Annotated in this window: 49 protein-coding genes, 2 tRNA genes and 2 pseudogenes (1 of these 53 running past the window's edge); 42 read left to right on the plus strand and 11 right to left on the minus strand. The window is 67.0% G+C overall.

The features are described from left to right. The 4 genes and pseudogenes from ACGF07_RS25960 to ACGF07_RS25975 all read left to right on the plus strand — a co-directional run. On the plus strand, positions 1–1,187 hold a 1,187-nt coding region (locus tag ACGF07_RS25960; RefSeq protein ID WP_392902476.1), incomplete at its 5' end, for a YfjI family protein. A gap of 194 nt (positions 1,188–1,381) precedes the next feature. Then, positions 1,382–1,675 carry a helix-turn-helix transcriptional regulator gene (locus ACGF07_RS25965; protein WP_392902478.1) on the plus strand — a complete coding sequence of 98 codons (294 nt, stop codon included), beginning with the start codon at positions 1,382–1,384 and terminating at the stop codon, positions 1,673–1,675. Continuing rightward, positions 1,675–2,913 carry a tyrosine recombinase XerC gene (xerC, locus tag ACGF07_RS25970; protein ID WP_392902480.1) on the plus strand — a complete coding sequence of 413 codons (1,239 nt, stop codon included), beginning with the start codon at positions 1,675–1,677 and terminating at the stop codon, positions 2,911–2,913. The genes ACGF07_RS25965 and xerC overlap by 1 nt, the downstream gene beginning before the upstream one ends. Positions 2,914–3,605: 692 nt before the next feature. Then, positions 3,606–3,832 (plus strand): annotated as a pseudogene (locus ACGF07_RS25975) (hypothetical protein); the annotation flags it as partial. 54 nt (positions 3,833–3,886) lie between these two features. On the opposite strand, the pseudogene ACGF07_RS25980 reads toward ACGF07_RS25975, so the two are convergent. The 3 genes and pseudogenes from ACGF07_RS25980 to ACGF07_RS25990 all read right to left on the minus strand — a co-directional run. Beyond that, positions 3,887–4,832, minus strand: a pseudogene (locus tag ACGF07_RS25980) (VWA-like domain-containing protein); the annotation flags it as partial. 173 nt (positions 4,833–5,005) lie between these two features. Further along, positions 5,006–7,786 (minus strand): right-handed parallel beta-helix repeat-containing protein, encoded by a 2,781-nt coding sequence (locus tag ACGF07_RS25985; RefSeq protein WP_392902482.1) that lies wholly within the window; start codon positions 7,784–7,786, stop codon positions 5,006–5,008. Positions 7,787–8,125: 339 nt separating this feature from the next. Continuing rightward, positions 8,126–8,890, minus strand: coding sequence for a FadR/GntR family transcriptional regulator (locus tag ACGF07_RS25990; RefSeq protein ID WP_392902484.1), 765 nt, complete (start codon positions 8,888–8,890; stop codon positions 8,126–8,128). A gap of 309 nt (positions 8,891–9,199) precedes the next feature. Between ACGF07_RS25990 and ACGF07_RS25995 the strand changes: the two genes are divergently transcribed. The 15 genes from ACGF07_RS25995 to ACGF07_RS26065 all read left to right on the plus strand — a co-directional run bounded on the left by ACGF07_RS25995 (position 9,200) and on the right by ACGF07_RS26065 (position 27,713). Further along, the gene (locus tag ACGF07_RS25995) at positions 9,200–10,546 is read left to right on the plus strand and encodes an ABC transporter substrate-binding protein (RefSeq protein WP_392902486.1); all 1,347 of its coding nucleotides are present in this window, start codon (positions 9,200–9,202) and stop codon (positions 10,544–10,546) included. Beyond that, on the plus strand, positions 10,543–11,457 hold the full coding sequence (locus ACGF07_RS26000; protein ID WP_392902488.1) for a carbohydrate ABC transporter permease: 915 nt from the start codon (positions 10,543–10,545) through the stop codon (positions 11,455–11,457). The genes ACGF07_RS25995 and ACGF07_RS26000 overlap by 4 nt, the downstream gene beginning before the upstream one ends. Before the next feature lie 55 nt (positions 11,458–11,512). Beyond that, complete coding sequence (locus ACGF07_RS26005) at positions 11,513–12,418, plus strand: carbohydrate ABC transporter permease (protein WP_392902490.1); 906 nt, start codon at positions 11,513–11,515, stop codon at positions 12,416–12,418. A 64-nt stretch (positions 12,419–12,482) separates the two neighbouring features. Next, positions 12,483–14,480: a hypothetical protein gene (locus tag ACGF07_RS26010; RefSeq protein WP_392902492.1), complete on the plus strand. Its 1,998-nt coding sequence runs from the start codon at positions 12,483–12,485 to the stop codon at positions 14,478–14,480. After that, entirely contained in the window at positions 14,477–14,821 is a 345-nt protein-coding gene (locus ACGF07_RS26015; RefSeq protein ID WP_392902494.1) for an L-rhamnose mutarotase, read from the plus strand. Before ACGF07_RS26010 ends, ACGF07_RS26015 begins: the two co-directional genes overlap by 4 nt. After that, positions 14,818–15,717, plus strand: coding sequence for an amidohydrolase family protein (locus tag ACGF07_RS26020; protein ID WP_392902496.1), 900 nt, complete (start codon positions 14,818–14,820; stop codon positions 15,715–15,717). Before ACGF07_RS26015 ends, ACGF07_RS26020 begins: the two co-directional genes overlap by 4 nt. Beyond that, positions 15,714–16,757 (plus strand): zinc-binding dehydrogenase, encoded by a 1,044-nt coding sequence (locus ACGF07_RS26025; RefSeq protein ID WP_392902498.1) that lies wholly within the window; start codon positions 15,714–15,716, stop codon positions 16,755–16,757. Before ACGF07_RS26020 ends, ACGF07_RS26025 begins: the two co-directional genes overlap by 4 nt. After that, on the plus strand, positions 16,754–17,515 hold the full coding sequence (locus tag ACGF07_RS26030; RefSeq protein WP_392902503.1) for an SDR family oxidoreductase: 762 nt from the start codon (positions 16,754–16,756) through the stop codon (positions 17,513–17,515). Before ACGF07_RS26025 ends, ACGF07_RS26030 begins: the two co-directional genes overlap by 4 nt. After that, positions 17,512–18,141 (plus strand): bifunctional 4-hydroxy-2-oxoglutarate aldolase/2-dehydro-3-deoxy-phosphogluconate aldolase, encoded by a 630-nt coding sequence (locus tag ACGF07_RS26035; protein WP_392902505.1) that lies wholly within the window; start codon positions 17,512–17,514, stop codon positions 18,139–18,141. Before ACGF07_RS26030 ends, ACGF07_RS26035 begins: the two co-directional genes overlap by 4 nt. Next, positions 18,138–19,175 carry a PfkB family carbohydrate kinase gene (locus tag ACGF07_RS26040; protein WP_392902508.1) on the plus strand — a complete coding sequence of 346 codons (1,038 nt, stop codon included), beginning with the start codon at positions 18,138–18,140 and terminating at the stop codon, positions 19,173–19,175. The genes ACGF07_RS26035 and ACGF07_RS26040 overlap by 4 nt, the downstream gene beginning before the upstream one ends. A gap of 34 nt (positions 19,176–19,209) precedes the next feature. Next, positions 19,210–20,208 carry an aldo/keto reductase gene (locus ACGF07_RS26045; protein ID WP_392902510.1) on the plus strand — a complete coding sequence of 333 codons (999 nt, stop codon included), beginning with the start codon at positions 19,210–19,212 and terminating at the stop codon, positions 20,206–20,208. A 156-nt stretch (positions 20,209–20,364) separates the two neighbouring features. Further along, positions 20,365–23,466, plus strand: a complete 3,102-nt coding sequence (locus ACGF07_RS26050; RefSeq protein WP_392902513.1) for an RICIN domain-containing protein — start codon at positions 20,365–20,367, stop codon at positions 23,464–23,466. A 327-nt stretch (positions 23,467–23,793) separates the two neighbouring features. Next, positions 23,794–26,457, plus strand: coding sequence for an RICIN domain-containing protein (locus ACGF07_RS26055; RefSeq protein ID WP_392902515.1), 2,664 nt, complete (start codon positions 23,794–23,796; stop codon positions 26,455–26,457). Positions 26,458–26,786: 329 nt separating this feature from the next. Then, positions 26,787–26,948 (plus strand): hypothetical protein, encoded by a 162-nt coding sequence (locus ACGF07_RS26060; RefSeq protein ID WP_392902517.1) that lies wholly within the window; start codon positions 26,787–26,789, stop codon positions 26,946–26,948. A 399-nt stretch (positions 26,949–27,347) separates the two neighbouring features. Then, positions 27,348–27,713: a hypothetical protein gene (locus ACGF07_RS26065; RefSeq protein ID WP_392902520.1), complete on the plus strand. Its 366-nt coding sequence runs from the start codon at positions 27,348–27,350 to the stop codon at positions 27,711–27,713. A 321-nt stretch (positions 27,714–28,034) separates the two neighbouring features. Here ACGF07_RS26065 and ACGF07_RS26070 read toward each other — a convergent pair. Next, a tRNA-OTHER gene (locus tag ACGF07_RS26070) sits at positions 28,035–28,133 on the minus strand. A 315-nt stretch (positions 28,134–28,448) separates the two neighbouring features. On the opposite strand from ACGF07_RS26070, the gene ACGF07_RS26075 reads away from it, so the two are divergent. The 21 genes from ACGF07_RS26075 to ACGF07_RS26175 all read left to right on the plus strand — a co-directional run bounded on the left by ACGF07_RS26075 (position 28,449) and on the right by ACGF07_RS26175 (position 49,202). Further along, positions 28,449–28,928, plus strand: coding sequence for a hypothetical protein (locus tag ACGF07_RS26075; RefSeq protein ID WP_392902522.1), 480 nt, complete (start codon positions 28,449–28,451; stop codon positions 28,926–28,928). 274 nt (positions 28,929–29,202) lie between these two features. Continuing rightward, entirely contained in the window at positions 29,203–29,811 is a 609-nt protein-coding gene (locus ACGF07_RS26080) for a hypothetical protein (protein ID WP_392902525.1), read from the plus strand. Positions 29,812–29,991: 180 nt separating this feature from the next. Continuing rightward, entirely contained in the window at positions 29,992–30,960 is a 969-nt protein-coding gene (locus ACGF07_RS26085) for a single-stranded DNA-binding protein (protein ID WP_392902527.1), read from the plus strand. Positions 30,961–31,076: 116 nt separating this feature from the next. Then, positions 31,077–31,628, plus strand: a complete 552-nt coding sequence (locus ACGF07_RS26090) for a hypothetical protein (protein WP_392902529.1) — start codon at positions 31,077–31,079, stop codon at positions 31,626–31,628. A 51-nt stretch (positions 31,629–31,679) separates the two neighbouring features. Then, positions 31,680–34,124, plus strand: a complete 2,445-nt coding sequence (locus ACGF07_RS26095; RefSeq protein ID WP_392902531.1) for a helicase HerA domain-containing protein — start codon at positions 31,680–31,682, stop codon at positions 34,122–34,124. A 69-nt stretch (positions 34,125–34,193) separates the two neighbouring features. Beyond that, positions 34,194–35,129 carry a replication-relaxation family protein gene (locus ACGF07_RS26100; RefSeq protein WP_392902533.1) on the plus strand — a complete coding sequence of 312 codons (936 nt, stop codon included), beginning with the start codon at positions 34,194–34,196 and terminating at the stop codon, positions 35,127–35,129. A gap of 12 nt (positions 35,130–35,141) precedes the next feature. Beyond that, complete coding sequence (locus ACGF07_RS26105) at positions 35,142–36,644, plus strand: type IV secretory system conjugative DNA transfer family protein (protein ID WP_392902535.1); 1,503 nt, start codon at positions 35,142–35,144, stop codon at positions 36,642–36,644. Positions 36,645–39,410: 2,766 nt separating this feature from the next. Continuing rightward, positions 39,411–39,638, plus strand: coding sequence for a hypothetical protein (locus ACGF07_RS26110; RefSeq protein WP_392902537.1), 228 nt, complete (start codon positions 39,411–39,413; stop codon positions 39,636–39,638). Continuing rightward, the gene (locus ACGF07_RS26115; RefSeq protein ID WP_392902539.1) at positions 39,613–40,134 is read left to right on the plus strand and encodes a DUF6879 family protein; all 522 of its coding nucleotides are present in this window, start codon (positions 39,613–39,615) and stop codon (positions 40,132–40,134) included. Before ACGF07_RS26110 ends, ACGF07_RS26115 begins: the two co-directional genes overlap by 26 nt. Positions 40,135–40,142: 8 nt before the next feature. After that, the gene (locus ACGF07_RS26120) at positions 40,143–40,997 is read left to right on the plus strand and encodes a helix-turn-helix domain-containing protein (RefSeq protein ID WP_392902541.1); all 855 of its coding nucleotides are present in this window, start codon (positions 40,143–40,145) and stop codon (positions 40,995–40,997) included. 96 nt (positions 40,998–41,093) lie between these two features. Beyond that, positions 41,094–41,618: an ATP-binding protein gene (locus ACGF07_RS26125; protein WP_392902543.1), complete on the plus strand. Its 525-nt coding sequence runs from the start codon at positions 41,094–41,096 to the stop codon at positions 41,616–41,618. Between the two features lie 29 nt (positions 41,619–41,647). After that, positions 41,648–43,069, plus strand: a complete 1,422-nt coding sequence (locus ACGF07_RS26130; protein WP_392902545.1) for an ASCH domain-containing protein — start codon at positions 41,648–41,650, stop codon at positions 43,067–43,069. Then, positions 43,062–43,484, plus strand: coding sequence for a low molecular weight phosphatase family protein (locus tag ACGF07_RS26135; protein WP_392902547.1), 423 nt, complete (start codon positions 43,062–43,064; stop codon positions 43,482–43,484). The genes ACGF07_RS26130 and ACGF07_RS26135 overlap by 8 nt, the downstream gene beginning before the upstream one ends. A gap of 225 nt (positions 43,485–43,709) precedes the next feature. Next, positions 43,710–44,537 carry an ExeA family protein gene (locus tag ACGF07_RS26140; protein ID WP_392902549.1) on the plus strand — a complete coding sequence of 276 codons (828 nt, stop codon included), beginning with the start codon at positions 43,710–43,712 and terminating at the stop codon, positions 44,535–44,537. 3 nt (positions 44,538–44,540) lie between these two features. After that, on the plus strand, positions 44,541–44,945 hold the full coding sequence (locus tag ACGF07_RS26145) for a hypothetical protein (protein ID WP_392902552.1): 405 nt from the start codon (positions 44,541–44,543) through the stop codon (positions 44,943–44,945). Between the two features lie 118 nt (positions 44,946–45,063). Continuing rightward, positions 45,064–45,468 (plus strand): HEPN domain-containing protein, encoded by a 405-nt coding sequence (locus ACGF07_RS26150; RefSeq protein WP_392902554.1) that lies wholly within the window; start codon positions 45,064–45,066, stop codon positions 45,466–45,468. Next, positions 45,458–45,775 (plus strand): hypothetical protein, encoded by a 318-nt coding sequence (locus tag ACGF07_RS26155; protein ID WP_392902556.1) that lies wholly within the window; start codon positions 45,458–45,460, stop codon positions 45,773–45,775. Before ACGF07_RS26150 ends, ACGF07_RS26155 begins: the two co-directional genes overlap by 11 nt. 84 nt (positions 45,776–45,859) lie before the next feature. Continuing rightward, a complete protein-coding gene (locus ACGF07_RS26160) occupies positions 45,860–46,096 on the plus strand; it encodes a hypothetical protein (RefSeq protein ID WP_392902559.1) in 237 nt (78 codons plus the stop codon). Positions 46,097–47,372: 1,276 nt separating this feature from the next. Further along, a complete protein-coding gene (locus ACGF07_RS26165; protein ID WP_392902562.1) occupies positions 47,373–47,570 on the plus strand; it encodes a hypothetical protein in 198 nt (65 codons plus the stop codon). Positions 47,571–47,740: 170 nt separating this feature from the next. Further along, positions 47,741–47,938, plus strand: coding sequence for a helix-turn-helix transcriptional regulator (locus ACGF07_RS26170; RefSeq protein WP_392902616.1), 198 nt, complete (start codon positions 47,741–47,743; stop codon positions 47,936–47,938). Positions 47,939–47,999: 61 nt separating this feature from the next. Further along, positions 48,000–49,202, plus strand: coding sequence for a tyrosine-type recombinase/integrase (locus tag ACGF07_RS26175; protein WP_392902563.1), 1,203 nt, complete (start codon positions 48,000–48,002; stop codon positions 49,200–49,202). 117 nt (positions 49,203–49,319) lie between these two features. Here ACGF07_RS26175 and ACGF07_RS26180 read toward each other — a convergent pair. The 7 genes from ACGF07_RS26180 to ACGF07_RS26210 all read right to left on the minus strand — a co-directional run bounded on the left by ACGF07_RS26180 (position 49,320) and on the right by ACGF07_RS26210 (position 55,491). Beyond that, positions 49,320–49,393 (minus strand) — tRNA-Pro (locus ACGF07_RS26180). 137 nt (positions 49,394–49,530) lie between these two features. Beyond that, on the minus strand, positions 49,531–50,910 hold the full coding sequence (locus ACGF07_RS26185) for an MFS transporter (RefSeq protein WP_392902566.1): 1,380 nt from the start codon (positions 50,908–50,910) through the stop codon (positions 49,531–49,533). 86 nt (positions 50,911–50,996) lie between these two features. Continuing rightward, positions 50,997–51,785: a DUF1684 domain-containing protein gene (locus ACGF07_RS26190; RefSeq protein ID WP_392902569.1), complete on the minus strand. Its 789-nt coding sequence runs from the start codon at positions 51,783–51,785 to the stop codon at positions 50,997–50,999. A gap of 315 nt (positions 51,786–52,100) precedes the next feature. Next, positions 52,101–52,961, minus strand: coding sequence for an acyl-CoA thioesterase II (tesB, locus tag ACGF07_RS26195; RefSeq protein ID WP_350749289.1), 861 nt, complete (start codon positions 52,959–52,961; stop codon positions 52,101–52,103). A gap of 180 nt (positions 52,962–53,141) precedes the next feature. After that, positions 53,142–53,831: an alpha-ketoglutarate-dependent dioxygenase AlkB family protein gene (locus ACGF07_RS26200; protein ID WP_392902619.1), complete on the minus strand. Its 690-nt coding sequence runs from the start codon at positions 53,829–53,831 to the stop codon at positions 53,142–53,144. Between the two features lie 126 nt (positions 53,832–53,957). Beyond that, positions 53,958–54,386, minus strand: coding sequence for a transglycosylase family protein (locus ACGF07_RS26205; protein ID WP_392902571.1), 429 nt, complete (start codon positions 54,384–54,386; stop codon positions 53,958–53,960). Between the two features lie 328 nt (positions 54,387–54,714). Continuing rightward, positions 54,715–55,491, minus strand: a complete 777-nt coding sequence (locus ACGF07_RS26210) for a transglycosylase family protein (RefSeq protein WP_392902573.1) — start codon at positions 55,489–55,491, stop codon at positions 54,715–54,717. A gap of 592 nt (positions 55,492–56,083) precedes the next feature. Here ACGF07_RS26210 and ACGF07_RS26215 point away from each other — a divergent pair. Beyond that, positions 56,084–56,941 carry a hypothetical protein gene (locus tag ACGF07_RS26215; RefSeq protein WP_350749295.1) on the plus strand — a complete coding sequence of 286 codons (858 nt, stop codon included), beginning with the start codon at positions 56,084–56,086 and terminating at the stop codon, positions 56,939–56,941. 351 nt (positions 56,942–57,292) lie between these two features. Beyond that, positions 57,293–57,671, plus strand: the 5' portion of a protein-coding gene (locus ACGF07_RS26220) for a hypothetical protein (RefSeq protein WP_392902576.1). 215 nt of this gene lie beyond the right edge of the window; 379 of the gene's 594 nt are visible here — the first part of the coding sequence; the start codon lies at positions 57,293–57,295; its stop codon lies off the right edge, out of view.

Here is a 57,671-nt window from a genome sequence, read left to right on the forward strand (position 1 = left end):
ACCGCTGGCGCCGCGACCTTCACGAGCCGTGCGAGCGCAAGCGCCACGACGCCGAGCTCACCGAGCACATCCGCCGCATCCACGCCGACTCCGACCGCACCCAGCTCATGGCGGAGATCTCCGCCGCCAAGATGCTCGCCGAGCAGATCACGGTCCCGCCCACGCCGCGGCTGACGCTGTCCGGGGACATCACCCCGGAGACCGTCACCAGCCAACTCGCCGTCCACCGGTGCCTGGCCGCCCTCTCCCCGGAGGGCGACCTGTTCGACAGCATCGTCGGCCGCTACAGCAGCAAGCCCAACCTGGGCGTGTTCCTCCAGGCTCACAAGGGCGAACGCCTCCAGGTCGACCGCATCACCCGCGAGCAGACCACCATCGACAAGCCCGCCCTGACCATCGGCGCCACCCCGCAGCCCGCCGTCCTCCAGGAACTCGGCGCCGCCTCGGGGGCCCGCGACCGGGGCCTGCTCGCCCGCTTCCTCTACTCCCTGCCGCCCTCGAACCTCGGCTACCGCAAGATCCGCACCGAGCCGATCCCCGAGCGGGCGGCGAACGCCTACGACCGCAACCTCACCCGCCTGCTCCGCGCCATGGCCGACCTCACCGAGCCCGTGGTCGTGCTCATGGACCAGGCCGCCGACCTCGCCATCGAGCGCCTCCAGGAACGCGTGGAGGTCCAGCTCCGCCCCGACCAGCCGCTCTTCCACATCAAGGACTGGGCCGGCAAGCTCGTCGGCCACATCGCCCGCATCGCCGTCCTGCTCCACCTCGCCGACCACATCGCCTCCGACCAGGACCCCGGAGCCTGGCGCGGCGAACTCGACGCGGCCACCGTCGAGCGCGCCGCCGAGATCGCCGACTACTACACCGCCCACACCCTCGCCGTCTTCGACCTCATCGCCGCCGATCCCGCCACCGAGGACGCCCACGCCATCCTCCAGTGGCTCCAGCGCCCTAAGAAGGACGGCACCCACCGCACCCACATCAAGGCCCACGACGCCGTCGCCAGCAGCCGCCGATTCAAGAAGGTCGCCGACGTCGAACCCGCCCTGACACTGCTCGAACAGCACGGCTACCTCCGCTCCGACCAGGCCGGACCCACCGGCCAGCGAGGACGGCCGCAGGCCGTTACCTACCGTGTTCACCCCTCCATCGGAACCCCCGTGGACGGAGCGGAAGCCCGGTAACCGTCAGGGATGTCAGGAGAAGTCGCTATTCCCCTGACATCCCTGACAATCCCTGACGCCCTGCCAGGAGCCAAAACAGCAGGTCAACGGTTTGCCCTGACATCCCTGACACTTTCCGGCCCCAACCCCCGTCCACGCGCAGGGGGCATCACGCACCGCAACCACTGTCCACACTCGTCATTTGGAAGGCAGCCGTGCCCGAACCCATGCTCACCCTCGCGCAGGTGGCCGAACTGCTGGGCTCCCTCAACCGCTCCGACTCGTCGTCCGGCGGACCCGGTGGCCTTCTCGGTGGAGGCTGGTACTCGACCGAGGAGGTCGCCGCGCTCATCGGAGTCGACGATTCGACCCTCCGCCGCTGGCGCACCTCGAAGCCCCTGCAGGGCCCGCCGTTCATCCGCTTGAGCTACCGCATCACCGTCTACAGCGTTCCCGACGTCGAGGCATGGCTGAAGTCCAACCGCATCGTCCCCGGAGAGGCCGCCTGATGCCCCAGCAGAACCCGCCGATCGGCGTGAAGTTGTCGACCGACATCGAGCACCGGCCCGAGTACCCGAAGCCCTACCGGGGCCGGGTGCGCTGGTTCGACCCGGTGTCGGGCAGTCGCCTGTCTCGCTCCGAGATGTCCGAGACGATCGAGGAGGCCGAGGCCTGGATCGCCGGAATGGAGCGGCTGGCCAGCCGCGGCGTGACCCCGGCGACCGCGACCATGCCGCTCGCCGAGTACGGAGAGTCGGTGATGGAACTGGCGCTGCGGGGGCTGGAGTCCAAGACGCTCGACCCGTACCGCGCCGGCTGGCGGTTGCGGATCGTCCCGACGATCGGCCACCTGCCTCTGCGCACCGTCACGAACGGCGTGATCGACCGCGCCGTGTATGGCTGGATCGCCGACGAGGCCGGCCGCTCCACCCTGAAGAACACCCTCGCCATGCTGGCGCGGGTGATGGAGCAGGCCGTCCGGGACGGCGTCATCGACACCAACCCGGCCAAGGTGAGCGGCTGGCAGCGCGAGTACCAACGCGCTGAGGACGAACTCGACGACCCCCGCGCCCTCGCGCTGCCGGACTGGGAGACCCTCGACAAGCTCGCGACCACCCTGGTCCAGCGCTCGCACGGGGAGTTCGGCGGTTGGGGCGACGTGGTGCGCTTTGCGGCGTGTACGGCGGCCCGGATCGGCGAGGTCTCCGGCGTTCGCCGCAAGGACATCGACCGGAAGCGGTGGACGTGGGACCTGTGCCGGCAGACCACGACCGCGCCGGGCGGACTGACGGACAAGGGGACGAAGGGCAAGCGGCGCCGGACGGTGCCGCTGATCCCGGAGATCCGGGATCTGGTGGCCTGGCGCCTGGACGTGATCAGTCAGGACCCGATGGCGCGGCTGTTCACTGGGCCGCGCGGCGGGCGGATCACCACCGCCGTCCTGCGGGACGCGACGCACTGGGACGAGGTGGTGGTGTCGCTCGGCTTCGAGCACCTGCGCCGGCACGACCTGCGGCACACCGGGCTGACGTGGATGGCTGACGCGGGGGTGCCGCTGCACGTGCTGCGGAAGATCGCCGGGCACGGATCGCTCACGACCACCCAGCGGTACCTCCACCCCGACCGGCGCTCGATCGAGCTGGCCGGCGAGGCGCTGAGCGCGCACCTGAGCGGGCCCCGCGAGGCCCCTGGTCCCGAAGTGATCCCGCCGGAGTCCCCCGGCCGCCACTTGCGGCTCGTGCGCTGACCCGCCTTCGGAAACGGCAAAAGCCCCGCTGGCCTGGATTTTCGTCCAGTCAGCGGGGCTCCGACATCACTGTCGGGACGACAGGATTTGAACCTGCGACCCCTTGACCCCCAGCAGACGAACGGGCGTCTGACTGATGTTCACCAGTCCGAATCACGCAGGTCAGGGCCTATCCGATCCGCCCCGCATGACCCCTGATGCCCGCTCATGACGCCCCATCCGTGAGAGGCGCGTGAGAAGCGGTTCGCGATGACGATCTCAGCTGTGACGTTCCTCACAACCTCATTGTAGTCTCGCTCGCCCGGGGTGAACACGGGCCACAGCTTCTGATTCTCTTGTTTGCCGGATTGCGCCGGTCGCCCATTTCGGGAGTCCCGCGAAGACGGTTATTATTTTGCTGCTCCGGCAGGACTCGAACCTGCGGCACGCCGCTTTAGAGACGGCTGCTCTTGCAACTGAGCTACGGACCAGTGCGTTGCCGAGGAATCGAACCTCGCTATCCCGAAGGGAGCAGGGGTTACAGCCCCGCTTGCGTCCCAGCGCTCAACGCTTGGCGATGCACCGATCGTAGAAGGCTTCCGGCGGGCAGTGCGAGCGAATTTCGAAAGCGAGCTGCCCACTGCGCGCGAGTGTCCAAATCACGGGACCGAAATCATTCGCCGCCCGCGCCCACCCACAGGATCGAGGAGAGAGTGCCCGCCTCCGGCGTCGGCTACGTCACCAGGTTCGAGATCGACGCCGGCTTTGCCGCCCGCTACCCGGTCCAGCAGGCCGGCGGACGCGTGATCCTCGAGCTGTGAGGTTACCAGCGGAAGAGCTGAAGTTCAACCCGCACATCGTCGGTCGCATCGAGGTGGTCCACGAGTTTCTCGTATCCTCCGCACCAGCCCACCTGGGCATACGAAGGACCCGACCGTAGCGGTCGAATCCTTTCGTCGTTAGGAGGTTGCAGTTGCCGCGCCACCGATCTTTCTCACCCGTCGACGACAACAACACGCGCCCAGGGCGGCGGGGCGTCTGGGGCGTAGCCGGGGTCTTCCTCGTCCACGGCGCGGGCGGGGCGGGGCGGGGGAAGAGACCGACGACGGTGCGGCAGGGCGGCTGTGCGGAGGGCCAGGGTGTCTGACTATCCGTCAGAGCTACGATCACGTCCGGGCGGGGCCGGGAGCGGAGCGCCCGGGCGAAGCCGGAGCGCAGATCCGTTCCTCCTCCGCCGACCAGCTCGATGTTCTCGGCGCGGGGAGCGGGACGGCGACCCCGGCCGCCGCGTCACAGGAGATCACCGACACCAGGTCGCGTCGTCCACCCACCGCTCGCGAGATCGCCGCCACCTCCAGGAGCGCACTGCCCAGTTCGGCGTCGCTCACCGACCCGTAGGTGTCGATCACGACGCACACCCGGGGCGGCGTCCGGCGCAGGCTCGGCAGAACCACCCCAGGGACACCGGCCGAGCGCCGCGACGGACGCCGGTAGCTGTGGTCCTCTCCCACCCCCGGTGCTCCCGCTGCCGAGCGGACCGCCGCCCCCAGCAACTGCCGCCATGGCTGTGGCGGATGGAACGCCTCGTCCGCCCACCGGCGCCACCCCTCCGGTGCGGAGCCGGGTCGGCCCTTGATTCCCTCGGCGACCCGGAAGCGCACGGCGTCCCGCTGCTGCCTGCTCAGCCCGTGTGCCCCGTCGGCTCCCAGCTCCCACGGCCGGTCCTGCCCGTCGGCACCGCTTCCGCAGTCCAGCCAAGCCAGGTCTGCGGTGAGCCCGGACATCGACGCCGTCCGCAGGTACTCCTCCATGAGCAGTCCGTCGGGCAGCCGGAGCAGCGACGGCAGCACCGCCCCTGCAGGCAGAGGCAAACCATCACCGTAGATGTCATCGTTGATCTCGAAGTCGGCGGCGATGTTCCGCCGCAGCCTCCCCCAGCCTTCGGTCGGCGGGACCCCCTGCCGCCGTCGACGGTGATGACCCGGCCCGTGACGAAGGATGCCCGCTCACCGGCGTGGAACTCGATGGACGCGTCGGGCTCTGGTCGGGGGCTGGGATGTGCGACCCCGGCTCCTGACCAGAGCCACGCCGCGGCGGGCCGTGACCCGTTCGGCTACGGGACGGTCGCGTAGTCGAGCGCGACGATGTCATTCGCGCTCGCCGGGTTCTTCGTCCCGGTCACGCCGATCGTGATCGTATGCGTGCCCTGCGAGAGCCCGGAGACGCTGAACAGTGGGATGCCGGCCAGGCGCGCGCTGCTGTAGTCGTCCACGGACTGAGCTGGACCGCCGTCCACCGAGTAGGTCGAGATGCCCTGGTCCACATCCTTGACGCCGTAGATCGTCGCCCCGGTGCCGGTGAACGTGAAGGTCGCGGTGGAACCGCCCGTGTGGTTGTAGTGCGTGGTGCCGGAGTAGAGGTCGGACACCCCGGTCGCCAAGCCCCAGTTCGAGCCGTACGCGAAAGCGTCTGTGCCGCTGGTGGTCGCGTCATCGATGATCATGCTCGCCACGGCGTCGTCCAGGGCGATGATGTCGTTCGAGCTCGCCGAGTTCTTGGTACCGGTGACGGTGGCCGTGACAGTGTGCGTTCCGACAGCAAGCCCGGAAGCGCTCCACAGCGTGGTCTGCGGCAGGCGCGTGGGGTTGTAGTCGTCGACGGACGTTACCGGTCCGCCATCGATGGAGAACCCGACGATGCCCTGATCGACATCCTTCACGCCCTGGATCGCGACCTGGTTTCCGGTGAAGGTGAACGTCGCGGTGGAATTGGTTGTGGCGCTGTAGTGCGCGGTTCCGCCGTAGAGGTCGTACACGCCGGTCGCCAGGCCCCACGAGCCGGAGTAGGCGAAGTGGCTGGTTCCCGAGGTCGTGTTGTCGTCTGTGGTCGTACCGTAGTTCACGCCGGACTGCGACATCACCTGCTGAGCGTCCGCAGGCCAACTGGTACCACTCACTTGGACGTTGCCGCTGAGCACGTTGTTGTGCGGGGAACCGGTCGCCACGTTCGTGCTGCCGCTGTTGTACCAGTTGCCGATGAACGAGTTGTCATCGGTGTTGTTGGTCGAGCTGGCGTTCGTGAAGGCCCACGTCCCGGTGTCCTGGAGGACGTTGTTCTGCAACGTGATGTAGCGCGACCCCTCGTCCAGGTAGAGGCCGATGGTGTGGTTGTTGTCGTAGACGTAGTTGTAGTCGATCACGGCGCCGGGGTTGGCGGACAGGTTGTAGAGGCTGCCGCCGTCGTGGAAGACCTTCTTCGTGCCGTGCACCTTGTTGTAGGTGACGATCGTGTTCTTCAGCGTCGTCGGCGTCGTGTAGACCGGCTGGAAGTTGTAGATGCCCCGGTTCACGTAGTCCTGGCTGCCGCCCGGGTCGTTGATGCCCCAGCCCCAGCCGACGTCGATGCCGTCGTAGGCGAGGTTCGAGACCTCGTTGTGCGTGATGACGGCGTGGTTGACGTAGGTGGACAGGATGCCGGGCATGTCCTTGTAGTCCTGCGCCACGGCGGTTATCAGGTTGTTGCTGATGGTGATGTTCTGGTTCGTCATCGCCGTGTTGGACGGGTGGTGCGCGTTCGGCTGGACTCCGCCGACGACCACGCCGGCTCCTGAGTCGTTGGTGAACGTGTTGTGGTCGACAGTGACGTTCGAGGCGCCGAGTCCGGTGCCGGAGGCAACGGCGTCGTTGTCCTGACCGATGCCCAGGCCGACCTCGCCGAGGTTGGTGAAGGTGTCGCCGCTGAAACTGATCCCGCTGGCCGCGGAGACCTGAACCGCCGCCGGGACCTCGCCCCAGCTGTTGCGGGTGGACTCGAAGGCCGAGCAGCCGACACTGCACGAGGCCAGGAAGTCTGAGGGCTCGTTGGTGTAGGTCTGGTTGAGGAAGGTGCCGGTCTGCTGGTCGGCGTAGCCGATGTTGCTGCTCGGAGCCAGCCAGGTGGCGCCCTGGAAGCTGATGCCCTGGAAGGCGATGTTCTGCGCGAGGCTGCTGTAGCTGCTGTCGCCGCTGATGTCCACGAGCGAGGTCAGCTGGGGCAGTTCGACGTCGTGCGCGGAGGGGTTCCAGCCGGACGGTGCCTTGTAGTAGAGCTGGCCGGCGGTCGGGTCGAGGTACCACTGGCCGGCGGTGTTGAGGAACGAGTAGGAGTTCTCCAACTGCAGGCCGCCACCGGCGAAGGGGTGCTCCATGGTGTCGTAGCCCCAGCCGTTGTTCTTCCAGGCCGGTTCCTGCATGGTCACGCTGGTGCCGCTGATGGACTGCACCGGGGCGAAGCGGTCGGTGAAGGAGTTCTGCGCCTCGATCTCTATCCGGTTCTGCTCGGGCAGCGAGGCGAGGTAGTTCAGGTTCGCGTTCTGGATCGTGAAGCCGGTGCTGGTGAACGCGATGTCGCTGCGGGCGATCGAGATCGCGGCACGCGGGGCGAGCGATCCGTCGACGTACAGCTGCCGGGAGTCGGTGCCGATGGGCACGGAGGCGGCGTAGATGTTCTTGGTCGCGTCGAACTGCGACCAGCCGATGATCTTCTGTGCGCCCGAGATGACCGGGTGCGCGCCAGGGGCGGCCTTCCACACCACCGTGTGGCCGTTGTTGCCCGAGTCGGCGGCGGTGAAGGAGAGCGGGGCGGAGAGGCGGTAGGTGCCGTCCGCCAACTGAACGACGATGTCGCCGGTCATGCCGGCGTTGACCGCACGCACGGAGGTCTGCGCCTGGGTGATCGAACACGGCTGGCTGGAGGAGCATGCGGTGCCGGTACCCGAGGGTGACGCGTAGAGCGTCGTCATGGTCGCGGCCTGCGCCGCTCCGGCGGACGCGACTGCGGAGAGCAGGGCGCCGACGAGCGCTGTCGCCGCGGCCGTGGCGCGTATCCGCAGGTGGGGGTGGGGGGATGGGGTCATTCTTCGAAGTGAAAGCACGAGGGCTCCTTCGGTGATGCGCACCGTGCCTGATCCCATCTCGGCCAGTCGCGACCCGTTGGGTTTCGGCCACGTTTCACCGGCGTGCCGCCGGGGCGGACGAAACTTCATCATACGAATGACGTAATCGCAAGGTGTATGCGGTTGTAATCCGCTGTTCACGAGGAGCCGTACGGGCCCCCGTGGTGACCTGTCACGTCGACCGGATCGTGGGCGGCGCCTATCCGCCGGACGTCGCGCTGCCTGGTCACCGTGCGGATCGCCCTGGAGGCCTGACGGCTCGAGGGTGGGTTCCGGCACACGCGAGGGCGTGGGGCGCGCTCAACTGGTGGGGCCGGCGTGCGGGGTGCGGCGGCGGCTCCAGGCCGCTTCGATGTGGGCTGTCATGGCCTGCGCCGCGCCCTGGGGGTCGCGGGCCAGGAGCCGCTCGGCGATCCGGCGGTGCTCGGCGTTCGCCTGCTCGCATGCGGGGCCGCCGGGGGTGCCGGTGTAGAGGAACGTACTGCGGGCCTGGGTGTGGACGGTCCGGATGATGGAACGACCCAGCCGGTTCCGGGAGGCCTGCATGATCCGGTCGTGGAAGAGCACATCGGTCTCGTTGAACCGCGCGGGGGTGGCGGTCTCCTCGTCGAGGCGGGCGAGCAGCCGCTCCACGTCCCGGAGATCGTCATCGGTGGCGAGCTCGGCGGCCTGGGCGGCCATCTGCGCCTCGAGGGCCGAACGCACGCCGACGAGCTGGTCCAGCACGACGAGTTCGTCGTCGTGCTGGACGGTGGCCGCCAGTACGACCGGATCCAGAAGATTCCACTCCTCGGACTGGGTGACCGTCGTGCCGGAACCCTGCCGGGCCCGAACCAGCCCCTTGGCCTCCAGCGACTTGATCGCCTCGCGGATCGTGATGCGGCTGACGCCGAACGTCTCGCACAGTTCGGGTTCGACGGGCAGGGCGGAGCCCGGTGGAATCGCACCCGAGACGATGGTGTCGGTGAGGGACTCCACCACCGCATGGGCAAGGCGCGCCGGGCGCCTCGGCCAGGGCTTCAGGACCGCCGGTTCCTCGGCGCCGCTTCGACCGCTCTTCGCCATCTGACTCCCCCTCGCTGGTGTGGACGATCGCCGAGTCTACTGCGCCGTATGTCTTGACAGCATTCGTATGACGACTTAAGAATCTCTCGACCGGCCCAGTCCTGCTTGGCCGGCCAGAGTAAGCCCTCCGATCGTCGAACGCATCGTGGGAGCCCAGCTCGGGGGTCTTGCTGCTGGCTCGGTGACGACCCCAACGGTGGCCGCAGCGGCCGCCCTCGGTACCCGACGCCCGACCGGGACGGCCTGGCGTCGCCATCCTCCCCCACCCCCCGATCCGTTCGGGCGCCTGCAAACCCAGTGGAGTCGCTGATGTTCGTGAACCAGCCTTCGGTGCCTGGCAGAAGAGTTGCGCTGCTAGCTGCCTGTGCGGCCGCCCTGGCGCTGACCGTGACCGCGTGCGGTGGCTCCTCCTCGCAGAAGACCACCAAGGACGGCTTCGCCCAGGTGGCGCAGAAGGACGGCAGCACCCTGACCGTCTGGGTGGACGCCACGCGGATGGATGCGGCGAAGCTGTACCAGCAGCAGCACCCGAACGTGAAGATGAACATCGTCTCCTACGACGGTGACGCCAACGGGTCGAACTACCTACAGACCAAGGTCCAGCTCTTCAACAAGACCGGCAAGGGCTGGCCGGACGTCGTCTTCAGCTCGCAGAACAACGAGACGAGCTGGGCGGTCGACGCGGGCTTCGCGGCGCCGCTCGACAAGGGCCTGATCCCGGCCGACACCCTGGGGCAGTTCGCCAAGGGCGCCAACGACGTCTGTACGGTCAACGGCACCGTCTACTGCCTGCGCAACGACCTCTCGCAGACGGTGCTCTGGTACAACGCCCCGCTGATGAAGCAGTTCGGCTACCAGGTCCCCACGACCTGGGAGGAGTACCAGGCGCTCGGCGAGAAGGTGGCCGCCGAGCACCCCGGCTACCTCGTCGGCGACGCCGGCGACTCGTTCACCCCGGAGATCTACCTGTGGGCGAGCAAGTGCGAGGCCAACCACATCACCGGCCCCAAGGCCGTCACCGTCAACACCTCCGGTGACAGCTGCACCAAGATGGCCAAGCTCCTGGACGGGCTGATCAAGAACAAGTCGATGTCCATCAGCGGTGTCTTCAGCACCGACTTCGCCAAGAACGAGAAGGACAAGGTCCTGCTCATGCCCGGCCCGGCCTGGTACGGCGGTGCGGTGTTCAAGGGGACCCTGAAGACCCCGGAGAAGACGATCGGCGTGGCCCCGATGCCGCAGTGGCAGGGCGACAGCTCGCCGGCCGTGGGCAACGTCGGTGGCGGCACCTGGCTGCTCTCCCAGCACTCCGCCAACCTGAAGGCGGCCACCGACTTCCTGACGTGGGTCACCACCGACAACGCCTACCAGGGCGAGAAGGCCCCCGGGTTCCCGGCCTACGCCCCGGCCGCCGACAACTGGCTGAAGGCCCAGGACACCACCGGCTACTTCGCCACCGACCTCGGCGCGCTCAAGGCCGCCTCCTCGCAGGTGTGGTCGCAGTGGGGTTCGGGCCAGTTCAGCCAGGAGGCGGTCTGGGCCGCCACGGTCAAGCCCGGCATGACCCAGGGCCAGACCATCGAATCGCTGCTCCCCGCCTGGCAGGACTCGATCGTGAAGCACGCCGAGGCCGACGGATACAAGGTCTCCTCGTGACCCTCGCTCCCTCCTCCCTGGTCGGCTCTGCCCGCCGTCGCCGCAGTGGCGGCGGGCAGAGCCGGGCCGGCATGGCCTTCGTCGCCGGCTACGTGCTCCTGCTGATCGCGTTCGGTGTCCTGCCGACCGGTTACGCGATCTACTTCGCCGTCACCGACTCCGGTGGCAGCTTCACCGGCTTCTCCAACTTCGTCTCCACGGCACAGGACTTCCGCTTCGTGGACGCCGTCGGCCACGTCGCCATCTACCTGGTCTTCTGGCTGCTCTCGCTGGTGGTCTTCGTGGTGGCCCTGGCGCTGCTGCTGCACCGCCTCTCCTCGGGCCGGGCCAGCAAGGCGCTGCGCTTCCTCTACTACATCCCCGGGGCGCTCGCCGGAGCCGCGAGTGTGCTGGTCTGGCTGTTCATGCTCGACCCGACCGTGAGCCCGGTCAGTTCGCTGCTCGGCGCACTGGGGTTCCACACCTTCGGTCAGGTCATCGCCCCGGGCAACCTGCCGCTGCTGTTCGCGATGGTCGCGTTCTGGACCGGCGCGGGCGGCTGGATCGTGGTCATGTACGGCGCGCTCAACAACATCCCCACGGACGTCATGGAAGCCGCCCGGATCGACGGCGCGAGCGCCTGGCAGACCGCCTGGCACGTGCAGATCCCGATGCTCCGCAAGTGGATCGTCTACATGACGATCCTCGCGTTCGCGGGCGGCGCCCAGCTGTTCGTCGAGCCGCAGCTGCTCTCCCTGGCGAGCGTGGGCGTGGCCGGGACCGACTACTCCCTCAACCAGCTGACCTACGACTTCGCCTTCCAGATGAACAACGTCAACGGCGCCGCCGCGGTGTCGGTGGAACTCCTGGTCGTCAGCGTCGCCGCGGCCGGCATCTTCGTCGCACGGTCAGGATTCTTCGATGCCGACTGACACCTCCGCGAGTCCGGTAGCCGCCGCACCACGCACCGAACGGGAAGCAAGCGTCATGAGCAGAGCCACCCACCGCAACCCGCGGCGGCAGCGATTCCTGCGGCAGGCACCGTCCCGGCTGGCGGCCGGCTCCGTACTGGCCCTGTTCGTGCTCTTCTTCGCGCTGCCCGTGCTGTGGCTCCTGCTCGCGGCGACCAAGACCGACCAGCAGCTGGTCAACGACAACCCGCTTTCCTTCGGCTCCCTGGGCGCGCTCAAGGCCAACTGGGACGCGCTCACCGGATTCCAGGATGACGCCGTGCTGCAGTGGCTGGGCAACTCCGCCCTGTACGCGGCGGTCTCACTGGTCATCACGCTCTGCGTGTCCATCCCCGCGGGCTACGCCCTGGCGATGACCGAGTTCCCCGGCCGGCGCGCGCTGCTGATCTCGACCCTGGTCGTGATGCTCATGCCCAGCGCCACCCTGGTGGTCCCGCTCTTTCTCGAGGTCAACGCGGTGCACCTGATCGGCACGATGTGGTCGATCATCCTGCCGTACGCGTTCTACCCGTTTGGGGTGTACCTCACGTACATCTACTTCTCCACCGCGGTCCCCAGGGACCTGCTGGCCGCGGCCCGGATGGACGGCTGCTCCGAGTTCGGCGTCTTCCGCCACATCGCCCTGCCGCTGGCCACCCCGGTCATCGCGCTGGTCGGCTTCTTCAGCTTCGTCGCCAACTGGACCAACTACTTCCTGCCCTACGTCATGCTCCCCGAGAGCAGCCAGATGCCGATCCAGGTCGGCGTGGGCAGCCTGCTCAGCAACGTGCCGCAGTTCAACCCGACCGCAGGCTCCCTCGCGATCGAACGCCCAGAACTGGCCCTCGCGACCCTGGTGGCCATCTCACCGGTCCTGATCATCTTCCTGTTCGCCCAGCGCTTCCTGGTCAGCGGGATGCTCGCCGGCGCCACCAAGGAGTGACACCGCTCCCGGCCGCCGCACCCAAGATCCGCCATCCCGCCGCACCGATCGGAGATTCCTCCCCATGTCCTTCAGCTCCGCTGACCCCCTCCCCGCCGAGGGCACCGCACCGTCCGGCACACCCTCCGGCGCGCCGGTCGCGCCGCCGGAGATCCTGGCCGGGGTGCCGCTGCTCGAGGCGCCTGGCTGGGCGGTGGCCCAGCGTTCCCTGTTCGACCTGCTGGAGCAGGCCTGGCGGCGGTTCGCCGATGCCTTCACCCGCCCGGACGGTGGGCTGAACTACAACGGCGAGCTGACCACCCGTGACGGCGTGGACGACTTCTACGAGGTGTTCTTCAACTGGCCCCAGCTGTACCTGCTCGGCGGTTCCGACGAGGTGCTGGCCGCCAGCGAGAAGCACTGGGAGGGCGTGACCCGCCAGCTCACCGAGCTGAACATGCTCCGCGACGAGTACGAGCGCGGCTACGACTGGTTCCACCAGGGCGAGAGCCTGCTGCTGCTGTACTTCCTGTGCATGGCCGCCCCTGAGCGCTGGTCCGAGCGGGCCGTGCGCTTCGCCGAGCTGTACGTCGACCCGGCCCACGGCAACTACGACCCGCAGCACCGGATCATCACCCGCCCGCACAACGGCAGCGACCCGGACCGGCAGGGCCTGTCCGACGGCGAGGTCTACCCCTGGCTGCAGAAGGAGGCCGACACCTACGGCTACCCGCTGGAGTGGATACCCGAGGCGCAGGGCGGCCCGTTCCCGCTCGACTCGGACCCGCGGCTCGGCAAGCAGATGCGCGAGCGGATGGGCGTGGGCGACACCGCGGTCAACCTCGCCGCGGCCGGGCTGGTCCTGAACGCCTGGATCCTGACCCACGAGGAGCGCTACCGCGACTGGATCGTGGACTACGTCGGCGCCTGGCGGGAGCGCACCGAGGCCAACGGCGGCCTGCTGCCGGACAACGTCAGCCCCGACGGGGTGGTCGGCGGCCTGCACGATGGCCGGTGGTACGGCGGCCACTATGGCTGGTCCTGGCCGCACGGCTGGCACAGCGTGGGCCACGCGGCGACCGTCGCGGCACTCGCGGCGGCCACCGCCACCGGCGACGACGACTACCTGTCGATGGTCTCCAGCACGCTGGACGCCATGATCGACCAGGGCAAGGTGATGCCGTACACCGAGGCCGACTCCAGCCTGCCCTCCAAGTGGGCGGTCGAGCTGGCCGAGGACAAGGACACCCCGACGCTGCACCTGCCCTTCCGGTACAAGGACTCGGGCTGGTTCGACTACAACCCGGCGACCCCGCCCGTCCCGGTGGCGCTGTGGCACCACACGGCGGCCGACGCCGACCGCGCCCGCCTGGAGCGGCTGCGCGAGGCCGACGGCATCGACTGGCGCACCGTCCGGCCGTTCCGCTCGAAGGAGGAGTCCGCGCACGAGAAGGCCTGGTTCGCCTTCCTGGCCGGCGACGACCCCGGCTATCCCGAGCGCATCCTGGCCACCGCCCAGGCCCAGATCCGCCACCGCCTGCGGCGCGTCGAGCGCTACAAGGACCTGGACGTCCCCGAGGCCGACATCCACGTCTGGCAGCAGTGCAACCCGGTGGCCACCGAGGCGCTGGTCCAGCTGACCTGGGGCGGCCCGCAGGTGCTGTACAACGGCGGTCTGCAGCAGGCCCGGGTGCGCTACTACGACGCCCAGGCCCGCCGGGCCGGCCTGCCGCAGGACGTGGCCGCCCTGGTCAGCTCCATCGACCCCGAGGCCACCACCGTCGAGCTGGTCAACCTCTCGCCCGAGGCGGAGCGCACCGTGATCGTCCAGGCGGGCGCCATGGCCGAACACACCATCACCTCGGTGCGGTACACGACCTGCGCGGACGACGCCTGGATCGGCGACATGTACGACTACGGCCACACCCAGCCGGTCGTCACCGAGGCGCAGACCGTCGCCGACGGCCCGTTCCTGACCGTCCGACTGCCCGCCTCCACCCGGATACGCCTCACCCTCGGGCTCGCGCTGCGCGCCAACACCCCGAGCTACCGCACGCCGTTCGACGAGGAGGGGTCCGCGTGAAGCGAATCGCCCAGACCATCAGGCTGCGGCCCGAACACCGCGAGGAGTACCTCGAACTCCACCGGGCGGTCTGGCCGGGCGTCGAGGCTGCCATGCACCGGGCCAACATCCGGAACTTCAGCATCTACCTGCACGGTGAGACGCTGTTCTCCTACTTCGAGTACCACGGCGACGACTTCGAGGCGGACATGGCCGCCCTGGAGGCCGACCCGGTGTCCCAGGAGTGGTGGAAGCTCACCGACCCGTGCCAGGAGCCCTGGCCGGACCGCGGCGACTCCCGCCAGTGGACCGAGCTGCCGGAGATCTGGCACCAGAGCGAGCCGGAGCCGGACCGCCCGTGACCGCCGACCCCGCTCCGCTCGTCGACGCCCACCACCACCTGTGGAATCTCGCCGAGTACCCGCAGTCCTGGCTCGACGAGCCGGGCCTGGAAGTGATCCGCCGCACCTTCACCCCTGACGACCTGCGCGCCACCGCCACCCAGCAGGTGGCGGGCCGTCAGCTGGGCGGCACGGTGGCCGTGCAGTGCGTGCCGGAGGTGCCCGAGACCGAGCTGCTGCTCGCGCTCGCGGCGCGGGAGCCGCTGATCCAGGCCGTGGTCGGCTGGGCGGACCTGACCTCCCCGGCGATCGGCGAGGCGCTCGACAGCCTGCTCGCCGGGGCGGGCGGTACCTACCTGCGGTCCCTGCGCCACCTGGTGCAGGGCGAGACGGACCCGGCCTGGCTGCAGCGCCCCGAGGTCGAACGCGGCCTCGCGGCGGCGCGGGACCGCGGGCTCCGGTACGACGTCCTGGTCCGCAGCCACCAGCTCGACCAGGCGGTCCGGCTGGCCGAACGCCTGCCGGACCTGCCGCTGGTGCTGGACCACGCGGGCAAGCCGGACCTCGTCCGAGGCGAACTGTCCGACTGGGAGCGGGAGTTGCGCCAGCTGGCCGAGCACCCGCAGGTCGTCTGCAAGGTGTCGGGACTGATCACCGAGGCCGACCACGCCAGCTGGACCACCGCCGACATCCGCCCTGCGTGGGACGTGCTGCTCGCCGCCTTCGGCCCCGAGCGCCTGATGTTCGGGTCGGACTGGCCGGTCGCGAACCTCGCGGGCGGTTGGAACCGCTGGGCCGCCACCGTGGACGAACTGCTGGGCGGCCTCGCCGAGAGCGAGATCCAGGCGATCCTGGCCGGCACCGCGACCGCCTTCTACGGCCTCCCCTCCGCTGACGACACCCTGGAAGCACCATGACACTCGCTGTTCGCTACCTGGCCGCCCGCACGCTGGACACGGCGCCGGCCGAGATCCTCGAACCCGGCCCCGGCCAGGTGGAGTTGGCCCCCTCCTACGTCGGCATCTGCGGCACCGACCTGCACATCTTCCACGGCGACATGGACGCCCGGGTCAAGACGCCCGCCGTCCTGGGCCACGAGATGTCCGGCCGGATCGTCCGCGTCGGCCCGGGCGTGGCCGACTGGCAGGTGGGGGACCCGGTCACGGTGATGCCGCTGCGCTGGGACGGCAGCTGCCCGGCCTGCCTGAGGGGCCATCAGAACATCTGCCAGCACCTGGACTTCATCGGCATCGACTCCCCGGGGGCGATGCAGCAGCGCTGGATCGTGCCTGCCGACACGCTGGTCCGGCTGCCCGAGAGCCTGCCGCTGGAGCAGGCTGCCCTGGTCGAACCCACGGCGGTCGCCGTGCACGACGTGGGTCGGGCCGGCGTGCAGCCCGGCGACCGGGTCGTCGTGGTCGGCGGCGGACCGGTCGGCATCCTGATCGCCCTGGTGGCGCGGGCGGCCGGCGCCGAGGTGCGGGTGGTGGAGCTGAGCGCCCACCGGCGCAAGCTGGCCGAGGAGTCGGGCCTGGCCACCTGGGACCCGGCGGCCGAGGACGTCGTCGAGGCGGTGCAGCAGTGGACCGGCGGCGCGGGTGCGGAGGTCGCCTTCGAGGTGTCCGGCGCGGCGGCCGGGGTCGACACCGCGGTCGAGGTGCTGGGCGTGCGCGGCCGGCTGTGCCTGGTGGCGATCCACCCGCGGCCCCGCGAGATCAACCTGCACCGCTTCTTCTGGCGGGAACTCACCCTCGTCGGCGCCCGGTTGTACGACCGCTCCGACTTCGAGAAGGCGGTCGCCCTGATCGCCGACGGCACCATCCCGGCCGAGCGCCTGATCAGCAAGGTCGTCCCGCTCACCCAGGCGCCCGCCGCGTTCGAGGCCCTGGAGGGCGGCGGGGACGTGATGAAGATTCTCGTGGACTGCACCACCGACACCGAGGGAGCCCACGCATGACCGCCTTCGACCTCACCGGCCGACTCGCCGTCGTCACCGGTGCCCGGCGCGGCATCGGCCGGGCCATGGCCCGAGCCCTCGCCGAGGCCGGCGCGGACGTGATCGGCGTCAGCGCCTCGCTGGAGGAGTCCGGCAGCGCGGTGGAGAAGGACGTCCTGGCCGCTGGCCGCAGCTTCGAGGCGATCCGCACCGACTTCGCCGACCCGGACGCCGTCCGGGCCCTCGGGGCCGACCTGGCCGGCCGCGAGCGGCCGGTGGACATCCTGGTCAACAACGCGGGCACGATCCGCCGCGCACCCGCCGCCGAACACCCCGATGCCGACTGGGACCTGGTCCTGCAGGTCAACCTGAACGCGCAGTTCGCGCTCACCCGGGCGGTGGGCGCGGCGATGGTCGCCCGCGGCCAGGGGAAGATCATCTTCACGGCGTCGCTGCTCAGCTTCCAGGGCGGCATCACCGTCCCCGGCTACACGGCCGCCAAGCACGGCGTCGCCGGCCTCACCAAGGCGCTGGCCAACGAGTGGGCCCGGCACGGCGTCAACGTCAACGCCATCGCGCCCGGCTACATCGCCACCGACAACACCCAGGCCCTGCAGGACGATCCGGTGCGCAGCCAGGCCATTCTGGACCGCATCCCGGCCGGCCGCTGGGGTCGGGCCGAGGACCTCGGCGGCGCCACCGTCTTCCTCGCCTCGGACGCCGCCGCCTACGTCCACGGCACGATCCTGCCGGTCGACGGCGGATGGCTCGGCCGATGAACGGGGACCTGGAGACCGTGTTGGCCGGCGCACGCATCGTGCCGGTGCTGACCGTGCGCGACCCGGCCACGGCCGCGCCGCTGGCCGAGGCGCTCGCGTCGGGCGGCGCCCGGTGCGCCGAGGTCACCTTCCGCACCCCGGACGCCGAGCGGGTGGTCGAGGCAATGGCGGCGCACGGAGGCCTTGCCGTGGGCGCCGGCACCGTGGTCACCCCGGAGCAGGCGGAGCGCGCCGTGGCGGCCGGGGCCCGCTTCGTGGTCTCGCCCGGTTACGACGAGTCCGTCGTCGCGAAATGCCGGGAACTGGGTGTTCCCGTGCTGCCCGGCGTCGCCAGCGCGACCGAGTTGATGCGCGCCCTACGGGACGGCCTCGACACCGTCAAACTCTTCCCCGCCGAGGCCATCGGCGGTGTGGGCATGCTGCGCGCGCTCGCGGCGCCCTTCCCGCAGGTGCGCTTCGTGCCGACCGGCGGGATCGGCGCCGCCGAACTGGCCGGCTACCTCGCCGTGCCCGCGGTGCTCGCCGTCGGCGGCAGCTGGATGGCGACCCCCGCCCACCTGGCGAACGGCGACTACCCGCAGATCCGTCGCCTGACAGCCGAGGCCGTGGCGAGGAGCACGCCGTGATCGATGTCGTGGCTCTCGGCGAGGTCATGCTGCGTCTCGACCCGGGGGAAGGGCGGATCAGCACCACCCGCACCTTCCACGTGTGGGAAGGAGGCGGCGAGTACAACGTCGCACGCGGGCTGCGCCGTTGCTTCGGCCGGCGCACGGCCGTCGTGACCGCCCTCGCCGACAACGCGGTGGGCCGGCTCGTCGAGGACCTGATCCTGCAGGGCGGTGTCGACACCTCGCTGATCCGCTGGGTGCCCGACGACGGCATCGGCCGCACCGCCCGCAACGGCCTCAACTTCGTCGAGCGCGGCTTCGGCATCCGCGGCGCCCTCGGTGTCAGCGACCGCGCCCACACCGCCGTTTCGCAGCTGCGCAAGGGGGACGTCGACTGGGACGCCGTCTTCGCGGGCGGGGTGCGCTGGTTCCACACCGGCGGCATCTTCGCCGGCCTGTCCGACACCACCATCGAGGTCGCCGACGAGGCGATGGCAGCGGCCCGCCGCCACGGCGTCACCGTCTCGTACGATCCCAACTACCGCGCGAGCCTGTGGGCCGACCGCGGCGGACCGGTGCGGGCCCGCGAGTGCGACCTGCGCCTGGCCCGGCACGCCGACGTGATCGTGGGAGCCCTGGGCCTGGCGGGCGGGCACCCCGGCGACACCCGCTTCGGCGCCGACGAGGTGGCGGACGCACTCGCCACGGTGGCCGACCTGCTGCCCGAGGTGAGGGTGCTCGCGACGACCCTGCGTGAGGTTCCCTCGGCCGGGGTGAACGATTGGACCTCGGCGGCCTGGTCCCCGCAGACCGGGTACGTCACCGGCCCCAGCATGCCCGGACTGCACGTTCTGGACCGGATCGGCTCCGGCGACGGCTTCGCCGCCGGACTGATCCACGGCCTGCTCGACGGTGCCCCCCTGGAGCAGGCCCTCGCCTACGGCACGGCCCACGGCGCCCTCGTCATGACCACCCCCGGCGACGTCTCCATGGCCTCGCTCGCCGAGGTGGAGGCGCTGATCGCCGGCGGGTCGGCCCGCGTCAGGCGCTGACCGGCGCCGTCACCCCCATCCACAGGAGTTCCCCGTGCGCCACCGGAAGATCCAGCACACGTCGGTCGCCGTCACCGAGCTCGGCTTCGGAGCCGGGGTGATCGGCAACCTCTACCGCGAGACCTCCGACCAGGAGGCGGCGGCCGCCGTCGACGCCGCCTGGGAGACGGGCATCCGGTACTTCGACACGGCGCCGCACTACGGCCTCGGCCTGTCCGAGCGGCGCCTCGGCGCCGCCCTGCGCGGCCGGCCGCGCGAGGAGTACGTCGTCTCCTCCAAGGTGGGCCGGCTGCTCGTGCCCAACGAGGACCCCCGCGGCACCGACAGCGACGGCTTCGCCGTCCCCGACGACCTGCGCCGCCAGTGGGACTTCAGCCGCGACGGCGTACTGCGGTCCATCGAGGAGACCCTCACCCGCACCGGACTGGACCGGCTCGACATCGTCTTCCTGCACGACCCCGACGACCACTGGCGGCAGGCCGCCGACGAAGCCATGCCCGCCCTCGCCGAACTGCGCGACCAGGGCGTGATCGGCGCCATCGGCGCCGGCATGAACCAGTCCGCCATGCTCGCCCGCTTCCTGCGCGAGACCGCCGCCGACCTGGTGATGCTCGCGGGACGCTACACCCTGCTCGACCAGTCCTCCCTGGACGATGTCCTGCCGGCCGCGCAGGAGCACGGCAAGAGCGTCGTCGCGGTCGGCGTGTTCAACTCCGGTCTGCTCTCGCGCGACCGGCCCGCCCATGGGATGAAGTACGACTACCAGGACGCCCCGGCGGACCTGGTGCAGCGTGCCCTGGCCATCGCGGAGGTCTGCGAGCAGCACGGCACCACCCTGCCTGCCGCCGCCATCGCCTTCCCGTACACGCATCCCGCCGTGGTCAACGTCACCCTGGGCATGCGAACCCGGCAACAGGTCGAGCAGAACGCGGAACTGCACCGGCGGCCCGTCCCCGCCGGCCTCTGGGACCAGCTCCGCACCGAAGGGCTGATCAGGTCCGACGTACCGACCCCGGCCCTTCCCGCCGCCTGACGCTTCATCTGATTCGTGACCGGGATTCCCTGTGAGGGCCCTGGTCACCGGCGGCGCCTCCGGGATCGGGCCGGCCAGCACGGCCTTCTCGCGGAGCGCGCGCCCGGGTGGCCGTCCTCGACCCCGCCTCGCCCCACCCACCCGAATGGAGCAAGGATGAGATCCCCCACCGCTGTCGTCCGCAAGGCGCCATTGGCGCTTGCGGCGGCCGTCTCCACCACGCTGCTGATCTCCCTCGCCGCACCGCCTTCGGCCTCGGCCGCGACGCAAGCGACCTACTACGTCGCGCCCGGCGGTGACGACGCCAACCCCGGCACCATCACGGCGCCCTTCAGGACCCTCCAGCACGCGCGGGACGTCGTGCGCACGGTCGACGGCAACATGACCGGGGACATCAACGTCCTTCTCCGGGGCGGCACCTACCCGGTGAGCAGCACGATCGACTTCACCTCGGCCGACTCCGGCACGAACGGGCACCGGGTCGTCTACTCCGCCTACCCGGGCGAGCAGCCGGTCCTGGACGGAGGCGTCCAGGTGACCGGCTGGACGCAGTACAGCGGAAACATCTGGAAGGCCACCCTCAACCGGGACGACAAGCTCCGCGCGCTCTACGTCAACGACAAGCGCGTTCAGATGGCCTCGAAGACGATCAACTCGGCCGGCTGCTACGGGACCTACAGCGTCACGGCCGGCCAGGCTCCCTGGGCCTGGGAGTCGGGTTCGCAGTGCGACGGATCCAAGTACAGCCTCACCGATCTGCCCGCCATCGCCGCCAACCAGGACGACGTCGAGATCGAATCGGTGAGCACCTGGAACACTGCCATCGTCGGAGTCCGCCAGATCACCACGAGCTCGGACGGCACCAATCGGGTGGCCCAGTTCCAGGAACCCGGCGCGGCCATCGCCCAGGGCTCGCCGTACGCCGGCTTCGTCGCCGGCGGCGGCAGCCACACGATCACGAACGCGTTCGAGTTCCTGAGCCAGCCGGGCCAGTTCTACTTCGACAAGAGCACCCACACGCTGTACTACGACAAGTCCAGCACCGACGACATGACGACGGCGCAGGTCTTCGCGCCGAACAACCTCTCCACCCTCATCCACGTCGCCGGCACGTCCACGACCGACCACGCGCGGAACATCACCTTCTCCGGGCTCACGATCCAGCACTCCGACTGGAACCTGGTCAACGTCGCGGGCTCCGTCTTCCGGCAGGGCCAGCAGGGCAACGCCAGCTCCAACGTGTACGCGAGGCAGAACTTCCACGCGTACACCTATCGCAACGTCGACCTGCCGCCCGCGGCCGTGCAGATCGAGAACGCCGACGGGATCGTCCTGCAGGGCAACACGGTGCAGCACACCGGCGCCGACGGGATCACCCTGGCCAACGACGTGACGAACACGCAGTTGACCGGCAACGTCACGAACGACATCGGCGGCTCCGCGATCACCGTGGGACACCCCCAGCACGTGTACATCGGGGACTACACCTCGACCAACCACGAGAAGTACCCCGTGAACGTCGAGGGCCTCTGCAAGAACATCTCGATCACGGACAACTACCTCTACGACAGCGCGGTGCTGTTCCAGGGGTCCAGCCCGGTGTCGGCGTACTTCACCGACACCCTGGACGTCGAGCACAACCGGATCGAGAAGTCCCCGTGGGCGGGCATCACGCTCGGCTGGGGTTGGTGGAACTTCGACGGATCGACGAACTCCGTCAATCCCGGGAACCCGACCACCACGGCACGGAACAACACCGTCAAGTACAACGAGATCTTCGACACGATGCAGGTGCTCGGCGACTCCGCTCCCATCTACACGCTGGGCAGCCAGCCGGGAACGGAGATAAGCAACAACTACATCAAGGGCGTTCCGGCCGGCCACAAGTACGGCCTGCACCCCGATGAGGGCTCCGCGTTCATCAACGAGCACGACAACGTGCTCGACATCGACCCGGGCGTGTACTTCGCCATCAACTCCGGCACCTGGGGCCGGCAGCACGACCTGATCCTCACCAACAACTACGGCACCGTCAACAAGGTCGCCGGCCGGAGCATCCCGAACAGCACCGTCACGGACGTGAAGGGCTACGGGGACAACGTGTGGCCGTCGCAGGCGTACGGCATCGCCCTGAACGCGGGTCTGGAGGACGCCTACAAGAACCTCCTCCCCGCCGCCGTCACGGCCCCGCAGGACTACGCGCTGCCCGCGAGCACCTTCGCCGGCACGGGCGTGATGACCGTTCCGGTGCGCAGCCCCAAGGACGCGGCCAACACGCTGTGGCTGGCTCCCGCCGGTACGACGACGTTCACCGTTGGTCCCACCATGACCAGCGCGAGCGGCACCTCGACGAGCATCCGCGTCCCGCAGGCGGCGGGTGACTACCACCTCTACGTCGTGGACGCCCAGGGGAACGCGTCCGCCGCGTCGAACGCCCTCGTGCGGCAGCGCTGGAACCACGTCGACGACAAGGCCGCGGGCGTGACCTACTCCGGGACCTGGTCGAACTGGAACGACTCGAAGGACATGAACGGGTCCGAGAGTGTCACGAGCACCGCGGGCAACTACGCCGCGTTCTCGTTCACCGGCTCGGGCGTGCGGTACCTCAGCATGACGCAGCCGAACATGGGCAAGGTGGACGTCTACGTCGACGGCACCCTCGCCCGGGCGGGCATCGACGCCTACGCCCCGACGGTGACCAAGCAGGTGCCGCTGTTCGAGAAGACGGACCTGCCCGCGGGCCCGCACACGATCAGGGTGGTGTGCACCGGGACGAAGAACACCGCCGCCTCCTCCGCCGTCTGCGCGGTGGACGCGTTCGCCTCCATCTCGTTCCCCGCGACGAACGCCAACTACAAGATGGTCAACAAGAGCAGCTCCAAGGCGGTCGACGTGTCAGGCGGATCGTTGTCCGCCGGAGCCGACGTCATCCAGTGGACCGACTCCGGAGCCGGGAACCAGAACTGGCGCTTCGTCCCGGTGGGTGACGGCAGTTACAAGATCATCAGCCGAGACAGTGCCCTGGTCATGGACGTCAGCGGTGCTTCCACCGCGGACGGCGCGCCCATCATCCAGTCGGCCGACACCAACGCCGCGGACCAGCACTGGACACTGGTCGCCACCGGAAACGGCTACTACAAGCTCAAGAACGTGAACAGCAACGAGGTGCTCAACGTGTCCTCCGGAGGCACTCAACTCGACCAGACGACGGACACGAACGCCGACAGCCAGCTATGGAAGGTGGTCAACGTGGACTGACCCGGTCCGCGAAGGAAGCAGCCCCGGCGTAGATCCGGCAGGCCGCCTCCCTCCGGCCGACCGCAGGGCTCCCCGCTTCCTCGGCGAAGCGGGGAGCCCTGGAGCTGGGTCCCGCTGGTAATGGAGGCGCCCGGGACGTCGAGCAGAGTGCGCCCACATCGCCCTGGACGCTGATCAACGCCACCTCACCACGAGGTGTCCAGAAAAGGTTTCCGGCTCGCGGCAACCTTTTGCGGCCCCTGCGACCACAAGGGAGTAGATCCCGGCCGACCCGGTGGCCGGATCCACCCGTCCCCTCGTGCACAGTTCGCAAGGAGAACGCCCTCCATGACAAACCCCACGAACGGCAGGCGCCGCGGGCGTCACCGCCGCCGCCTGAGCGCCACAGCTCTGCTGCTCGCCGTACCCCTCGGCGTCGGGTCGTACTTCGTGCTCGTACACGGCGATTCCCAGGCCGCGGTGGTCGACGACGGTGCCTACTACCGGCTGATGTCGGTGCGCAGCGGCCAGGTGATGGACGTCAACGCCTTCTCCACCGCCGACGGCACCCGCATCCAGCAGTGGACCGACCAGAACACCGCCAACCAGCAGTGGCGGCTGAAGCCGACCGGGGACGGCTACTACGAGCTGGTCAACCGCAACAGCGGCAAGGTGCTGGGCATCGCGGGAGACGCGACGAACCAGGGCGCCGTCACCGAGCAGCAGACGGACCGGTCCGCTCCCTCCCAGCAGTGGCGGATCGGCGACGTGAGCGGGTCCGACGCGGTCACCTTCACCTCCCGCAGGAGCGGTCAGGCCCTGGACGTGACGGGCAGCTCCACGGACCGGGGCACGCAGATCATCCAGTGGCCCGGCTGGGGCGGTGCCAACCAGCAGTGGAAGCTGGTGAAGGTGCCCGGCACCGGCACGACGGGGTCCGGATCCGGGTCCGGCGGCGCGCAGGGCTCCGGACCGTATGTGTGGAAGAACGCGCAGGTGGTGGGTGGGGGTTACGTCACCGGGCTGGTGTTCAACCAGAAGGAGAAGGGCCTGCTGTACGCGCGCACCGACATGGGTGGTGCCTACCGGTGGGACACCGGGGCGGAGCAGTGGATCCCGCTGACGGACTTTCTCGGTGAGAAGGACTGGAACCTGCTGGGTATCGACTCGCTGGCCACCGACGCGGTCGACCCGAACCGGCTCTACCTCGCAGCGGGCACCTACACCAACGAGTGGGCGGGCAACGGGGCGATCCTGCGCTCCACCGACCAGGGCCGTTCCTTCGAGCGGATCGATCTGCCGATCAAGCTGGGCGGCAACGAACCCGGCCGCGGAGCGGGCGAGCGGCTCGTCATCGACCCCGCGAACCACGCCAACCTCCTGCTGGGCAGCCGGAAGAACGGCCTGTGGCGCAGCACCGACTACGGTTCGACGTGGCGTCAGGTCTCGTCGTTCCCGGTGAAGGACGGAGCGGGCAGTGGTGCGGGCATCTCCTTCGTGACGTACGGCCCGGCCGGCAGCAACACCGTCTACGTCGGTGTCAACGACACCTCCACGCCCCTGTACCGCTCGACGGACGGCGGCAGCAGCTGGCAGGCGGTCGCGGGGCAGCCCACCGGGCAGATGCCGCAGCACGGTGTGGTCACCGGTGACGGGTCGCTGTACCTGTCCTACAGCAACAGCATCGGCCCCATGGACGCGACGGCCGGCGCGGTCTGGAAGTACACCCCGTCCGGCGGCGGGTGGAAGAACATCACGCCCCCGCAGGGCAACTACGGGTTCTCCGGTCTGGCCGTCGACCCGCAGAAGCCGGGCACGGTGATGGTCACCACCCTGGACAAGTGGTGGCCCCAGGACGAGATCTACCGCACCACCGACGGCGGCTCCACCTGGAAAGCCCTCGCCGACCAGTCGCAGCGCGACCCCTCCGGCGCCCCTTACGTCGGTACCCACACCGGGCACTGGATGACCGCGCTGGCCATCGACCCCTTCAACTCCGGCCACGCCCTCTACGGCACCGGCAACGGCATCTGGACCACCAACGACGCCAACGCCTCCGACACCGGCGCCACCAGCCACTGGGTCTCCGGGGCCCGCGGACTGGAAGAGACCTCGCTGGCGGCCGTGATCGCCCCGCCCGGCGGCGCCACCCTCATCACCTCCATGGGTGACCAGGGCGGCTTCCGCTACGACTCCTCCGACTCCCTCAACCAGGTGCCGGCCGGCCGGATCGCGAACCCGCTGATGAGCAGCAGCAGCAGCATCGACTACGCCGGGTCCAACCCCTCGGTGATGGTCCGCGTCGGCCGTGGCGGCGCTCAGGACGGCGCCTACTCCACCGACGGCGGCCTCAACTGGAACGGCTTCACCGCCAAGCCCGTCCCCAGCGCCAACATGGGCCACGTCGCCCTCTCCGCCGACGGCTCCACCATCATCTGGGCCGAGGACGGCCAGGCCCCCTACCGCTCCACCGACAGGGGAGCCCACTGGACCAAGGTCAACGGCCTGGGCACCGACGCCGTCGTCGTCGCCGACCGCTCCACCGCCAACACCTTCTACTCCCTCACCAACGGCACCCTCAGCGCCAGCACCGACGGCGGCGCGACCTTCACCACCCGCGCCACCAACCTCCCCTCCGGCCGGCTCGTGGCCGTCCCCGGCATCAGCGGCGACCTCTGGATCTCCGGCGGCGACCGAGGACTGCTCCACTCCACCGACGGCGGCCGCACCTTCACCACCCTCACCACGGTGAAGTCCGCCTCCGCCCTCGGCTTCGGCAAGGCCAAGACCGGCACCGACTACCAGGCCCTCTACCTGATCGGCACCGTCAACAACGTCACCGGAGTCTTCCGCTCCACCGACAAGGGCGCCACCTGGATCCGCATCAACGACGACGCCCACCAGTGGGGCGCCATCGGCAGCCTCGGCGTCATCACCGGCGACCCCGACACCTACGGCCGCGTCTACATCGGCACCAACGGACGCGGTCTCCAGTACGGCGATCCTTCCTGACCGCGACCCCCTGAGCGGGGCCGCAGGCACAAGGGCCTGCGGCCCCGCCATGATTGACGGAACATCCAGGACGACACTCATCGCTCCACCCGCGGTCGCCTGCTGACCAGGCCCGCAGGTGAGCGGTTCGTCAGCGAAAGGTGGAGACATCGCGGGCGCGATCCAGACTGTGCGCGTTCGTTCCATGAAGGCACTCTGCCGAGCGTGGGAGCGTTCGATGCGCCGCCGCTGAGCCAGGGCGAAGCTCGCCTGGTGCGCCGTGGGCAATCCCGCCGCCTGCCCCGGACCCCTGCCCAGCCCGCCGCCACCACCGCACTTCGGCCGTCACCATGCACACCGCCTCCGCCGACGCCTCGGCCGCGCTTCCCTCGGTGCACCTGACGCTGTTCGCCGCCGCACCCGCCGGTCTCAAGAACCCCGACGACATCACCCGGCTCGGCGACCTGCTCTTCGTCCCGGCCGGCGACTCCGACCGCGACGACGACCAGTAGTCACCACTGCTCCGAAGCCGCCAGCCCGACATGGGCGGCGGCTTTCGACGCGTAGCAGGGCCCAGGTGCAGAAACGGTTCCAGGGCGGCGAGCTGCCATCCCACAGCACCGTCCGCGGCGAACCAGCGGTCGTTGCCCACCGTCAGTGGTTCTGGGCGCTCCGACAGCACAACCGCTACCGACCCATCCTGGCCAGCCGCCGCGTCACCAACCGGCGCCAACGATCAGCCATGTTCTGTGGCTCCTGCCCTGGACGCCCACGAATGGCACGGCGCCTGAAACTACACCCTGCGCCCCGAGCCACTTCCCCACGAACAACTCACCGCCTCAGCAGAGTTCGGCCGCTTCACCGCCGGGGACAAGGCGTCGGCCCGGCTGCACCACCCCAGCCTGACCGGCATGGAAGCCCCGGCGTGGAGCGAACTGCAGCAGTGCTATCGCCGGTACCTCACCGACCATCCGCCGATCACGATCCCGGGCAGGAAGACCGGGCCGGGCCTCGGCAGCTGCTATCTGTCCGCTTCCGACCGCTCGCTGGTCGGCGTGCTCAAGGCCCCCTGGAAGATCCACAACCCTCCGCTCGCAGCCCTTCTCGGCACCTCCCGGGCACGGATCACCGAGGCAGTCCACGAAGCGAACCGAATCCTCGACGCCCTCGGCCATCCCATCCCCCGCAGCGCGATCACCGTGACCACGGCCGACCTACTCGCCGCCATCGCAGGCCACACCTTGATCCCCGACGAACCCGCCAAGAACAGTAAGTAATTCTTCGTCAGCTCCCTGGCGACAGGCCCTGTCGGTGCGCACTTGATCGGTGCCAGAAAGCGTCAAGTGCGAACCCGTCAGACCAAGCCTGCGATCACGGCAAGCAACCATCGAAACCATAGTTGTGACCGTCAGAGCAGACATAAAGGTAGGAACGACGCAGATAGTCACCGGTTCACGACGCCAAGCGGCCTTCACCCCCGGTGTCGAACCGTGAAACCGTGAGACGAATGTGAGAGGCAAGCCCCGGAGTACGCCGAAGGCCGCTTTCTCGCGAACGAGAAAACGGCCTCTGACCTGCGACAATGGGGCGAACCCCAGTCGGGACGACAGGATTTGAACCTGCGACCCCTTGACCCCCAGCGGCCGAAATCAAGGGGTTTGGTGTCCACTCCGTCCATCCAGTTCACAAACGCCCAGGTCAGCGCCATAGGCTCCGGCGAGGCAAAGGGGGTCCGTGACACGGGTGTGACACGGCCAGGGAGTCACGTGCGGGATGCGTCTCTATATATAGGGGACAAACCCTCTCTCTACGGCATGCCCGTGAGGTCACCAGAAGCCCCAGGACGAACGGTGCCCAGCCGATGGATCTTCTCCCAGTAAGGCGCGAAGCGCCTGCCTAGTGGATCTTCATGCCCCCACAGGCGATCTCGGTGAGGTGCGGGGGCCACCGCTTGACACTCGGCTGCATGGCGCATGGTCTGGAAGAGGGTCCTCGTTTCGGGAGGTCCGGCCATGCGACAGGCGAAGATCGAAGCCTTCTACGAGCAAGCCGAACAGCTGGAGGAAGATGGCCAGCTTGCCGAAGCTGAGAAGTACTACCGCAAGGCAGCCGAAGCAGGCTACACGCCGGCCGCACTGAGCCTCGCCGACATGCTTGACGATCAAGACCGCCAGGACGAAGCCGAGCACTGGTACACCATGGCGGCGCGTGCGGGTGATCCGGTCGCCATCATCAACCTGGGTGGCCTGCTCAGTGCCCGGGGCCAGGAGGACGACGCGCGAAAGCTCTGGGAAGTCGTCGCCAACTCCACAGATCTCCTCGCGGGTACCGCCTGCTACTGCCTGGGACGCTCCTACAAGGAGCATGGCCACCTCGGGGACGCCCAGCACTGGCTTGCCAAGGGTGCTGCCGCAGGGTCCGAGGAAGCACGTGTCGAGCTGGACGCCCTCACCGCGGCCGACATGCAGCGACTGTTCCGCCGCGACACCTGACTCGTGAACGGGGCAGACGACCTCGGTGAGGCGCGGGAGCCAGGCAAGGGGTCGAGTCTTGGGCAGCACCCGCGCCCCTAGATCAGCCTAATCCCCGCCGATGATCACAAGGGGGCAGATCGCCCGGACTGGAGCTTCCCCCGTAGTGCTGATGTTGCTTAAGTGGGAGACTGAATGTAAAGGGCTCCTCACAAGCGGGCTTTCAGGACCCGTGTCAGATTTCTGGGGAGACAGGTGAGCCCCCATGCATGCAGCGTCACATGGACAATTGCCAGTGGGTAAGTGGAAACACTTTTGGCAGCTTCTGGCTGGCGCAGTACTTATCTTGCTGATCGTTTACTTCGTCGCGCTAGCTGCGGGTTTGATCGGTCAGCAGAACCACTTGAGTGCGCTAGATCTTATTGTGATCATTGTTGCCGTTGTCATTGCCACCGGCCTTGCCAATTCATACATTTTTACAAAGTTTTCAGCCACTCGCCACGGCCTTGAATTTGGGCTTGAAAATGTAGAAAAAGCACAACGGGAGATCGGCCTCAAGCAGAATAAACTTGCCTCCGGCCAGGAGGGCATTAAGGAAGACCTTGAGATGCTCGAACTGATCATGATGGCTCTCGTTAAACAGTACGAGGAAATGCATCTGCGCAACCTCGCAAAGGACGGGCCATATCGTGTTCAGCATCGTGACTCAATGATGAAAGAACTCACGCAGCTCTATGATCTGGGTTACCTTACACCCAAGAAAGCCGGCGGCTTGGATGCCATCACCGCCGACCATGCAGGGAGTGGCGATCATTTCGACCTCAAGGAGTACCTAGAGGTCACCCCCAGAGGGATGAAGTTCTTGGAGATCTATAACAGATATGTCAAGGCGACTGCGGCTTAATGTCGAGACTTCGAGCGCCCGCGCGCCGAAACGGAGTCTACTGCGCCCGCCCACAGTCTGAGGCATCCAAGCCATGATTACGCAGCCCAGACTGTTGTTTTCGTCAAGAAGATCACCCGCCAATCTTTGTAATCTTTCTTACAGCCTTTGTTGCTGCCGCTTCGTATAATCCGTCCTCATATGTCAGAACGGGAACAGCAAATACCAAAGATCAACGACCGGGCGATAGCACAGGCCCTCGGGGCAGATGTCTCACCGATCGTGGATCCCGCCTACGGCGATGGCCAGCACTTTCAGGTGCGCGGCAACGCCGACAAGACGTTTCTGAGCCTGGACACCTTTCCTGAGTCGGGGGTTTCTCGGATCACCACCAAGGGTGCCCGGATTGAGCTGTTCGGTGGGTCGCTTCCTGCAATCGAGCCTGACGAAGGCATAGTCTTTCTCCAGAAGGACGAGAACCACGAACACTCAACCGTTGCCCTCCACCCTGACGGCGCGATCACCATGGGCTATCAGGTCGACGCGGGCCCGACCCCCGTCGCCGGCCTGCCGCAGGACCTGGAGGACACCGAGGAGATCATCACGCGCGACGAAGCGGTCGTGGAGCCGGCCACGCAGAAGCCCGCCCGCACCCAGTTCGCCAAACCACCCAAGAGACCAGTGCGCCCCACCGATGAGGTGTTGGTTCAGATGGTTGAGGCACACCCCCATGGTGGTGCTGCTCCTATCCCGACGACGTCGGCTTCCGAGGAAGACCCCCTGGCAACAGCCCGTCGTGTCCGTCAGCACGACCAGGCCGCCGAGAGCAAGGCGACAGCATCCCGAGAGAAGACCGAGGAGGAACGAGAGCGCGTCAAGCTCACCGGCCGGCTCGGGAGAAACCCCACCATCCGTGAGACCGCGGGCGGCAAGCTCGTTGCCAAGTTCCCCCTGGCCCTGCACAACGACGATGGCACCACCACTTGGCGGGACGTCCTCGCCTTCGGGGAACGCGCTGCGGCGCTTCGCAAGCGGGTCGAGGCCGGCGAGCTGGTGAAGGGGCGGGAAGTCGACGTCGTCGGCTACCTCCACGAGCGGGACTATAAAGGACGAGACGGTTCAGACAAAGTGGCACAGGAGATATACTCAGTCGCCATCAAACGGCGATAGGCTCGTTTCACCATAACAACCAGCCTCGTAATCTTCCGTGCGCAGTAAGGGCTCTCCGAGAGGGGAGTCTTTTTGCGTATTGACGGAATGTGGCCGATTATGCAATATAGAAATATATGCCAGAAGGAGGAGAGCAACCAAAACCAGAAGAGGGGAGCGCCGATTCCCAGCCGAGGACCAATGAGGATCGCATAGTTGATGCGCTCGTCAAGACAGGCCTTTCGAGCACCGAAAGCAGGAAGCTTGTCCAGCTCGAAAGACAGAGGGACGAGGAGTTGGCCTTTGCCGAGGCAGAGCAGCGAGAATGGGATGAGAAGCCACCGCAGGAGCGGTTTGAGGCCTTAGCGAAACAGCTTGGCTTCAGGGCTCGGCAGGAAGTATTGCGCCCAAATCCGGATGGCACGCAGACACCGCTTGTCTCATATGAGGCCGGCATCATCGCTTCTGAGGAAGCCGGGCAATTAGCTGCTTTACGCATGCAAGCTGCTGCCGCTGGAATGCAGGAAGCCATGTCACCCCTTATCCTTCCATACCACGGAATTGAATCAGGGTATCTAAGGGCCCGCACTGGTGAGGGATATGAACGGATGGAGCCGGGTACCTATATCCAGCTGGTGTACGAGAAGCCTACTGACACCCCGGGCGCCACGCACGAGCCCCAGCGCTAGGCTGGAGACACCACCAGGCTTCCGCCCCACTGCTTTGCGTGTGGAGGCGTCATGGCTCGCGCTCCGGACTTCTTGCTCGGCGTGGACGAGGCTGGCCAGCCCGTGTACCTCCCTGACAGCGCGCGCGACGAGCACACAGTCATCCTCGGTGCCACCGGCACCGGCAAGAGCACTCTGCTCCAGCGGCTTGTACTTCATGACCTCGCTACCGAGACCTCATGCATCGTCATCGACGCGCACGGTGACATCACCCGCGGCATCTTGGACCGGGCGTCGCCCGAGGCGCACCTATACCAGCTAGCGGTCTGGCCCGACCGACCCTTCGGCCTCAACCTCCTGGAACTGGATGAGCCAGCTCATTTGGACAAGCGGGCTGAGGAGGCCCTGCTTGTCTTCAAGCGCGTCTTCCAGGAAGAGCGTGCTTGGCAACCCCAACTTGAGCACGATCTCCGCTTGCTGTTCCGTACGCTCCTAGCTTCGGACTGCACGCTAGTTGAGGCACTTGACTTGCTCACCGATGCTGCGATACGCGAACAGCTCATCGCCCGAGTTACCGAGCCGATGGACCGTGCTTCATGGAAACTACTCCAAGCCCTTTCTACCCGAGATCTTGACAGCAGGCTGCAACCTCTCTTTTCCCGGCTCCAGCCACTGCTGGCTTCGCGCACCATCCGGTGCATTGTCGGCCAGTCTCGCACCACTGCTCCACTAGATGAGGTTCTGAACATTCCTGGCTTTGCCCTCCTTGTAAGTCTGCCTATCGGTGGATCAGGCTCGGAGGCGCAGAGCCGCCTCCTCGGAAGCCTGCTTGTCTGCGCTCTCTCGCAGATGGTGTTTGAGCGCATCAACAAACAGGAGGCACTGCATACCCGCTTGCACATCTACCTTGACGAGTACGGCCGCTTTGCCACAAACACCACGGCCCGGTTCTTCAGTGAGGCGCGCAAGTTCAATGTAGGCCTAACAGTTGCCCATCAAACAATGGCTGACGTGCAGGGAACAGATAACGACAAGCTCGAATTCCAGGCGGGTGCCGTTATCTGCTTTCACCCAGTTGCGGAAGATGCTGAGCAGTTCGCTAAGTCAGTGGAGGTGAAGCCTCGGCCGGCGCAGCTTGAGCGGATTACGGAGACAGATGGGACCGAGCCGGAACTAGCGATATGCCAGGATCCTGTGAGTCACCTAACCTCTCCACGCGGCGGTCATCGTTCACCAATTGTCCGCTCAGCTGCTCGTGAAGTATTGCAGCCTGCGCCAGGTGGTTCCACTGAGACTACCCGTCGACAGATAGGTGACCAGCAAGCGCTCATCAACCGACTACTGGTCGATGTGATGGAAGGGAGGGTCAAACCAGACACCCCATCGTTTTTCGATGCTGCGGCAAAAATCCTCAACGAGGGGGCAATGTCTCGTCATCCTGCTGCTGGCTACTGGCCATATGTTGCCGAGAAGGAGTACCGCGCGCTTACCCAAGCCTACGTCTTACAGCTCCCATTGCAGTGGAACCTGCTCCGCCAGGCACGGCCGATCATCGAGCTACCACCGTTACAGGAGGACCGCTATAAGCGGATGCCATTCAATCCCAGCTTTGTGCCTCGATCTACTCACAAGACGTTCGTTGAGGCAGTGCACAACGATGATCTTGCCCACCGCTCGACAAGGTACGAAGATCTATCAAAGAGACCGGGCTACCAAAAGGATCTTGAGGCCCGCGCACGCAGCTACATGGAGGAAGCCGCTAGGTATATCCACTACCTCTATGTGCTCTGTGAGAACCTCGCTGCCGACCCAATAATGGTGCCTTCCGGGCAGACCAAGCCGCGGATCCGGGTCAGATATGAGAGGACGCCTGAGCAGAGCGTCAAAGATGCCCGCGATACACTGGCAAACAACCTCTTCAAACTGGCGAAGGGCGAGGCATACCTCAAGTTGCGCTCAGGGGTGAAGACTCCCGTTACCGCCAAGGTCATCCTTCCGGAAGCAGAGCCGCAGGAGGGGAGCATTGCCTACTTCCGCAATCGGATTCCCGGAATGCCGGATCACACGCCGAGTCCTGCCTTCGAGTACCGCTTGGAGAAGTGCAAGGAGTGGTTCGGCACGCCGCGGGAGCAGGTAGAACGAGAAATCCGGCAGCGTCGCGAACGCACCCTTCCCCCAGCCCCTCCGCGCTCGCAAGACAATCCAGACCCACCTCGTCGTAGCGCCTCGAATTCCCCAACCCGGGTGCAGGAACAGTCCAAGCCCGGCCTCATTGGCAGGAGGACACCGAAGCCGCCCCTCATTGGGCGCCGCTCGCCGCCCAAGAAGGCACCCCAGCCAGAGCCTCAGAACATCCGAGTTTCCGACCTGGCGCAGGAGCTGGGCGTGGCCCCGCGGATGGTGATGTCTGTACTTAAGCGCCTCGGTGTGCAGAACCCGTTCGAAGCGTTCACCATTGAGCCCAAGGTCGCCGATCAAGCACGGCAGATGTTGGAGGTAAAGCGGGAGATCGAGTAGCCCGTTCTCTTACACGACGCATACCGCTTGTCGGTAAGAATTCTCACGCCTGTCTGCCAAAGTGGCTGCATGGAGTACGCCATACCTGCCATGGAGCACCAACCACCACGAGTGACCCGTGACCGCCTCGGTGACGCCGACGGCGCGATTCTGCGCAGCGTGAACCGCTTCCAATACGTGACCGCTGCCCAGCTCGGCCGGCTGCTCTACCCCAACGCACATGATGACAACCGGTACATGCAGCGCCGGCTCCGTCGTCTGGCAGACGAGGGCTACCTCCTCCGGCTTCGCGAGCTGCCCCAGCCCCGGGTGGGTTCAGCACCCCATGTCTTCACCCTGGCCGACCGGGGCCGCAAGCACCTTGAGACACAGGGCGTTGCCCTGGCGAGTCCGTACTTCCGCCCGGGAGAGGAGCGGGAGAAGGCCCAGGACAACCCGTTCATGGAACACACGCTTGCCGCGGTCGATGTCCTCATCGCCGCTGATGTCCTCGCCCGGGACCACCCGGACGTCTCCATCCCCCGCTTGTTCACCGAGCGCCAGCTCAAACGACGGGCAGTCCACGTGCAGCCGGCGGGTTATCCGGACGCCCCCAGGACAGCCGTGATTCCCGATGCCTGGTTTGAGGTCCTGGTTCTCGATGAGTCAGTGTGCGTTGCCTTGGAGCTGGACCGCGGGACCGAGCAGCAGAAGTACTGGCGCCGGAAGATCTCCGCCCTCACGGCCTGGGCCATCGGCTCGTACCGCTCAGACATGCAAGCGCAGAACCTGACAGTGGCGACCGTTGTGCCGCATACCTCCCGGCGGAAGCAACTTGCCGCCTGGACGGCCCAGGAACTTGCCCGGATCGGCTATCGCGAGCTGTGCGACGTGTTCCTCTTCACCGAGGTCTCGCCCGTCGAAGCTCCGGTTGCGACCTTCTTCTTTAGCGAGGTCTGGTTCCCCGCCGGCAGTGCCACACCCGTTGCCCTGCTCGACCTGCCGGAGGAGGGGCAGGTCTCCTAACTCCCCTTCCCCATGGGCGTGTTCGGCTGGTCGCACAGCCATCCTCGCATTCTCCTTGGGACATATCGCAGCCACTACGTCTTCCCCCGGACGCTCTCGCTCACCCCGGAGCAAGCCCGGGTACACACGCATGTCCTGGGCAAAACCGGCTCGGGCAAGAGCTGCTTCCTCGCCTCCATGTTCCTCGCGCTGCATCGTGCCGGGATGCCGGCGACCCTCATCGATCCCCACGGGGACCTGGCGCGCCTGGTGCTCACCCACCTGGTTGCCGAGGGTGCTCTTCGGACTCCTGCGCAGCGGTCACGGCTGCTGTATCTAGACATCCCCCGTGCCGCGTCGGTAGGACGATTCCTCCCGTTCAACGTCCTCGCCCAGCCCTACGACGACCACGCCATGGCCGAGCACATCGCCGAGGCAGCACGGAGGGCCTGGCCCGAACTCGCCCATGGTGCACCAACGTTCGAGAACATCCTCAAGCACTCCGTGATTGCTCTGCGCCAGGCAGGCCTGCCCCTGACGAAGCTCTCAGACCTCCTGGTCGACCCCGTGCTGCGGACCACCGTCCTTGCCCGGGTCACCGATCCCCAGGTGGTGCGGTTCTTCCGCCTGCGTGTGGATCAGTGGGGACGGGACGCACCGCTGATGAAGGAGTCGACCCTCAACCGGGCAGATCTGCTGACCCTCTCCCCGGTGCTCCGCTTCGCCCTGGGCCACCAGGACAACGCCCTGGACTTCCGCCGGATCCTGGACGAGGGTCAAAGCCTCATCATCAACCTGGCTCTCCCCTCCCCTGATGTCCGCCGGCTGTTCGGGTGTCTGCTCACCGTGGGCATGGAAGCGGCAGCACTGAGCAGGGCGAGCATGGGTATCACCCGCCCACGGGTGTCCCACCACCTGTTCCTGGACGAGTTCTCCCAGTTCATGGCCCAGTCGGAAGAATCCCTTACCAGGATGCTCTCGGAGACACGGAAGTACAGCCTGTTCTGTGTCATGGCGCACCAGAACTGGAGCCAAGCCTCAGACCGCCTCAAGGGAGCGCTCCAGAACGTCGGCTTGGAGGTCATCCTCAAGGCCGGCCGACCCGATGCCGAGTACTCAGCCCGCATGTTCGGCACCGTGGATCCCGACGAGGTCAAGCACACCGTTTCGGACGAGGCCGCTGAGGAGCGCACCCACCCTGCCTACCGACCCCTCCAGGAGCAGTGGGAGCGCCAGGTCCAATGGGTCCAACAACTCCACACCGGCCAGGCCTACGTCCGTCTCCCCGACGACACAGTGCAGAAGGTCAGGACCCCGACCCTTCCCCATCTGGACGTCAACCCTGCGGAGGTCACCGCAGTCGAGGACGACTACCTCACCCGGCTCTTCCACCCCGCTCCCGAAGCAGGCACCATCAGCAGCCCACCACCCATCTCCCGCCGGCGCATGCACGAAGAGGTCCAGGAGTTCACCACACCCAGAACGGTGTTTCCCAGACCCCTGGTAAAGGCAGACAGAAAAAGGTTCGGGGATTGATTTCGAGGGGCGATATTTGCTATAAGTAGGATATGTTCACCGATGATCAATTAAATCAGCTCACCAAACTGCTAGCTCCGATTTTGGAGGGGCAGGAAGCACTCAAGCACGAAGTGGCCGAGCTCAGAGCGGATTTCAACGGGTAGACATCTCTCCCCCGACCTATCGTTCCCTTTTCCTTCCTTAATTGGCGGCTTTTCCAGGTTGGCCGGCGGGTCAAGGAGCCGGAGGCCCCCGAAGGGGCTTGTCCTTGACGCGGTGGGCAGGCCGGAACATCATGCGCCATAAGGAAGAAAACGAACCCATAGCCCTCGCCAGCAGTTACACCCCATGTCGCAGAATAAAAGTTCTGCACCACCCCACCGTGCCCAACTACCCATCCACCAGCGACATGTGATCCTGTAGTAGTTTCCCCTTCCCTTTTTCAGCCTCCGGCCCTTCTGTCGCCGGGGGCTTTTCGTTGCCATCCCATTTTGCCTCTTGCTTTATCCTGTAGTTTTTGGTATAAGCAGAGCGGAGAATTAATTCTCCAGTTCTTTGAAAAGGTATCTAGTTAAGCAAGGAGTTTCTGGTGGCAGAAATTTTTTTTGGTATCCCTGGGATCCCTCTTGGGCCTTGGCGCAGGAGTCGCCTGGGTTAGACTCTGTGTCCTTCTTAAGCGGCTTCCTTGAACAAGGTAGCTTTCGCGGCAGGACTTCGAGTCCCGCTGAGGGCTCGCCCAACCTAACGCATCCATCTCGCACCGAGAGGAGGTGAACCGACATGACTCCCGCGGAAGTAGCAGCGCTTAAGCGGCACTATCGTAAGGTCACTAGGCAGCGTTACGAGGTGGAGGAAAAGTACGAAGAGGCCGAATGGCATTTTCGTGTATCCAATAGACGGCGTAACGAAGCCGCAAGGCAGTACAGGGAAGCCGATAAGCAGCTCAGAGAAGCCACAAGGCAACTCAACGAAGCTCGAAAGCAGCGCGATAATTCTCGCGAAGCCGCTCAGGAAGCATCAAGGCAGTACTTGAATGCGCTTGGTGCGGTTTGTGCCGCTCGGAGATACCTCACCTTAACTCTTTGACTCAACAATCAGATACCAACTAAAGAACAAACAACTCAGTCTCATCTGACTGGCGCGGGCATGCTGTCTGCTACGACCTTAAGGTCAACCAGCCGCGTGGGGCTTTGAAAATAATTGGGGGTCTATGAATGTGAAACGATGTGCTCTATTACGGCACCTTGGCTACCAAGCCGTTCACATCCACATACGACCCCCTTTTTCTTGCTTTTCGGTCTTTCAGCGGCTAGTTAACGTGTTGCCAGATGATGTCACCAATCCTGGTGATCCTTGCTTCGACCCGCTCATACTCCGGCTCGCTTGCCTGGATGTTAGCCAGTGCGTCCTGTACGTATGAGAGCTTCCTCGCCCATCGCATGAAGGCGCTAAAGACGACATCGTCAAGGCTACGTCCGGCCTCCTGTGCCTCAAGCCGCAAGCCTTGCAATTCCTCCGGCTTAATGTCGTATGCGAAGGTATCTTCCCCTCCGCTCAGGACAACGTCTCCAGGCTGTCCTACTGTTTCAATCTTGCATGGAATGTAGACGCGAAACGGCTTTTGCATAGGCCGACGTATTATACCAAAAAGAGAGCCACCCTCCCCATGGCGGCTCTCGCAACAAACCTATGGTTGCACTAAGTTGCTATAATTACATGGGGGCGAAGCGGCGTTAGATCGCCGCCACATCGGAGTTGATCGTCCGATGTATGAAAGCTTGCGGGTAATCGGCCGGAATCCTTGGTAAGTCCGGAACCCTTACAGGTAAAACGAGCCGTCAGGATGTGGAGCATGGTGGGTGCTAGTCCCACCCGCCCCTCTTTTCTACACATAGAAGAGAGACCCACAGTGGGTCTCTCTTCACTCCACACCTACTTCTCTGGTGCACCAGGAAGGATTATGATGTTTATTCCTCCTGGCCCTGTATCCGGGTCAGGATGGATCGTCCCATGCACACCCTTGATATCCTCACCGCTTCGGTCATACGAAACGTGCGCCTGGGCGTCTCCGTTGTAGACAGTGATGTGCTGCCACCCATCCGGAAGCAGATGAATGACTCCTCCAGTTGCACCCGGAGGCAGGAGGTTTCCGTCCCAAGGTGCCCCCTGCACCGGCGACGTCGGATCGTTTGAGTCTTGCTGTTCGTCCGCCGGCTCTTCCGGTTCCACTTCGACCGGCCGCTCCCAGCGGTTGTAGCTGGACGAGTAACGGCCGGAGCCGAAGACTGACGGATCACCGCCGCTGGATCCACCGCCATAGGCGCCTGGTGTGACTGGCATGGCCTTCCCCTTTCCCTCTGCCCGAGGGTTCTCCTCCGAGCTGGTTGGGTCGTGGACTGTCGAGTGTGACCCGGGTCACGCCGGACGCCAAGCGATTCCATCACCGATTTTTCTGATGGGATAGCAGATAAGGATTGGCTTGCCTTGGAAGGCCATTGAGAGTGGCCTGGAAGCTTTACCCACCTCGATCGGCTGGGACCCCCGAAGCGGGGAGCCCTCATCAGGGCTTCAAGGGGCAGGCGGCAGCTGCCCCGATGTGCCGGCGAGCGTACGGCCTCCCCGCTCCCCAACCGCTCCAGGACACCGGCCAAACCTTCCAGGGGATCAGCCTGCCGGCCTGTGCCACCTTCCTCGCGCAAACTTCCGCAAACGCATAGTGGTCGGGCCGTTGCATGCTGCAAGATCGGACACACTGATCGTCCACCCCACGCAGGAGGGCCCATCATGGCGTTGCACATGCTTGGCAAGGACCCCAACAGCCCCGACGGTGACTCCCCGACCCTGTACTACGACGACGAGACGGACAACTACCTGATCCAGGGCTGGAAGGTCCCGGACCAGGAGCGCCGCTCACAGCTCAACCTGCCGGGGCACGAGGACGTTGTCGAGTTCCCCAGGCGCATGATGCAGTTCTTCCCGGAGGTGAATGGTGGGCCAGACGCCCACGCTTAAGGAGCTCCTCGCCCAGTGCCAGGAGTCAGCCCTGCATCTTGAGATGCGCGACGGGTACATGCGGGACGACCCCATGTTCATCGCCTGGCAGGCCGGCCACCGTGATGACCCCGAGGACCGCGCGTCCTGGTGGCGTCCGTGGCTGGAGCTGATCCGAGAGACCGTTGACCGCGGTGTGGTTGTCCGTAGGGCGCGGATCGTCTCCGAGCCCGCGTCGGAGTACATCCGCTTCGAGTACGACATCACCTTCACCAATGTCGCGGCCGGCGAGGAGGTTCGGTGGCTTCCTCGTCGGCTCGCCACCGATCTGGCGTTGCCCGGCAACGACTTCTGGCTCCTGGACGGCAAGACCCTGCTCGTCATCCACTTCTCAGGAGACGGTGATGTCACGGACCGGGAAGTCATCGACGATCCCGGCGTAATCTCCCTCTGCGCTACGGCGTTTGAGGCCGTTTGGGAGCGTGCCACGCCCCACGACCAGTACAAGCTGAACTGATCTGGCTCGTGGCACCCACCTCCCCTTCATCCAGCGTCGAGAAGGCCAAGCAGTCTCTGGGACAGCGCCTGCGTGAGATCCGTAAGGATGCCGGACTAACCGGCCGGGCGCTGGCTCACCTTGCTGGCTGGCACGAATCCAAGTGCTCGCGGCTTGAACACGGCACCGCGACACCAACTGATGCGGATCTTCGGACCTGGGCAACCCACTGTGGTGTTCCCGAGCAGGCCGAGGATCTCATCGCTGTTGCCCGGGGCATCGAGGGCATGTACGTCGAATGGCGTCGCTTGGAGCGCTCCGGGCTCAAACGCGTCCAGGAGTCAGTGCTTCCCCTCTGGGAGCGGACAGAGCGCTTCCGGATCTACTCCTCCTGGCTCATTCCCGGGCCCTTGCAGACCGCCGACTACATCCGCTCGCTGCTTGAGGCAGCACGCAGCCGGCGTAACCTGCCCGATGATGTCGAGGAGGCCGTCCAGGTACGCCTTGAGAAGCAGACCGTCCTCCAGGAGGGCAACCACCGCTTCGCCGTCCTGCTTGAGGAGAGCGTGCTTCGCTACCGGCTAGGAAGTGTGTCCACCATGGTCGGCCAGCTCGGGCACCTCCTCTGGGCCGGCGCCCTGCCCTCGGTGAGCCTGGGCATCATCCCCCAGGACGCGGACCGCTCCCAACTGCGGCCTGTCGAAGGCTTCTTCATTTTCGACGACGTACAGGCAAGCGTCGAGCTGGTCTCAGCGCACCTGACCATCACGCAGCCCCATGAGATCCGCATGTACGAGCAGACGTTTGCCCTGCTTGCGCAGCAAGCGGTCTACGGCGCCCCGGCGCGTCTGCTCATCACGCAGGCAATCAACGCCTTGGAGTGAACGGCCCGCAAGTATCTGCAAGCTCGTGGAACCCGCACGGTGCCCGCTCCTACGGTCAAGGCTCGTTACGAATCCCACGTACGGGCAGGGGGCGGCATGCACCGCAGCACGGCGCAACAGGAGCAAGCGCACCTTCTCACCGTGGCCGGACCGGACCCCCTTGCCCACGCCCGACGCCGTGCCATCCTGCTTGCCCGCCGAACGAACGGCTATCGCGCGCCTGGCGCTGTGGTGCTCCCCTACCGCCCCGAGGCCGCGGGTATGGCCCGCCGGCTTATCCGCCAGAAACTCACCGCGTGGGAACTGCCCAAGCTGGTTGACCCCGCAGTGCTCATCATCAGCGAGCTCGTCGGCAACGCCGTGAAGACCGGCTGTTCATCCTTCATGGTTGTCCGAGTCCACCGTCTGCAAGGCTCCGTCCGCCTCGCCGTTCGCGACGGATCACGAACCCTCCCTGTCCTGCTTGCGGCTGGAGAGGACGACGAGTGCCACCGCGGCCTGGCCCTTGTCCACATGCTCACCGCGGGCCGCTGGGGCGTTACCCCCGATCCCTTCGGCAAGACCGTGCATGCCGATCTTGCGTACCGACCAGATTCATCCACCCAGGGGAGGATCAGTTGAGTACACCACCGCTCATCTCGCCAAACACCGTGCTCGCCAACGCAGTTCACGACACCATCGACGTGCTCAGGCCCCGCTTGTGGGCCTCCGACGTCGAGCAGATCCGCTTCAGCGTGGGTACCCAGGTCAACGGCCGACCTCACCTCGGCACCCACCTCGTGCAAAGCCTCGCCTTCCTCCTGGCCGAGCAGGCCGGCGACGAGTTCGGCATCGAAGCCTCCGTCGACTTCTGCGCCCTGGACAACTCGCCGGGTCACACCCTCAAGGCCGAGGGCCGTACGTACCAGCGCACGTACTACCACCAGCTCGGGCAGGACCAGATCAACGCGCTGGTGACGCAGCACTACACCCCGCTGTTCGATGCCCTGACTCGTCGCACCGGGGTGCCCTACACCCTCACCACCTACACCCAGCAGCAGGACAGCCCGGAGTTTCGGGCTGAGTTCCTGCGCACGCTGGAGCACCTGGACGAGATCCGCTACTGGCTCTCCCCCGCGACGGGCACCGCGCACATACGGCTTCCCTGTCCGGACTGCGGCTTCGCGGAGAAGTACGCCGGCACCACGCGGCTGCTCGACCTGGACGACTCAGGCGCGCTGTTTGAGGCGTTCTGCCACGAGCACGGCAGGTACGAAGCCGACCTGACCCCCCTGGGCGGAGGCTACATCGACCTGGCAACGCTGTACCGCAACGTCGTCAAGGAACGCACCTATCGCGCAAGCGACCGCACCCTTCATGTCATGGTCAAGGGTGGCGACTGGGCCTTCGGCTGCACCCTCGTGGACGGCGCCCACGCTGCGATCGGTCTGCTCGACCCGGCCCCGGTTCGCATCTTCACGCCCCAGGTGCTCGGTAGTGACGGCGGGAAGCTCTCCAAGTCCCTGCTTCGCGAGACGGCCACGGCCGCCGGCACCACCGGGACCCCCTCCGGGTGGCTCCTTGATCCGCTGTCTTGGCCCGGAACCCACTCGGACTACGTGGACGCGCTCACTGGCCTCGGCGAGGTCCTGCTCTCAGACCCCAGGCACTTCTACCGCTCGTACACCACAACCGCATTGGAAACGCTCATGACCACCCGCCAGCCTGTCCGGCGCCAGTCCAGGCCGCAGGGACGTCCCCGGCCCCTGCGCATCTTCAAGCAGTACTTCGACATGATCGCCCGCGGCGAGAAGACCGTCGAGGTGCGTGTCCAGTACGACTCCCTCAAGCGTGTCCGCGTCGGCGATCTGCTTCTCTTCACCTGCCGGCAGGAGGAGTGCCTCACCCGGGTTACCCGGATCGGCACGTACCGCAGCTTCCGGGAGATGTTCGGCACCGAGGACCCGGTGGCTGTGAACCCGCACGCCACGGAGGAGGAACAGCTCCGGGCGATTCACTCGATCTTCCCGCCCGAGAAAGAATCCCTGGGCGTCATCACCTTCGAGATCGAGCTGGTGAAGCCGGATGAGTAGCAGGCAACGGCGGGTCCTGGTGATCTGCAAGGGCAACCACTGCCGCTCCCCCATCGCCGCGCTCATCATCGCTGAGCGCTCCGGCGGAACGCTTGCCGTCCGCTCGGCCGGCCTACGTCCCTGGCACGTTGGTAAGCCAGCGCATCCACTCATGATCGAGGCCGCAGCAGCCTTCGGCTACGACCTCACTGCCCACCGAGGCGTTCTCCTGGACGAGGACGGGCTCTCCTGGGCTGACGACCTGGTGGCCGTGGACGAGGAGACGGCCCACGCCGTGGAGGCCCTCGTCGGACCGAACCGTCCGGTCCGCATCCTTGGTACCGGTATCACCGATCCCTGGGGCAAAGAGCCCGAAGCATTCGCCCACGCCATCGTCCAGATCCAGGAGGCCACTGCCCTTTTCTCCGCCGGCTGAGAACCCCATCGTCAACCACGACGCCCCGTTCGGGTACCCCACTCCCGGGCGGGGCTTCGTGCTGTCTTCAGATACAGGCTTCCCTGAGAGTCCCTTTTTCTTGCCATACCTCCGATGGCGACCGGAGCGAGCGAGCGTCGGGTTGAATGATGCAAGTTTGCCCAACTTTATTGCTATATTGACAAATTGCGCCAACTTTGCCATATTTGGTAGTAATTACCCGATATGGATATAAATGCCATTGTTAAACATTTCGGCCTGACCGAGCACCCGTTCATCACGAGCCCGGACCCGCGGTTCCTGTACTTCTCCTCCCAGGTCCGCGAGGCGCTGGCCAAGTGCGAGTTCATGGCCCGGGACCGCATCGGCCCGATCTACATGTACGGCCCGATCGGCTCGGGGAAGACGTCCCTTGTCCGCCGGCTCCACGAGAAGCTGAGCCAGGACGACCGGTTCAACGTCAAGCTGTTGATCTCGCCCAACCTCAAGAGCAGTAACGCGTTCCTGCGCCTGGTCATGGAGACCTTCGACGTCAAGACCGAGCGCTCCTACGCTGCCTCCTTGGGCAACTTCGAGACCTTCCTCCTCCAGCAGTTCCAGGACGGCAAGATCCCGGTGCTCCTGGTCGATGAAGCCCAGTACATGACCCGCGAGCAGCTCAAGCTCGTCCACTACCTCCTGAACTTCGAGACCAACAAGACCAAGCTCCTCCAGATCGTCCTCGTCGGCCAGGAGGAGCTGGGAACCAAGATCGTCAACTACCGCGAGCTCGCCTCCCGCATGTTCCCCATCGCCATGAGCGCGATGTCGCTTGAGGACCTGCGCGACATGATCCAGTTCCGCCTTACGGTTGCCGGCCGCCGCGGTTCGCTCTTCGAGGACCAGAGCTCCGAGGAGGCCTACCACCTCCTCTACGCCTACACCAAGGGGCTTCCCCGCGACGCCATCAAGGTGTGCTTCGAGCTGCTCATCGATCTTGCCGTCCAGGGACGCACCCAGGCGACCCCACAGCAGGTCGAGGAGATTGCGAAGGCGCAGAACCTGCGCATCTAGACCATGGGAAGATTCGACAAACTCACAGAACTATCGCAAGCAGCACCAGGTGCCTCCTCGCCACGCATCCTTGGCAGTGACAGCGCACCTGCACCTCTTGCATCAACACCACACGCCGTACCGGTACCAGAACCGGTACCGGTACCGAGCACCCCTCTTCCACCCTTTCGCAAGCGCCTGATCATTCGGCGCTATCCAGTCGACCCATACGAAGACCAGCTCACAGCACTCGACGAGCTATCTGCTACCGAGAAAGACCAGGGACTACGGGGAAGCCGCACCGCCATGGTGCGCGATGCGCTCGACATGTATTTCAAGCTCAGACCTCACTTCGACGCCGCACGGCAGAAAGGCTTCCGTGGCACCATCATTGAGCTCTTCGAAGACATCCTTGCCAACAACCGCTAATGAGTACCGGTACCGGAGCCGGTACCCCTTCATACTTCTCCCCGCTCCTCGCGTGGCGCCCGATGGTCGAATTCCTTGATCAAAAATCGGACAATTTGTGCTATACTCAATGAGTTTTATGAATGAAGCAATTAACGCTTATCTTTTTAAGGCTCAGCAGAGCCTCCTTGGAGCCGGCAGCGAGTTCGCTAATGCACGGTATAACAACTGTGCTAATCGCTCCTATTATGCCTGCTTCCAGGCTGCTATCTATGCCCTCCTGAAGCACAAAATCGTTATTACTCTGCCCCACAAGTGGAAGCACGAGTACGTCAAGAGCCAGTTCGTGCTTCAGTTCATTGAGCGACGAAAGGTATACAACAGTCGGTTTAGAAATTCGCTTGAGAACCTAGCGGCTCGCCGCGAGACGGCAGATTATGAAGTCGGACTTATTACTGAGGCACAGGCTCGCAGATACCTTGATGTGGCACGTGATTTCCTTGCAGAAGTGACCGGAGAGGAGGTGAGGTTAGATGTCCATTAATCAATTGCCCCTAAAGATGCGCAATGCCATTAAGGAGCTTCAGGACACCATCCTGGTTCGCTATCCGGATGCACTGTTCGAAGTGGATGAAGGGGAAGAAGCCGACAATGTCAATTTGTACGTCACCGTGGATCTGGTTGATACAGACCCTGTCCTCGATCTTGTGATAGACCGAGTCATGGACTTGCAGCTTCATCAGCAGGTTCCCATTCATGTCCGTCCGCGCCGAACACCGGAACGGGAAGCGCAGGTGTACGAGGAAGAATTAAAGGCGAGAGGAAGCTCTTACAAGCTCTCTTTAGCATAGGAAGGAAATAAGTACCGGCACCAGATCCGGTACCGGTACCTTTTGCTTATTGACTCCTCATGTCCTATTCGTTATAAATAGAGCATGGCACCATCGACCGAAGATCAAATAAAGCAACTTCAGGCGCTCGCTTCTGTAATGCAGCACCGCCAGCTGTCGATGGAAGAAGACCTAAATACCGTCCAAATTAATTATCATGCGCTATGGCTCGCGCTCCGAAGATGCGAAACGGATCGCGCCAAAATGCAATCAATCATTAACAGCCTTCAAGGCAAGCCAGAGGAGGAATCCCGGCCCATTGAAGGCTTCTCCATGGCCTAGCCCGTACGCTAGCTCCTTCTATTTTTTCAATTTATCCCTGAGCGCTTTGCGTGTTGTGGGCTTAACCCAGTAGTACCGGAACCGGTACCAGTACGGTACCGATACCAGTACCCGTCCGGAGCCGGTACCTAGTACGGAACCGGAACCGGGACTGTGCAGAAGACTTTCAATTTGCTTGACTCAAAACGGAGCAGACACAGCAGCCGCCGTCTTCCTCTCTGAGGTTTGCGACTAAAGACGGACTAGCTGGCCGTGAGTGACGTGACCGAGTGACCGAACAAACGGGATCAATCCAGTAAGCACTGGATCGATCTAGGACCTTGGGGAACACCCCCAGGTTGATCTGAGTTACCTCGTTCGACACATACCGCTGGCGTATTTGAAAAAGCGACGCGCCAGCGTCGAACAGGAAGGTGAGGGAACGAGAGAACGGAAGCGAACGGGGAATAGGGGAGCCACCAAGGGGGACCTTAGGGGGTTTGTCTGTCGTGCTCAGAAAACGGCGCCGCTTCGAGGCTGGGCTATTGCCCACAACCGTTAGATCCACGACGCCCGAGGTCCCATCGTGGGTACATCGTGTGATCGAAAAAAGTGAACGAGTACCAAAATTCTGTGAACGAGTAGCTTTGGTACCCGTGGTACACCGGCTGTCGTACCGGATCAGGCCGGTACACGTGGGCGGTACGAGTACGAGGTGTGAACGAGTACAAGAGAAGCGCCCTGGGGCGATGTGTGGCTGGAAGGAAGGGCCCGCTGACCAGCGGGAACGGGAGTGGTCACAAGACGGGGGTAGTCAGCCCCGCCTCAGGTCCCAAGGAGCGCTCACGCGGTTGCCGGCGCGGCTGACTACCCCCGTCCTCTCCGCCTGCCCCCAAAGCTTCGCCATGGGCCCTTCGGGTGGTGGGCAGGCTCCGAGTCCACCCCCAGAGGGGGAACCAGTGGCTGGCCCGGCGGCTTTCCTTCCAGACCTTCCTTCCGCCGTGCCAGCAGAAAGCCCCTGACGGGGATGAGTGGATTCGGCGTCGCCGAATGACCGAGTGGTGGGATTCGCGCCTCGGCTGGTTCCACCAAGAGCCGGTGGGCAATGGCCTGCCGGGTTGTAGGTGCTCCTGGGTATGCCGCTTCCCGCAGTCGTCCGCAGGGTGTCACACGGCTTCCACAGTCACGTCAAGGCTCCCTTCGGTTCCGCTGCGGCGGCTTCGGCCTTGACGCGCCAGTGCACCGTGTGTGCGCTGATAGGCGCCGCGGGAAGGCGGCAGAAAGGAGGAAGCAGGCTATGCGCTACACCATTACGCAGGTCTATGTCGTGCCGGCCCGAAGCCAGGCTGAGGCAACGGACGAGCTCATGCTCGCCATGGAGCAGGGGAATGCTGGGCTGTTCTTAGTCCGCACCAGCGTCCGAGGTGAGAAGGTTTCGGTGCTGCCTCGGTTGTCCTGGTGGGCACTGATTCGCCGGCAGCTCACCGGGCGATGAGCTCCGCGCCGGCAGAAGGAGAGGCGAGGGGAGAGCTTGGCTCCTCTCGCTTTTCTCCGGCCCCAAGGGTGGTTTATCCACCACATTTCGGGCATACTGGTTAAAAGCTCCCGTTGGCTGCGTTGTCTCAGCAGCGGTTGAGTTGTTCCGTCTAGTTCCTGAGGGTGCTGATGCAACCCACACTCGATGAGATCCGGTCCTGGGCAGCGACCATCGACGTGCCCCATGCGGCCGAGGCGCTGGGGATCTCCAAGTCCCACCTGTATGCGTTGATTAAGCGTGGACACGCGCCCTTTCGGGTCGTGCAGTTTGGCACGCGCTACCGCGTCGTGACTGCCTCGCTTGTTGCGTACCTGGAAGCCGGTTAAGCCTCCGGCCAGGTGCTCGTTTCTCACAGGGGGGAGCTCGTACCCACCGGCAGGTGTTCCTGTGGCTGATCCCATTTACAAAGTCGTGCTCAAGGACGGCACGGTTCGCTACCGCTTTGTCATCGATGCCCCACCTGACGCGACGGGCAAGCGCCGGCAACTCCGCCGGACGTTCGACACGAAGAAGGAAGCACGCGACGAGTACGCCCGCATCCGCCACCAGCGGGCGACAGGAAGCTTTGTCGCCCCGTCGAAGATGACCGTTGACGAGCTCCTGGATATCTGGCTCGTCAGTGCGACCCGGGACGTCGAGGAAGCGACGGCCACCAACTACGACAACGCCATCCGTCCCGTGCGCCTGTTCCTCGGACAAAAGCGCCTGCAGCAACTCACCGAGGAGGATGTCGAGGCCCTGGTCGACTGGATGGCAACCAAAGGCCGGCAACGTGGTGGGAAGGTTGGTTCAGGTCTCGGGCTTCGCTCAATCCGCCTCACCCTGGGCCGGTTTCGCTCAGCCCTCACCCTTGCCGTTCGCCGCGGCTGGGTAACCCGCAACGTCGCCCAGTACGTGACCATCTCCCGTGAGGTGAAGCAGCGAGCGAAGGCTGTCACACCACAGGAGCGGCCGTGGGACGAGACCGAAGTCCGCGCGTTCATCAGGGCAATCCAGAAGGACCGTCTCTGCGGAGGCATGATGCTCTCGCTCATCGCCGAGCGGCCGGCCGAGGTCTGCGGGGCCCGGTGGGCTGAGGATGTGGTCCTCAATGCCCATGGCGGCACGATCGCCACGGGGAACACCCGCACCATCGTCTATGACCGGACGCAGGAGCGGGGACAGCGCAACAAGGTCGTTGAGAAGGGACCTAAATCGGAAGCTGGTGACCGGGTGCTCCCGCTGCCTGAACCCGTCTACCGGGCGCTGATTCGCATGCGCGCCCAGCAGGCCACAGAAAAGCTCGCTGCCGGTCCCGCGTACAACAACAGTGGCTACGTTGTGGTGGATGAGCTGGGGAACCCGTTCAAGACGGACAAACTCCGGCGCGAGGCCTACCGGCTCATGAAGGTGGCCGGGGTGCGGCGGGTGCGCCTCTACTTGGCGCGCCACGCTGTCCTGTCGTGGATGGCCAACAACGGCGTGCCGGACACCGTGGTCTCTGCCTGGGCAGGCCACACCGACCTGTCCTTCACCAAGCGCACCTACGTGCATCCCGACCCGCAGAGTCTCAAGGCCGGCTCGGACAAGCTCGGCCAGTTGCTCGCCTGAGGAGCGAAAGGGGACTGTGACAAAATGTGACACGATGTCCGCCTGAAACAGCAGAAGCCCCGGCTCACATGATGTGAACCAGGGCTTCTGACCTGCGACGATGGAGTTGAACTCCAGTCGGGACGACAGGATTTGAACCTGCGACCCCTTGACCCCCAGTCAAGTGCGCTACCAAGCTGCGCCACGTCCCGTGGTCTCGTGCCGTGCGGCGGGGCCTGGGGGGCTCTGCCGGGCGGCTTCTCGACCTTGTCTCCGGTTGTCCCGGCGACGTGGAAAACAATACAGCACGTCGGGGGGTGCTCGCTGCCAGGTTCGGGGGTGGGGTGGGTCAGGGGGTGGGGTGGCGGGCGTCGTAGGTGAGGAAGGCGGGGCGGCGGGCGGCGAGGAGGAGGACCGCGGCGACGCAGGCGAGGCCGCCGGTGATCACGGAGGTGGCGGGGTTGGTCAGGGCGGCGACGGCGCCGGACTCGAAGTCGCCGAGGCGGGGGCCGCCGGCGACGACGACGGTGAAGATGCCCTGGAGTCGGCCGCGCATCTCGTCCGGGGCTGCGACCTGCATCATCGTGTTGCGGAAGATCATGCTGACGGTGTCCGCGCAGCCCGCCACCGCGAGGAGCAGGAGGCCGAGCCAGAGGTTGTGGAGGGCGCCGAAGGCGGCGATGGCGAGGCCCCAGGCGGAGACCGCGGCGAGGACGGCGGCGCCCTGGCGGTGGACCCGGTTGACCCAGCCGGAGAAGAGGGCGCCGAGCAGGGCGCCGACGGCGGGGGCGGCGACCAGCAGGCCGACGGTGCGGGCGTCGCCGCCATAGAAGGTGACGGCGATGGCCGGGAAGAGGGATCGGGGCAGCCCGAAGATCATCGCGGCCAGGTCGGCGAGGAAGCTGGTGCGCAGGTTGGGCTGCTCACGCAGGAAGCGCAGTCCGTCGAGGACGGAGGCGCGGCCCTTGCGTTCGCCGAGCGGCCGCATGGCGGGCAGGCGCCACATCGCGTAGAGGGTGCCGGCGAAGGCGGCGGTGTCGACCAGGTAGGCGGCCTGGGCCCCGAAGGCGCCGATCAGGACGCCGCCGAGCATCGGGCCGACGGTGAGGCCGAGGTTCATGCTGACGGTGGCCAGGGCGTTGGCCGCCGGGAGCTGGTGGCTGGGGACCAGCCGGGGGATCATCGCCGAGCGGGCGGGTGAGCTGAGGGCGAAGAACCCGGCTTGGGCGGCGACGGCGGCGTAGAGGATGGCGACCAGGCCGAGTCCGGCGAGGGCTTGGACGGCGAGGACGGCGGAGACCACGGCGAGTCCGGCCGAGCCGATCAGGCCCAGCTTGCGCCGGTCCACGGTGTCGGCGATCGCGCCGCCGTACAGGCCGAAGGCGACCAGCGGGACGAAGGAGAACAGGCCCACCAGGCCGGTGGCGAAGGCGGAGCCGGTCATGTCGTAGATCTGGACGGAGACGGCCACGGCCGTCATCTGCTGGCCGATGGAGGAGACCACCTGCCCGAGCCAGACCCGGCGGTAGTCGGGGTTCTCGCGCAGCGGGCTGAGGTCGGCGAAGGCGCGTCGGTACCAGGGAACGGGCCCCGCGCCGACCTCGGGGAGCGGTCCGACGGCCGGAACGGGATCGGAGGGCGCCGAGGGCGCGGAAGGCTCGGAGGGCTCGGAGGACGCCCGGGGCGGAGTGGCGTCGGTGGCCGGATTGGCAGGATGATTGGTCGACACAGCCCTCCATGATCCGCCCCGCCCCTCGCCCGCTCCACACCGGGGTTGCCTCCGGCGGGCCCGCCCCCGGCGGAACCGGAGCCGGTCTAACGGGTCAGCACCTGCTTCTCCCCCGCCTCCACGGCGAAGTCCAGCCGGTTGCCCGGCGGCGGGAACGGGCAGATGAAGTGGTCCGCGAAGGCGCAGGGCGGCAGGTAGGCCCGGTTGAAGTCCAGGACGGTACGGCCGTGGTCGTCCGGGGCGGGCAGGGTGATGAAGCGGAAGCGGTAGGTGTCGATGCCGCTGGTCGCGTCCGCGATGACGCCGGTGAGGCGGTTGCCGGAGCGGCTGACGGTCAGGGTGCGGTGCTCGCCGGCCACCGTGAACTCGACCTTCCCGTTGACGGCCAGCGGGCGGTCCTTGCCGTCCGCGTTCGGGACGAGGACCGACTGCGCCTCGCCGTCGAAGGGCGTGAAGACGGCGGGGACGGCCCACTCGGGTGCGTACGGGTAGGCGGAGATGCCCGCGAAGGCGGCCCGGCGGGGTGCGGCCGGGTCGAAGACCCGCAGGGCGAGCTCGCCCTCCCGCTCGATGGGGACGAGCAGCAGATCGCCGAGGACGGCCGTGTCGGCGGCCGGGTCGGTGTCCGGTCGCAGCAGCACCTCGCCGTCCACCGGGTCATCGGCGCCGGTGACGGTGATGCCGTCGGCGGCCGTGGCCCGCACCCGGACCCCCTCGGCGTCGGCCCACCACTGCCCGGGCAGCCCGGGCAGCTCGGCCGGTTCGGCCTCCAGCCAGTGCGTGCCGGTGAGTGCGAGCTGGCCGTGCGGCGCGCTCACCGACGCCGCCCGTCCGTCGCTCCAGTGCTTCCAGTCCTCCGCGGCCGTCGCCGTCATCGGTCAACCCTCCCGGTCAGGTGCGCGGACGGCCGCCGTTCGAACCGTCCGTCTCGGTCATCCTCCACAACGCCATCCTCCTCAACACCGCCCGCCCGGACGGATCATTCCCCGATCCCGGGGAGCCGCCGGTATCGCAAGGAGACTGCAATGCGGCGGCAACACGGGACGGCCGGGTTTCGCCGATTCGACGTGTCGACCGAGTCGGCTGAGCCGGCTGAGCCGGCTGAGTCGGCCGGCCGCGGCCGAAAACGGCTGAACCGGCCGAACCTGCAGATCCGGGCCGAACCGGCAGATCCAGCAGATCCGGCCGGTTCAGCCCTTCAGCGGCCGGAACAGGCCCTCCTGCACCACCGACACCACCAGCTGCCCGCTCCGGTCGAAGATCTGCCCGCGCGCCAGGCCGCGCGCGCCGTGGGCTATCGGGGACTCCTGCTGGTAGAGCAGCCAGTCGTCGACACGGAAGGGCTGGTGGAACCACATCGCGTGGTCCAGCGAGGCCATGTCGAAGTGCCGGGTGCCCCACAGCGGCTCGACGGGGGCGCGGACGGCGTCGAGCAGCGTCATGTCGCTGGCGTAGGTGAGGGCGCAGACGTGGATCAGCGGATCGTCCGGGAGCGGGCCGTTGGTCCGCAGCCACACACCGCTGCGGGCCTCGACGCCCTCCAGCTCCTCCTTGCTCCAGCGCAGCCGGTCCACGTAGCGGATGTCGAAGGGCTGTCTGCGGCTGATGAACGGGGGGAGTTCGCCGAGCCGGGAGCCGACCTCCTCCAGGGCGCTGGGCAGGTCCTCGGGCGCGGGGACCTCCGGCATCGGGTACTGGTGCTCGATACCGCCCTCCTCCGGCCGGTGGAAGTCCGCGGTGAGCGCGAAGATCGACCTGCCGCCCTGGATGGCGAGCACCCGGCGGGTGGTGAAGGAGCGGCCGTCGCGGATCCGGTCCACCTGGTAGACGATCGGCACACCGGGCACCCCGGGGCGCAGGAAGTACGCGTGCAGCGAGTGGACCGGGCGCCCGCCCTCCACCGTGCGCCCCGCCGCGACCAGGGCCTGTCCGGCGACCTGGCCTCCGAAGGTGCGCTGAAGCGCCTCCTCGGGGCTGCGCCCGCGGAAGATGTTCAGCTCGATCTGCTCCAGGTCGAGCAGATCCACAAGGTCGTCGACGGGGGTACCCATGCGCGCGCTCCCTCTCCGGGCTTCGATCAGTTCTCCAGCTCACTCGAATTCTCCGGCGCCCCGGGTCATTCCCGCTCACCGGGGCAGACCGAGCAATTCACTCGAACGAGTAATCGATTGAACGCACAGATGACGCACCGTGGCCGGCCACTACCCGCCAGCCGCACACCCGCCAGCCACCTACCCCTCCAGCCCCGACTCCCGCACCGTGATGTTCAGCCGCCCCACCAGCCCCAGCGCCGGATCCGCTGTCCCCGGCAGCGTCCGCACCACCCCGTGGTACGCGAACCGCGCCGGCCCCCCGAACACCAGCAGGTCCCCGCTGTGCAGCTCGAAGTCCGTCCACGGCCTGGTCCTGGTCTCGGTGTTCCCGAGCCGGAACACGCAGGCGTCGCCGAGCGAGAGCGAGACCACCGGCGCGTCCGTGCGCTCGTCGCGGTCCTGGTGGAGGCCCATCTTCGCGCCGTGCGGGTAGTGGTTGACGATCGCGGTGTCCGGTTCGTACGCCGCCGCGCCCGCGATCTCGCCGACGCGCTCGCCGTAGGCATCGGCCACCGCACGCCGGGCCAGCTCCCGGAGCAAGGGCGGGAACGCCTTGACCGGCGTGCCGTCCTCGGCGGTCCGTGCGTAGCCGTACGGGTACCAGTGCCAGCCGAGACTGACCATCCGCACCGACATCACCCCGCCGGTCGGCATCCGCACCTCGTGCAGCCCGGCCGGCGGGCGCGCCCACTCCCGGCAGGCGGTGACCAGACGCAGGCGGGCGGCCGGGTCCAGCCAGCCGGGCAGCAGCACGGCTCCGGGCGCGGGCTCGAACCGTTCCCGAGCGGCTGAGCCCCCGGGCAGGTCACCGAACAGTTCGCCCTGGATCACCCCACCATCCTCCCCCACCGGCCCGGCCGCGGCCCGGGCCGGGCCTCGACCCGACCCGACCCGAGCCGGCCCGACAGCGGACCCACCCCGGCACGCCCATCCCGCGCCGACCCTCCCCCGCCTCTACGCCCCTACCTCCCTACGCCCCGACGCACCGACGCACCGACGCCCCAGGACCCTGCGCCCCTCCTCGCCCCGCGCCGCCCGCGCCCCGCCGCCCCCGCCGCCCGCGCCCCCGCCGATCAACCCCAACTCCCGCGCACACGACGGCCAGGCCTCCCACCCCTGCTGCCGCAGGATCTCCTCCCCCACCGTCGTCTGGTCCCGCCGGCTCGCATGGTCCGGCCGGTCGGCGAAGTGCAGGCCGCCGGCCTCAGCCCAGGTGGACAGCCGGATCTGCAGCCCGCCGTAGAAGCCGTTGCCGGTGTCGGCCCGCCAGTCGCCGCCGCTCTCGCACTCGGCGAGCTCGTCCCACACCAGGTCGGCGACCCGCGTCCCCTCAGCGGCGGCCCGTACCCCCGCAGCGACCCGCACCCCCTCAGCGACCCGCACCCCGTCAGCGGCCCCGCGAACCCCCGACCCCGGCCCCGCACCCCGCGCCACGACGGACCCGGGCACGGCCCCCGGCACCACCGCACCGGCCCGCACGGCGCCCGCCCCCATCGCCGTCAGCACCGCCAAGGCGACCGCCCCCGACCGAAGCGCGCCCCGCCCGCGGCGCTCGTCACGGCGCCCGTCATACGAATGCGGCATGGCAGCCGACCCTAGACGGCCCGCGCCCCGGGCCTCCCCGACACACCGGGAACGCCGACGGCCGCTCCCCCGCACAGCGGAGAAGCGGCCGTCGAGCCCCGGACGACGCCAGTCGTCCGAAAGGGACTCAGATGCTCAGGGTCTGACCCGGGAGGATCAGATCGGGGTTGCCACCGATGACCTTGGCGTTGTTCTTGTACAGGTCGTGCCAGTCCAGGCCCTGCGCGGCGGCGATGGCGCTCAGGGTGTCACCGGACTTGACGGTGTAGCTGCCCTTGACCGGCTTGGCGTCGTTGGAGCCGGTCCAGGACTTGGCGGCGTCCTGCTTGGCCTCGGCGGCCTTCGGGGCAGCGGCCTTGGGGGCGGCGGCCTTGGGGGCAGCCTTCGGCTCGGCAGCGGCCTTCGGGGCAGCCTTCGGCGCGGCGGCAGCCTTCGGCGCCGGGGCCTGCGCCGGCTTGGCGGCAGCGGCACCGGAGCCCGCCGAGGTGTCGACGGCGGCCGGGGCGCCGCCCTTGGTCAGGCCCGCCTTGACGGAGCAGACCGGCCAGGCGCCCGGGCCCTGCGAGGCGAGGACCTTCTCGGCGACGGCGATCTGCTGCGCCTTGGTGGCGAGGTTGGCCTGCGCGGCGTAGGCGGTGCCGCCGTAAGCGGCCCAGGTGCTGGAGGTGAACTGCAGACCGCCGTAGAAGCCGTTGCCGGTGTTGATGGCCCAGTTGCCGCCGCTCTCGCACTGGGCGACGGCGTCCCAGGTGGAGACGGACGCGGCGGAGGCCGAGGTGGCCGTGACGAGACCGGCCACCGGCAGGGCCGCGACAGCGGCGCCCGCCACGACGGCCATCCGCACGCGGTTGCGCTTGGTGGCGGTGGAGGAGGTGGCAGCGGCGTTCTCGTGACGGAAGGTCATGGGGTTCCTCTCGACAGCCCCGGGCGGGCATGCGGAACCAGGCCCTCAAGAGGGCCGCTGTCGCTTGCCGCGTCCGTCGGACGGCCGTGCACGTGTCGGACGTGCCGCTGCCGCCCCGGCCACCCAGCCACTCACCGGCGACCTGTTCGAGCGATCGCGTCGGCGGGCACCTGCCGCACCCCGCCGGAGCCGGGGGGCGGTGCGTCGGGGGTGAACCCGGGTGGCGCTCGTTGCGCCGCCCAAGAAGCTACGAGTCGGTCGGCGGGGAAACCAAAACTCCACCGGTCTGCCCAGCTCAGCCGGGGGTTACCGGAGGTAATGACCAAGCAATCCTGACCGAAATGTCCGCTTTGGCCATTGATTCCTAGATCAAACCCCGAGGCGGCGTGACTCACCTCACCGCCCGATTCCGGCAGTCCTGTCACCGACATCGACAGATTGCGAGCACGAGAACACGCTGTGCGGTCGGATCCAGGGCAATTCCCGTCAGCCTCGACCGGCACCCGTGACGCCTGACACAAGGGCCCGTTGGGCATGGCGACCTCTCCGTGTCCGCCCCGAACACCCACCCGCACCCATCCGAGGAGACCCTGTGCCGCGCATGCTCGACGTCAGCGACGAGGTCCGGTCCGAGATCGGCGACGATGAGGCCGACCGCCTGCTGGGCGGCGACCGCGCCCCCGACAGCTACGAATGCACCTCCTGCCGCACCCCCGGCGACACCCACGCGGACCCCACCAGCACGGTGCTGTTCGTCGGCGACGAGACGGCCGTCCTCGCCTTCGCCCACGCCCGCTGCATCCCGTCCCAGGTGGTCCCGGTCTCCGAGGAGCAGCTGGCCGGCGCAGTCCGCAGCATCAGCCAGACCCAGCCCGCAGCCACCCCGGACCTCGTCGTACCGAACCTCGCACTCCCGGACCTCGCCCTCCCGTCCCCGGCGGTCCCCTCCGACGCCCTGCCCCAGCCGACCGCCCCCGGCCAGGCCGCCATCCTCGGCATCACCTGCGGACTCGTCCTGCACGGCAAGGTCGGACACGCCTCACTGGTGGTCGAGCCCACCGGCCCCGTCGGCCGCCCCGGCAGCACCTCCGGCGAGGACGAGTTCCTCGACCTGCTCCAGGACGCCGGGTTCCAGCGGATCAGCGACCTCGACGAGACCCCGGAGCAGCTGCCCGGCTGGTCGGTGCTGGTCGCCATGGGCAAGCTGCACGCGATCCTCCAGCCCGCCGCGGCCGGCGGCAGCACCGGCTGGTGGCAGGCCCACCAGCCGCTCCAGGTCACCGACGCCTGGCGGATGGCGGCCAGCCAGCTCGCCGAGGTGACCATGTACGCCGTCCCGGCCGGCATGGTCGGCCGCCAGCCCCGGGAGGACCTGCTGCGCCAGGCCCTGGAGCGGGCGGTGGCGCTGGGCCAGGTCGTCGCCGCCTCGCTCCCGCTCGCCGGCACCTGACCGGACGCGCCGGGGGGGGGGGGGGGGGGGGGGGGGGGGGGGCGGGGCGGGGGGGCGCCCCCCCCCCCCCCCCCCCCCCCCCCCCCCCCCCCCCCCCCCCCCCCCCCCCCCCCCCCCCCCCCGGCGCGGCGCGGCCCCCGCGCGGGGGGCGGGCGCCCCCGGCGGGCCCGGGGCGGGGGGGGGGGGCGGGCCCCCCCCGCCCGCCGCACACCCGCCCGCCACACACCCGCCCGCCGCACACCCGCCCGGCCCCCGCCGGCGTCCCCGCCCGGCCCTCGCCGAGCCCCGCCGGCCTCCCCACCACCGGGAGGACCCCCGCATCCCCGCCGCCTCTCACTCGTTGGCCCCTACGTGTACAGCTACGACGTCTCCGCGCCCGCCGGCCGGTCCGCCACCGCTCCCCGCTCGATCCCGGGCATGCGCCCCTCGTACGACGCGGAGCACCCCCACTCGACGACCCCGATCTACGACGAGCTGTACTCCGAATACCGACGACTGTTCCGGGCCCTCCCGGGCGACCGCTCCGGCGAGGAGGACCTGGCGTTCACCGGGTTCGCGGTCCGCGACGGCTACCCACCGCGCGGCGAGCAGCGCTCCTACCCGCCCCAGCAGCAGTCCTTCCACACCTACGCGGGCCAGGTGCCCGGGCTCCCCCAGTTCATGCCGGCCCAGCAGCAGCACCACCACCCGGAGCCGTCCACCACGACCGGCGACGGCCCCGGCCACCCGG

The sequence above is a fragment of the Kitasatospora sp. NPDC048194 genome (assembly GCF_043202455.1).
GTDB lineage: Bacteria > Actinomycetota > Actinomycetes > Streptomycetales > Streptomycetaceae > Kitasatospora.

Excerpts from the sequence above, each read along its gene's own strand:
- xerC (WP_392902480.1), top strand. The coding sequence starts at position 1,675 with ATGCCCCAGCAGAACCCGCCGATCGGCGTGAAGTTGTCGACCGACATC.
- ACGF07_RS25985 (WP_392902482.1), bottom strand. The coding sequence starts at position 7,786 with ATGACCCCATCCCCCCACCCCCACCTGCGGATACGCGCCACGGCCGCG.
- ACGF07_RS25990 (WP_392902484.1), bottom strand. The coding sequence starts at position 8,890 with ATGGCGAAGAGCGGTCGAAGCGGCGCCGAGGAACCGGCGGTCCTGAAG.
- ACGF07_RS25995 (WP_392902486.1), top strand. The coding sequence starts at position 9,200 with ATGTTCGTGAACCAGCCTTCGGTGCCTGGCAGAAGAGTTGCGCTGCTA.
- ACGF07_RS26005 (WP_392902490.1), top strand. The coding sequence starts at position 11,513 with ATGAGCAGAGCCACCCACCGCAACCCGCGGCGGCAGCGATTCCTGCGG.
- ACGF07_RS26010 (WP_392902492.1), top strand. The coding sequence starts at position 12,483 with ATGTCCTTCAGCTCCGCTGACCCCCTCCCCGCCGAGGGCACCGCACCG.
- ACGF07_RS26025 (WP_392902498.1), top strand. The coding sequence starts at position 15,714 with ATGACACTCGCTGTTCGCTACCTGGCCGCCCGCACGCTGGACACGGCG.
- ACGF07_RS26030 (WP_392902503.1), top strand. The coding sequence starts at position 16,754 with ATGACCGCCTTCGACCTCACCGGCCGACTCGCCGTCGTCACCGGTGCC.
- ACGF07_RS26035 (WP_392902505.1), top strand. The coding sequence starts at position 17,512 with ATGAACGGGGACCTGGAGACCGTGTTGGCCGGCGCACGCATCGTGCCG.
- ACGF07_RS26050 (WP_392902513.1), top strand. The coding sequence starts at position 20,365 with ATGAGATCCCCCACCGCTGTCGTCCGCAAGGCGCCATTGGCGCTTGCG.
- ACGF07_RS26055 (WP_392902515.1), top strand. The coding sequence starts at position 23,794 with ATGACAAACCCCACGAACGGCAGGCGCCGCGGGCGTCACCGCCGCCGC.
- ACGF07_RS26060 (WP_392902517.1), top strand. The coding sequence starts at position 26,787 with ATGCACACCGCCTCCGCCGACGCCTCGGCCGCGCTTCCCTCGGTGCAC.
- ACGF07_RS26065 (WP_392902520.1), top strand. The coding sequence starts at position 27,348 with ATGGAAGCCCCGGCGTGGAGCGAACTGCAGCAGTGCTATCGCCGGTAC.
- ACGF07_RS26075 (WP_392902522.1), top strand. The coding sequence starts at position 28,449 with ATGCGACAGGCGAAGATCGAAGCCTTCTACGAGCAAGCCGAACAGCTG.
- ACGF07_RS26085 (WP_392902527.1), top strand. The coding sequence starts at position 29,992 with ATGTCAGAACGGGAACAGCAAATACCAAAGATCAACGACCGGGCGATA.
- ACGF07_RS26090 (WP_392902529.1), top strand. The coding sequence starts at position 31,077 with ATGCCAGAAGGAGGAGAGCAACCAAAACCAGAAGAGGGGAGCGCCGAT.
- ACGF07_RS26095 (WP_392902531.1), top strand. The coding sequence starts at position 31,680 with ATGGCTCGCGCTCCGGACTTCTTGCTCGGCGTGGACGAGGCTGGCCAG.
- ACGF07_RS26100 (WP_392902533.1), top strand. The coding sequence starts at position 34,194 with ATGGAGTACGCCATACCTGCCATGGAGCACCAACCACCACGAGTGACC.
- ACGF07_RS26105 (WP_392902535.1), top strand. The coding sequence starts at position 35,142 with ATGGGCGTGTTCGGCTGGTCGCACAGCCATCCTCGCATTCTCCTTGGG.
- ACGF07_RS26110 (WP_392902537.1), top strand. The coding sequence starts at position 39,411 with ATGGCGTTGCACATGCTTGGCAAGGACCCCAACAGCCCCGACGGTGAC.
- ACGF07_RS26115 (WP_392902539.1), top strand. The coding sequence starts at position 39,613 with ATGGTGGGCCAGACGCCCACGCTTAAGGAGCTCCTCGCCCAGTGCCAG.
- ACGF07_RS26125 (WP_392902543.1), top strand. The coding sequence starts at position 41,094 with ATGCACCGCAGCACGGCGCAACAGGAGCAAGCGCACCTTCTCACCGTG.
- ACGF07_RS26135 (WP_392902547.1), top strand. The coding sequence starts at position 43,062 with ATGAGTAGCAGGCAACGGCGGGTCCTGGTGATCTGCAAGGGCAACCAC.
- ACGF07_RS26140 (WP_392902549.1), top strand. The coding sequence starts at position 43,710 with ATGGATATAAATGCCATTGTTAAACATTTCGGCCTGACCGAGCACCCG.
- ACGF07_RS26145 (WP_392902552.1), top strand. The coding sequence starts at position 44,541 with ATGGGAAGATTCGACAAACTCACAGAACTATCGCAAGCAGCACCAGGT.
- ACGF07_RS26150 (WP_392902554.1), top strand. The coding sequence starts at position 45,064 with ATGAATGAAGCAATTAACGCTTATCTTTTTAAGGCTCAGCAGAGCCTC.
- ACGF07_RS26155 (WP_392902556.1), top strand. The coding sequence starts at position 45,458 with ATGTCCATTAATCAATTGCCCCTAAAGATGCGCAATGCCATTAAGGAG.
- ACGF07_RS26160 (WP_392902559.1), top strand. The coding sequence starts at position 45,860 with ATGGCACCATCGACCGAAGATCAAATAAAGCAACTTCAGGCGCTCGCT.
- ACGF07_RS26165 (WP_392902562.1), top strand. The coding sequence starts at position 47,373 with ATGCGCTACACCATTACGCAGGTCTATGTCGTGCCGGCCCGAAGCCAG.
- ACGF07_RS26170 (WP_392902616.1), top strand. The coding sequence starts at position 47,741 with ATGCAACCCACACTCGATGAGATCCGGTCCTGGGCAGCGACCATCGAC.
- ACGF07_RS26190 (WP_392902569.1), bottom strand. The coding sequence starts at position 51,785 with ATGACGGCGACGGCCGCGGAGGACTGGAAGCACTGGAGCGACGGACGG.
- tesB (WP_350749289.1), bottom strand. The coding sequence starts at position 52,961 with ATGGGTACCCCCGTCGACGACCTTGTGGATCTGCTCGACCTGGAGCAG.
- ACGF07_RS26210 (WP_392902573.1), bottom strand. The coding sequence starts at position 55,491 with ATGACCTTCCGTCACGAGAACGCCGCTGCCACCTCCTCCACCGCCACC.